Below are 54,612 nucleotides of genomic sequence, written 5' to 3' on the forward strand. Positions count from 1 at the left end.
CTCCCTCCCCCATCCCTCCCCCTCTCCCTCCCGGAAGCCCAACTTCCGCTAAATGCAGGGAAATTGCCCGCGCCCACACGTGACGTGCCCATGTCGCAAACCTGTAACCTTGCGCCCGCCGCCACGCAATCTGGCGCCGCCACCATGGCCGCGCCCCTCCGGGGCTGACCGGCCACAAACCCCCCGCATTCAGGGAGCCCTCTCATGGCCCTCAAGACCCTCATATCCGGTGTCTACGCGCGTCGAATTGGCGTGCTCGCGTCAGCGGCGACCCTCGCCGCCCTCACCTCCCTCGTGAACGCGCCCGTCGCCCAGGCCGCCCCGCCCACCCCCATCAGCGCCGCGGCCGCCCGCTCCTACCTCGCCACGGTCACGCCGAAGACGGAGGGGTCCCTCAGCGGATACAGCCGCAGCCTCTTCCCGCACTGGAGCACCGTCTCCGGCAGCTGCAACACCCGCGAGACCGTCCTGAAGCGCGACGGCGTCGGCGTCGTCACCGACTCCTCGTGTGCCGCCGTGAGCGGCAGCTGGTACTCCGAGTACGACGGCGCCACCTGGACCAACGCCGCCGACCTCGACATCGACCACGTCGTCCCGCTCGCCGAGGCCTGGCGCTCCGGGGCCAGCTCATGGGCCACGTCCAAGCGCCAGCAGTTCGCCAACGACCTCACCCGCCCTCAGCTCATCGCGGTCACGGACAACGTCAACCAGGCCAAGGGCGACCTCGACCCGGGCAAGTGGCTGCCGTCGCGGACCGCCTACCGCTGCACGTACGCGCGGATGTGGGTCGAAGTGAAGCAGTACTGGGGTCTCAGCATGGACTCCGGCGAGAAGTCGGCCCTGGTGGGCATCCTCAACGGCTGCTGACACCCGCCCCACCGGTTCACCTGGCCACTCCCCCGACCGTTCACCCGGCCTCTCCCCCGCCAGGGGGAGGCCACGCCCCCCTTCCCCGTCGTACCGTGATCGAAGGGGCTACGGAGGAGGGGGAGTTGCATGGCCGGATTGCGTCTGGGGCCGCTGCTTCGCTACGTCGACTGGGACACGGGCGGTTCGGCCACGATATGGGTCGAGGCCGACCGCCCGTGTACCGCCGAAGTACGGTGCGCAGACGGGGCCGGCGGCAGCGTGCGCACCTTCCAGATCGCGGGGCACCACTATGCGCTGGTGCCGGTGACCGGCCTGGCCCCGGGCAGCACGACGGCGTACGAGGTACTGCTCGACGGCATGCGCGTCTGGCCGCTGCCCGAGACCGCCTTCCCGCCGAGCACGATCACCACGCCCGCCGTGACCGCAGCCGGTCGGCCGGCCCCGGGACTGCGGCTGACGTTCGGGTCGTGCCGGCAGGCCGCGCCGCCGGCCGGGCGGCACGGGCCGCACGGTCCGGACGCCCTCGACACGCTCGCGGCGCGGCTGGCCGCCGATCCGGATGAGGTGCGGCCGGATGTGCTCCTCCTGCTGGGCGACCAGGTGTACGCGGACCAGCTGTCGCGGGAGACCAGACGGTGGCTCGCGGCCCGGCGGGATCTGCGGGAGGCTCCCGGCGCCCAGGTCGCGGACTACGAGGAGTACACGCGGCTCTATTACGAGTCCTGGCTCGACCCGGAGATCCGCTGGCTGCTGTCCACGGTCCCCAGCCTCCAGATATTCGACGACCACGACGTCGTGGACGACTGGAACACGAGCGCGGCGTGGCTGGCGGAGATGCGGGCGACGCCGTGGTGGCAGGAGCGCGTGCTCAGCGGGCTGATGTCGTACTGGGTGTACCAGCACCTGGGCAATCTCTCGCCGGCCGAGCTCGCGGCCGACCCGCTGTACGGGGCGGTACGCGAGACCCCGGACGGTACGGATGCCCTGCGGGCCTTCGCCGCCGCGGCCGACGCCGATCCGGGCTCGGTGCGCTGGAGCTATCGGCGCGACTTCGGCCGGTCGCGGCTGCTGGTGGTGGACACGCGGGCGGCGCGGGTGCTCGCCGAGGACGGGCGGGCGATGCTCGACCCCGCGGAGCAGCAGTGGCTCCGCGACAACGCCCTCGCGGGGCACGGCGGTTACGACCACCTCCTCATCGGGTCGTCGCTGCCGTGGCTGATGCCGCCGCTGATCCATGACGCGGAGACGTGGAATGCCGCGCTGTGCCGTGGCGAGCGGGGGGCGCGGTGGGCGCGGGTCGGGGAGGATCTGCGGCGGCGCAGCGATCTGGAGCACTGGGCGGCGTTCCCGGCTTCGTTCGCGGCGTTGAGCGATCTGATCGAGGAGGTGGGGACGGGGCCGCGGGCGCCGGCGACGGTGTGCGTGCTGTCCGGGGATGTGCATCACGCGTATGTGGCCGAGCCTCGAATACCCAGTACGGCGCGGGTGTTCCAGTTGACGTGCTCGCCGGTGCACAACTCGATCCACACGGCGGTGAAGTGGGGCTTCCGGCTGGGCTGGTCGCGGACGGGGCGGTGGCTGGGGCGGGGGTTCTCGCGGCACGGGCGGACGGGTCGGCCGCCGCTGAGCTGGCGGCGTACGGGCGGGCCGTGGTTCGGGAACCAGCTGATGACGCTGGCGCTGGCGGGCCGTTCGGCCCGGCTTCGGCTGGACCAGGCGCACACGGCCCGGAAGGGACAGACAGGCGACGCGGGCCAGAGGGTCGCCCGGCTGGTGACGGTCCTGGACCGGGAGCTGACGTCGGCGGACTGAGCACGGCGGTTTGGGCGCATTGGACTGAGCGCGGCGGACCAAGCGAGCGGACGAAATACGAGGGGCCGGGCGCAACAGCAGGAGGGGGCCGGGCGCAACAGGAGGGGGCCGGACGGCTGGAAAGGAGCCGACGGCCCGAGCTGACAGACTGTGGGCCCGGGCAGCCCCCGGGCATACGGCGCAACAACGCCAGGCGTACGCTGTATGGCTGTCAAGCCGCCCCTGCCGCTCCCCCGCGACGTCGCGGCGCTTCATGCCGCAGCACGTCAACCGGACTGGGGAGTCCCGCCTTGTTTGAGACTCTGGGGTCGCTGACCGCGAGCCCATGGATCTACGCCGTGGTGGCGGTGTCCGTCGTGCTCGACGTCTTCCTGCCGGTGCTGCCGAGCGGGGTTCTGGTGATCACGGCCGCGGCGGCCGCGGCGGCCGCCGGTGCGGCCGGTCCGGTGCCGGTGGCGGTTCCGGCTCAGGTGCCGGACATCCTCGCGCTGCTGGTGATCGCCACGACCTCGTCGGTACTGGGTGACATGGCCGCGTTCCGGCTGGCCCGGCACGGCGGGGCCCGGCTGGACCGCGCGATCGCCCGGTCCCGTCGGCTGACCCGCGCCCACGAACGCCTGGGTACGGCCCTGGCCCGCGGCGGCGGCGCCCTGGTGGTGATCGCCCGCTTCGCCCCGGCCGGCCGTTCGGTGGTCTCCCTGGGCGCGGGCAAGACCCACCGCAAGGTGATGGAGTTCCTGCCCTGGTCGGTGCTGGCGGGCATGGCCTGGGCCGGGTACAGCGTGGCCCTGGGGTACTTCGGCACCCAGTGGCTCGGCGCGACCTGGCTCGGTACGGCTGTCTCCGTGATCGCCCTCTTCGCCGCGGGCGCCCTGGCGGCGTTCGTCATCCGCCGCCCCGCCCCGACGGCGGCGCCGGCGGCGTAGCGGCCGCCCAGATCCCTCGGGTGGAGCAGCGGCTCACCCGTTCACCCGGCCCCGATCGCCGCCCCGGGCCCGGGCTCCTAGCGTCCACAGCACGGCGCGCAACCGAATCCGCGTCACATCCGTGCCCTGGCCGCGCCATTTCGAGGAGCCCGAGGAGTTTTCTCCATGCCCGCCACGCCGCTCGCCCAGCCGTCGAACCGCCGCCTCCTGGCAAGGGTCGCGGCCGCGACCCTCGTCCTCGCCGCGGCGACTTCGCTCACCGTCTCCCACGCCGCCTCGCCCTCCGCCGGCGTCTCCCCCACCGCCGTCGCGCCCGGGGGCCGGGTCAGCCTGAACGTCACCGGCTGCGGGACCAAGACCGGCACGGCATCGTCCAGCGCCTTCGGCGACGTACGCCTGACCCCCGGCAACCTGGAGGCCACCAACCTCTTCGGCAGCGCCACCGTCTTCAGCAACGCCAACTCCGGGGCGCACACCGTCACCTTCGAATGCGGCGGCTCGGGCGGCCCGCGGGTCACGGTCTCCCTCCAGGTCACCCCCGGCGCGGCTCGCGGCGGGCTGGGCGGCAGCGTCGGCGCGATGAGCCCCGGCCAGATCGCCCTGGGCGGCTCACTGGCGGCAGGCGCACTGGGCACCGGCATCTGGATCCTCCGCCGCCGCTCCCGCCTGACCTGAGCCGCAGGGCACCTAGGCGGTGGCGGAGACCGCGCCTCTGACCTGCAAACCTTCCAGCAGGTCCCGCGTCGCCTCGGCGATCGCCTCGACGGCGGCCTCGAAGACCTCCTGATTGTGCGCGGCGGGCGCCCGGAACCCGGAGACCTTCCGTACGTACTGCAGCGCGGCGGCGCGGATCTCCTCCTCCGTGGCTTTCTCGGGGATGGCGGGCGGGCGCAGGGTCTTAATGGAACGGCACATACACCCACTATCCCGCTACTGGGGCAGCTCGGCGCCGGACAGTTTCATGATCAGACCCGCCTGCAGCCGCGCCCGCAGCACCGGATCCGCGACCTCCGCCAGCAGCTCGGCGGCCTGCTGCATGGCGGCGGCGGCCCGCCGGTCCTCGCGCAGGGAGGCGGTCTGGTCGGCCATGTGCCGCAGGGCGATGTCGGCCCGCCGGTGGAAGAGCTGCCCGACGAGCGTGATGACGAGTCCCACCGAGCTGGTGACCACCCCGAGGTACAGCTCCCCGCTGGTCTCGGCCTTCCACACCGCGAGCGCCACCCCGAGCAGCAGGATGGCGGCCCCGGCCCCGGCGAACCGCTGGCTGGTGACGAAGCTGCTGCGCGCCTGAGTCAGCCCGTACGCGTAGTACTCGACCAGCACGGACGTGAACTCGGCGTCCCCGCGCCCCTCCCGCCGGGCCGCCGGCAGCCCCCCGACATCGGCGTACTTCGGATCCCCCGCAACGCGCTCGGGCTCCGCCACCCGGGCCAGCAACCGAGCCCGCTCGGCATCCCGCCGCCGCTCGAACCCCTCCCTGGCCACCCGGTCCAGCACGACGTACGCCACGCCGCCGGCCACGACCGCCAGCAGCCCGACACCCCCCACCACCCACTCACCCATCCCCCGATGCAACAACGAACTGCACCACCACGACAAGCAGTTGCACCCAATCCAGCACAACGCAGCGACGGGGCGAGGCACGGGCACCTACGACAAAGGCCCCCAACCGGGATCGGTTGGGGGCCTTCGTACTGGTGGGCGTGGACGGTTTCGAACCACCGGCATCTGCTTTGTAAGCTCGCCCGGCCCCCGCCCCGCGCCAACAAAGCCCAGACCACAACACGTCTGCACGGGCGCTCTGAGTCGCCAGCGTGCACCCACGTTGATGTCAGCTACGGATGTCAGGGACCAGCCTCCGACCAGGTCACTTCTTCCGCCGCAGCTTCCGCATCTTCGCTTCGGCTTCCTTCTTCTTCCGCTGGGCCACTCCGTAGTTCGACCAGCTGCCCTGATGCAACTGGCACCGAGAACTGTTCATGATCGCGGGCTTGGTGCACGGACGCCCCTTGGCCGTCTGCGCCCCGCACCTGGGCTGAGTCATCGGGTTTCCCCCCTACTTCCAGCACGGATGACGGACCCAGGAATGCTCTCGCCACCGCAAGCCTCTCGGAAGGGCGCAAACAACGCGGACCGAGGCACAGCCGGCACGCGGATAGTGGGGCGCCTTACATCCCCCGGACCGCTGCGCCAGAGCTCGCGGTATGCCGAGGCGCCCACTTGGCTGTCCCCAGGTGGTCAAGCTCCGTCCCATGCTGGATGGTCGGTAGCGATGACGGAGAACGGGAGAGGGACATGCCTCGGTCTGTCCGGCGAACCTGGCGGATTACAACGCCTTCGTCTGGCACGGAACGGATGTCTGCATGGGCAGCAGTAGCCGGCGCCACCGTTGCGGTGATAGCCACTGCTATATCTCTCTTCTCGACGCTTGTCGCCGTCCATACATCACAAGGAATTGCCGATGCGCAGCAGCAGAATGCGGCGCGCACCGAGATATCTAACTATGTAGTACAGATGAGCGAAATGGACCGCACGGGCGGATCCGGCCGCCGAAACGAGATCGTCACACTCGCCAGGCAGGTGGACGCCCTGATCTCACAGTATGGACAGAAGAGACTGAACATCAGTGCATCGACATATAGAGCCATTGGCCTTTTCCTGGCACTTTCGACCACAGACCTTGAACTTGCGGCTCGCATGGCCAACCGGGCATTGGAACTCGCTGCCCACACGACGCCTGACGGCGCTGGGATCCCACAAATGGACGATCCGCTCGAAACGCTCCAAGCCCATCGCGTACTCGGCGACATAGCAGCCCAAAACCTTAATTTCGACGCGATGACGAAAGAGTACAAGGCGGCGCTGGAAATATCCGAGACAGAAGGGAAACGTAACCGATACATAGCCATCGAGGCCCGCCAGTACACCCGCACATACTGGGCCCTAAGTGCAATGATGCTGGTCGACGACTTGCCGAATCCCACAAATGCGGAATGTTTCGAGGTACGGCACCGCGTAGATATGGCGCGCGCGGATTTTCGCACGCTAAACAAAAATCCCGAGATTATGCGCCGGGCAAAAAGGATAGAAGAAAACGTATGTGTTGCGAGGGTTGACCTTTCGGATCTCAAGAAGGATTGACCTACACCTCTTTCCTATCCGCAACTGCGGAAACGACCTCGGAAGCGGTGCACCCTCTTCACGGAGCGGGCGGGGTTAGCGGGCGATCGGTACCTCGTACACGATCGCGCACAGGGCGACGGGGATGACGATGTCGGCCGTCTCCACTGGTAGCCCTTGGTCGCTGTAGTACGTACGCCGGATGTGGGTGACCAGAGCGGCCTTCTGGATGCCGAGAAGCGATGCCTCTTCGGCGCTGACATGCCGCGGCTCCGGCTGCTCCACGGCATGGCTGACGGTAATCCCGATCACGGCCATCCGATTCACGACGCCGACACCCGCGTGCGGCCCGCCCTCCGGCGACACGACGAGCGTGCCGGCGGTGAGTTCGTACGGCTCCCAGCTCGTCGACAACTGCACCGGCTGCCCGTCGGCGAGGAACTCGTAGACGGTGCGCACGCACGGCTCGCCTTCGGCGATGCCCAGTCGCCCCGCGATCTCCGCCGGGGCCGGCACCTTCGCCTCGGTCCGGCTCTCCCAGTTCCCGTGCTTGCCCAGCGCCCACTTGTCCGCGCGGAACGGCGAGCCGTCCGGCTGCTCCCTCGCTGAGGACCGGACCACGCGTACACGCTGCCGAGGCTCGGCCACGTACATCCCGGACCCGCACACCCCTCCGGCACGCATCCTCGCCCGACGTGACAGCAGCACGCTTGACAGAGCTCAGCCCACCGCTGACCGAAGTCCAGGAGCGGCTGAGTGCCCGCCTCCCGACCTGGAAGAAGCAGCAGTCCTCCGGATCAGTACGTCCTTGGCGGTCTCGCACTCACCCGCGTGCCGACCGACGCCACTGGCCGCGTGGTCGAACCAGCCCTCTTGGTCCTTCCCGGCGGCAGAGCGGACGCACTCTTCACCACCCGCTTCATGATCGAGGAGAGGAGCTCGAAGGAATGACGGCGAGCCACAAACTGCGTCTCCTCCCGTGTCGGGCCCCCATCCCGTCCGCCGTCGGCCCACACGTATGTGCCGTGTCTGCTCGGCTTGTCCTGGGCCGACGCAGACGGGATGGGAGTTACCCCGCCCCAACCATCCACGAGCCGGCAGCCGCGTACGGCGCCCCCGCCGTCTCGGAGCCTGTGGCCCCCGCCGGAGGCATGTCGGTGAGGGATGGAATCGACGGCCGATCGGGGTTCGACTCATGCCCTTGGGCCTGTCCCGCTCGAGGGGCGGGCGTCGGCGCAGCGCGCGCGGAGCGGGCCGAAGGCAGGGGCGTCGCGCGGAGCGGAGCCGGGAAGCCCGCCCGGCGGAGCGCAGCCGGGTGCTTGATGAAGTAGACGAGCTTTCACCGCACCAGCACCTAGGGGCCTGGAGCACCTCGGACATGGCCTCGATGATCAGGGTTACGCTTGCCCGCCGCGGCCGCTCGGTCGTGCCGGCTTGTTCGCGTACCCGATCGACATCGCTCCTGCGGCAAGGGCGGCTTGCACATCGGTCACTGAATCACCGATCAGCACTACCTTCTCTGGCGACACCCCTTGCGTGTTCAGGGCGAGCAGCAGCCCGACCGACAGCGACACGTAGCGGTCAAGGCATCGGCCTGCGAAGGACGTGAAGGAGATCCTCGGGCGCTGCCAGATCGCGGGCACCGAGAACGTGTACGCGCATCTCGTCCAGGACACGCAGCGCGAGGCGATCCGGCACATGGACCGGCTGTTGAGAACTCGGCGCGGTCGTCCCCGTTGATGTCGGGTGGAGATGGCAAAGGCCCCCAACCGGGATCGGTTGGGGGCCTTTGTGCTGGTGGGCGTGGACGGTTTCGAACCGCCGACATCTGTTTTGTAAGCTCGCCCAGCTGCGCGTCGGACCAGGTGAATTACCAGCTCTCACTGCCGCAGCGGTGCAGCCACGGCCAATGCGGATCTGCTATGTACGTTCATGTTGCCGTCAGGTACGGCCTAAAAAGTCCCGTATCCGGGCAGGCCGCGGGCACCCCGCCACATTGGTGCCAACAGGTGGTCGCTGGTACCAAGCCCACTAGACCACGGTAGGCATCCTTCATGCCGGAGAAGAGAGACAAGGCAAACGACACCCGAGAACGGCAAACCCAACGAGCGACCATCCTCGCCGCCCTCGGAGGGGCCCTGATCGGGGCCCTCTCCGGTCTCGCAGGAAGCGTCCTCGTCTACAACGAGGCCGAAAAGACCCGACAGGACGGGGTCGAGGCGCGACAAGCGGAAGACGCTGAACGGCGAGCTGATATTCGACGGGGCGCCTACGTGGACCTCGCAGCAAGCAGTAACAAATTCGTGGATCAGGCCACCGCACTACTGGCCGCCAGTTTCCTCCCTCAGAACAGCGCCGAAGATATGCACCGTCAGGAGAGCGAAAAGTACATGCCGGCCCACACGGCCCTCGTGCAGTCGCTCGCAACAGTGCGGTTGGTGACAACGGACGAAGGGAGACGCGGACTAGTGGAGCTCGGCACGACCTTCCGACTCATAAACGAGAAGGCAACTAACTGGAATGCCAAGGACCGCGCAGAAGGCTTCACCGAAGAACATCTGAACAAGCTCAGCGCAGAATTTCTTTCCGCAGAAGATAAGCACCTGGCCGCCCTGCGGAAATTTCTCGATAGGGCAGCTCACGAAGTGCTGTAGCTATTTTCACGCCGGTTTGATGCAGTTCAGAACCGCCGACCCGGGTTGGCAGTGGCCCGCCCGCCGGTGGCGTTCCGGCCGCGATTCGGCGCGCTGACTCTTGCTACGTTTCATCTTCGCGAGCAACCTCGACCTCGCTACCGTCAACACCGCCTTGGTCTGTCAGGCGACCGGTAATGAAAACGAAAGCTACTGAAGCGGCGGCGGAGGTGATGATTGTAACGCCTTCTGCAGCAGCACCTTCGTCAATGGCGTGCCAAGCAAGCAGCCCCATAACCAATAGCGCCCCTAGCGCTATTAGCCTGCAGATCCAGGGCACACGCTTTGCAGCTCTCTCTGTTTTCCGCGCCTCTTCTTGATCGACCTTCCAAGCCGCCATTACATCTGCATAGACTTGGGCATTCTCTGCTTGGAGGTTCGCCAGCTTTTCCGCCAGCTCTTGCGGGATATCGGGAACCACGAGTGCTGTCATAGTTTCCCACCCTGCCCTCGGTGTTCTTTGTCACGAACAAGCAACTTCTCCGCAGCATCCACTCTGCGCTCCAACCCCGCAGTGAATGGCCGATCTATTGTCGGCCTATCACTACGACTGGCCCCTCCGAACAGATCGAAGAGCGCTGCGGCGTCGCTAATTCGCCGCCCCCACTGCCCTCGCCGACTAAGTTTATCACCCCGTGGATAGCCGCGCTCAGTCTCGCCGTCCGTCACCATCGATAGTGCCGGCGGGTGGCGCTTCGTCTTCGTTCTGCTAGCGTCACCTCCCAGGGCCCCGGTAACATGCTCCGCTTCAGCTTTTCTTTCCAGACGGCGCATATCGGAGGCAAGCATGGCGAGTACACGCCCGCGCGCCAGCGCTTCTACGGTTTCCAGGTGTTCAGCGATCCTCGCGAGTTCAGAAATAACTTGCTCGGCATCCAGGCGCGGCGCCTGGACTGCAGCATCATTCATATCCTCAAACGATCTAACGAACTCGCTAAGTTCATCGAGAGCTATTCTCTGAAACTGAGAAATCTCTGCATCTTGCGCGTTCGCCCCTCGATGCGGCCGAGACATATCGCCTCCCAAGGTCGCTACCTATTCATTGTCTATCAATGAAAGCCGGGCAGCATCCCGAGGCGTACGGATCCGACCACGCAGCGACACGCCATGCTGTCTTCACCTTTCCCCCGGCAAGGCTCAGCCAGCCCGGATCTGGCCGATCACGTTCTGAACAGCGCCTCGATCTCTGCCTATTAGTCCTGTACTGCAAGGCGGCTGCCGCCCGGGCAGGGCTCCGACTGTGATCTATGCCACTCAAGTACGAGCAGGGCGACTGGTGAAGCCGCCTGCACACAGTCGCATGTAGGCGGCTGAAACCTCGCCAGGCACGGGGAGGGTGACCATGAAGCCCTGCGCGGGATAGAGCATGAGGCGCTGAAGGGCACCAACCAGCATGTCAAAGACCAATCGCGGGTCGCCCTGCGCGAGCGGCTCGCCGCGTGGGCTGAATCCGTACGGGAGCAGCTCAGCGACGCCTGGCCCGTGCTGCCCGAGAGCATCGTGGACCGGCCCGCAAACGTGTGGGAGCCCCTCCTCGCCGTCGCAAAGGCGGCCGGCGGTACATGGCCCGAGCGGGCCCGCGACGCTTGCCTGGAACTCGTCAACGCCGCACGCGATGACGACGGCGCGCGTCAGGACCGCGCAGGCGTCCGCAGTCACGGCCAAGGAGTCGCAACGGGTACTGCGCAGCGCGCTCACCGCCGCGAACCGGGAGGAGCCGATCAGTCGGAACGTGGTCCAGCTCGTGCCGGCGCCCCGCGTCGTCCAGCGGGAGCTGAAGCCTGGGACCTCGACCAGACGTTGGCCTTCCTGGAATCCTCCCGCCGCGATCCCCTGTACACCGCCTTCGCGCTGGCGGTGGCCCTGGGTCTGCGCCGCGGCGAGATCCTCGGGCTTCGCTGGTCGGACATCGACCTGGAACGCCGGACGCTCACCGTGCGGAACCAGATCCAGCGCGTGCAAAAGGAGCTGTACGCGGACTCGACCAAGAACCGGCGCGCCCGAGCCATCCCGATCCCGCGCATGTGCGTGGCGCCGCTGCGGTGGCAGCGGATGCGGCAGGCCGCGCTGCGGGCCGCCGCCAAGGAATGGGACGAGAGTGACTACGTCTTCACGACACGCACGGGCCGGCCGGTCGAGCCGCGCAACCTCAGCCGGTCCTTCGAGCGGATCGGCCTGGACGCCGGCCTGCCGCGGATCCGGCTGCACGACGCGCGGCACGGGTGCGCCACGCTGCTCTTCGCGGCCGGGGTGGCGCCGCGGGTGGTGATGGAGATCCTGGGGCACTCACAGATCGCCGTCACGATGAACATCTACACCCATGTGACCGACGGCAGTAGGCGCGAGGCGATGGGGCACATGGACCGGCTGCTGCGCCGTCGGCGGCCGGCCGAGTAGGCAACTGCCGTCACCTGAAGCCGTCAAAGGCCCCCAACCGTGATCGGTTGGGGGCCTTTGTGCTGGTGGGCGTGGACGGTTTCGAACCGCCGACATCTGCTTTGTAAGAGCAGCGCTCTACCCCTGAGCTACACACCCGTGGATGAGTGGACAGCCTACATGGCAGGCGCACCCCCCACGCAAACCCGCATCCGTGGGAGAGAATGGACCGGGGCATGGCGGAGGCGGTACGGGAGAGGGATTGTGACGACGGCATCCCGGCGGTGGTTCGGCGGGCGGGACGAGAGTCGGCGGGCGGATGCGCAGGCGGCGAAGGATGCCGCCGCGGCCGCGTTCTACGAGCTGGACACCGCGCAGCGGGATCTGCGGATCTCCATGGAGACCATCGCGGCCGCCGACGGGTCGCCCGCGGCGCGGCAGGCCGGGGAGGGGTTCGCCGCGCTCGGGCAGCGGATCGACCAGGTCAGCCATGTGTACATCGAGGCCGTCGACGCGCACGACCTTGATCGGGTGGATCTGGAGGGGTCGGTCGCCGCGCGGGCGCGGGAGCAGCTGACGCGGGCCCGTGACGAGCTGGTCCGGGTCAAGGGTGAGCTGGACCGTTTCGCCCAGGGGCTGCAGCCGCTGCTGGACAAGGCCGAGACGCAGCTGGCCCGGGTGGCGCCCGCGCGGGAGCGGGCCCGGGCCGCGCTGCTCGCGGCGAGCAGTGCGCTGGACGACGTACGGGGCAAGGGGATGCGGGCCGATGAGTTCGCGGCGCGGCTGGCCGCGCTCGGGCCCGAGCTGACCCTGCTGAACCAGGGCGCCGCGCGGCACGGGGTGCAGGAGACCATCCAGCGCGCGGACCGGATCCTGCGGGACGCGGAGGCGATACGGGCCGAGGTGGCGCGGCTCCCGGAGCGGGCCGCGGAGATCGACCGGCGGCTGGTGAGCCTGCGGACGCGGGCGCAGGCGCTGCGCAATCGGGCGGACCGGGTGGATCCGGTCCTCAGTGAGCTGCGCCGGCGGTTCAGTGCCGCGTGCTGGCAGGACCTGCAGCAGGTGCCGGATCAGGCCGTACGGGACGTGGCGCGGGCCGAGGAGCAGCTGGGGGAGGCGGCGCGGGCGCGCGAGGAGCAGCGCTGGGCGGACGTGGCGGCGCTGGTCGAGTCGGTCCGGGGTGCGCTGGATGCCACCGACGAGGCGGTGTCGGCGGCGCAGGACCGGCTGTCGCGGCTGGAGGCGGTGGCGCGGGACCCGCAGGCGGAGGTGCAGCGGACCCGGTTCGCGATCCGGGATGCGCAGCGGCTGGCGATGGAGGGCCGCAGTGTGCCCGATCCGCGGCACGCGCGGCCGCTGGACGAGTCGGTGGCGCGGATGGAACGGGCGCTGGCCGGGCTGGAGGAGCGGCACCCCGACTACTGGCACTTCCTTCAGGAGATGGAGCAGGTGCGGGCGGACGTGGGGCGGGTCGTCTCGGATATCCGCGGCGGGCGCGGGAGCGGGACCGGGACCGGGACCGGCTGAGGTCCGCGACGTCCGCGCTTGTCGCGGAGGGGGCATCGATGGATGCTGGAGGTGGCTGGAAGAGGAGGGCGTGATGGCTGCCCACACTTCGCACACCGATCGTGCGCCCGACGCACCCCCCGTGACCGCGCCGCACGCGGCCTACGGGTGCCACGAGCCCCACGAGAACTACGCTCCGTACGTGGCCCACGGGCCGATCGAGCTGCCCGCACCGCACGTCCCCTACCTGGTGCGGCGCATGGCGCGTCCCGTCAACACCCGGCTCGACGAGCACCTGCCCACCGACCACAAGCTCAGCCAGGTGTACCGGGTGGGCGCGGGTCTGATGGGGCTGCTGCTGGTCGCGTTCGGGATCCTCGGGCTGATCGACCGGATCGGGTTCTTCGACACCGGCGGCGCCACGGTGCTCGCGCTGAACACCAACGGCGCGCTGAGCGTCCTGTCGATCTGCATCGGGCTGCTGCTGTTCGCCGGGATGGTGATCGGCGGGAACTTCGCCTCCACCCTCAACATCGTGCTGGGGCTGGCCTTCATCGCCAGCGGGTTCGTGAATCTGGCCCTGCTGGACACCGGGGTGAACTTCCTGGCCTTCAAGATCCAGAACGTGCTGTTCAGCTTCGTCGTCGGCGTGATGCTGATGTGGTTCGGGATGTACGGGCGGGTGGGCAGCGCCCTGCCGCACGACAATCCGTACTGGCGGGCCCGCAACCCCGAGCAGGCCGCACGGGAGGACCGGGCCGCGGCGGCCGCCGCCCGGCTCAGCCACGGCTTCTAGATCGCCGGACCCCGTAGCGCCGGACCCCGTACCGCCGAAGCTGTACCGCCGAACCCCGTAGCGCCGAACCCCGTGGCGCCGAGCCTGTAGCGGGAGGCGCGCCGCTCTGTAGCCTGGGGCCATGCCTCGTTATGAATTCCGCTGCCGGACCTGCGAAGACACCTTCGAGGTCAGCCGGCCCATGGCCGAGTCGTCCGCGCCCGCCGACTGCCCGGCCGGCCACGCCGACACCGTGAAGCTGCTCTCCGCCGTCGCCGTGGGCGGGACCAGCAGCGCCCCCGCCCCGTCCGGCGGGGGCTGCTGCGGTGGTGGGGGCTGCTGCTGACCGCGGAGCGCCGGATGCCGACTAGCGCTTGCGCGAGAGGGTGAGCCCGTCCGAGATCGCCAGCAGGACCGATTCCATGCGGGTGTCCGCCGCGACGTGCTCGTTGTACGCGCGGACCCCCGCCGCCGAACCCGTCGCGGACTCGTCCAGGACCGTGCCGTGGAACAGCGTGTTGTCCGTGACGATCAGCCCGCCCGGGCGCAGCCGCGGAACGAGCTCCTCCCAGTAAGCGATCTGGCTTTCCTTGTCCGCGTCCACGTAGGCCATGTCGATGTGCGGCTCCTGCGGCATGGCGCGCAGCGTGTCCAGCGCCGGGGCGATCCGCAGGTCGATCCGGTCGGCGACGCCCGCCGCCTTCCAGGCCTCGCGCCCGTACGCCGTCCACTCCTCCGAGACGTCGCACGCGACGAGCACGCCGTCCGCCGGCAGGGCCTGGGCCATCGACAGGGTCGAGAAGCCGGTGAAGGTGCCGACCTCGACGATGTGGCGGGCGCCGGTCAGCCGGACCAGGAAGGCCAGCAGCGGCCCCTGCTCCTCCGCCGACTGCATGCCGGCGACGTCCGGGAACTTCTCGTACGTCGTCGCCACCAGCCCCCGCTGGACCGTGTCCAGCGGGGGGTTGTGGTCGAGCACGTAGCGGTACAGCTCGTCAGTGATCTTGGTGCTGTTGCCCTTGGTCATGCGCCCAGTGTGCCGACACCGCCGGCCGGACGGACACCCTCCCGGGCCACCGCCTCCGCGAAAGCCCGCACGATCTCCTCCCCCGCCAGCACGCCCGCCGCCTCCAGGGCCGTGACCGTCGGCGCCGTCCAGCCCGCGTCGGCCAGCTCCCCGTGGCCCGGCCGCCAGGCCGCGTCCGCCGCCAGCAGCAGGTCCGCGTCGAGCAGCGAGTCGCCGGCGGCGAGGGTCGTGGTGGCGCCCGTACGGCGGGCCACCTCGCGCATCGCCGCGCTCTTCGTCAGCGGACGCGGCACGGCGTAGATCTTGCGGCCCTGGAGGGAGACCGTCCAGCCGCGCCCGTCGGCCCACTCCGTCAGCGCCTTGACCCACTCCCGCGGCACCAGGTCGCGTTCGACGACCAGGTACGTGAACAGGTCCTCCGCGATCCGCGCCTTGCGCAGCCACGCCGGGTCCGCCGTCGCCAGCAGGTGCGCGTGCACCTCCTCCAGCGGGGCGCACTCCTGCGCCAGCCGCGCCGCCACCTCGCGCCGCCAGTCCCGGTCCGGGACCCCGTCCACCAGCAGCTGCCCGCCGTTGGCGCAGATCGCGTACGGGGCCGGGCGCCCGGGGAAGCGGATGCGCTGGTACTGCTTGCGCGTCCGGGTCGTCGTCGGGACGAAGACCACCGCGGGATCGGCCGTCAGCTCGGCCAGCAGCGCCGCCGCCGTCTCCGTCATGTACGACAGCGGCTTGTTCTCGTGCACCTCGACGCACAGCAGCCGCGGGGCCACCGGGTCGGGCATGGTCAGGCCGAGCGCGGCCGCCGAGTAGATGAGGGTGCGGTCGAGATCACTGGCTACCAGGACAGTCGCAGTCACTTGGAGGTCACGGCCTTTCCGTCGGCGCCGGTCGCGCCACGTGTGAAGCGGGGGTGGATGAGTCCTACGCAGGTGTAGGGCAGCCCGTCGACCTCTTCCACCGGCACGCCCCGCTGCTCGGCGAGCAGCCGTACGTGGTCCAGGTCCGCCCCGGCGCCGCGCTGCGCCAGGATCTTCCACGGCACGCGCCGCAGCAGCACCCGCGTCGTCTCGCCGACGCCGGGCTTGACCAGGTTCACGTCGTGGATGCCGTACTCCTCGCTGATCCGCTCGACCGCCGCCCAGCCCTCCCAGGTGGGCGTGCGGTCGGCGGCGAGGAGCTCCTTGACCTCGGCGCCGACGGCCTCGGCCACCTCGTCGAAGCGGGCGGCGACGGTGTCGATGAAGCCGGTGGAGACATCGGCTCCGGCGAGCTCGCGGTAGAACTTCGCGCCGTGGAAGTCGGCGGGCCCGACCAGGTCGGACCTGAGGACCGTACGCGAGATCAGTCCGGAAACGGTGGAATTGAGGCAGGCGGAGGGGATCAGGAAGTCCTCGCGGGTGCCGTACGTGGACACGCAGGAACCGGGGTCGGCGAGGACCACGATCTCCGGGTTGAAGTCCGGTCCCCCCGCATCCCGGTGGGCCTCCAGCGCCGCCGCGAGCTCGCGCGTGATGGCGCCCTTGCCCGTCCAGCCGTCCACGAAGACGATGTCCGCGGGGTCGTGGTGGGCGGCCAGCCAGCGCAGGGCGTTGGGGTCGATGCCGCGGCCGCGCACGATGGAGACGGCGTAGTGCGGCAGGTCCAGGCCGTGCCGGGCCCGGGCCCAGCGGCGCATCAGGACACCGACGGGGGTGCCGGCGCGGGCCAGCGAGACGAGGACCGGGGAGGGGGACCGCTCGGCGAGGACGGTCTCGGTGACCGTGCCGACGGCCCGGGCGATACGGGCGGCGGACGCGGTCAGCGCGCTCCGGTAGAGCTCCTGGTACTGGGGGGACGGCTGGTACTCGACGGGCAGCGACTCGGCGTAGTGCGCGCCGCCCGCCTGGATGGCCTCCTCGCGCTCCTCGGTCGGGGCCTCCAGCGCCGCGTCGGAGAGGTCCTGGAGCAGCCAGCCGCAGTCCTCCGGGGCGTACGAGGAGAAGGCGGGTCCGCGCAGCGGCTCGGACAGGATCGGCGCTGACAGGATCGGCTCGGGCAGGATCGGCTCGGAGAGGATCGGCTCGGGCATGATCGGCTCCCGCCGGTCGGAGGAAACGCCGGAGGAGACGTCCGGGGTGTACGAGGGGACCAGCGCGAGCAGGACCCGGCCGGCGTGCGGGGCCAGGCGCGCGAGGAGCCCGTCGGGGGCGTGCAGCGCACCGGTGTCCCCGTGGGTGTCGGCGACGGCGACGACGGTGTCGAAGCCGGCGCCCGCGACGTTGTAGGCGTACCGGTCGCCGGGCCCGTCGGCGGGGTGGTCGTGGGCGGGGAAGACGATCCGGGAGCGGATGGCGTAGCCGGGGTCGTCGACGGCGAGCACGGGCGAGCGGGTGGTGGTCGAGAACCGGACCTCGGCCGCGGCCCCGGATTCCTCCAGGGCCCGCGCGAGGCGCAGCGGCGCGTACATCAGCTCCTCGTTGCCGAGTACGAGGACCCGCCCGGGCTCGGCTCCGAGCGCGTCGGCGAGCTGCCGGGCCAGCGCGGGCAGGGCCGCTTCGAGCCGGGCGCGGTGCTCGGGGGTGAACCCGTGCCGGCCGCCGTCCGGGACCCCGGCGGGCCAGTCCAGCACGACCCGCCCGACGGGGGCCGCGGCAGCCGCGGCGGCAGCGGGAGCCTCGTCCGAAACACCCGGGGCCGGAGCGCCCGCAGCGCCCGCGCCCTCGCGCTCGTACTCCTCGACCAGTGCCTGTCCCTTGGCCAGGACCCCCTCGGGGAGGTGCACCGTCCCGGAGGCGAGCGCGATCAGGTCGACGCGCGCGCCGATCTCGGCGGCGAAGGCGGTGAGCCGCTCGCGGTCGGCCGGGGAGCGCATGTCGACGAGGGCGACGACCACGTAGTGCGCGCGGGGGTGGCGGGCGTGCAGGTCGCGGATGGTGTTCAGGACCGTGTTGCCGGTGGAGAACTCGTCGTCGACGAGGACCAGCGGTCCGCTGCCGGCCAGCAGCTTCGGGTCCTGCGGCAGCAGCAGGTGGGAGGTGGCGTGCGAGTGGGCCTCCTCGAACCCGCCGGCGGGCTCGACGCCCGGCACGGGGCGGCGGGTGGAGTGCAGGTAGGGGGCCGCTCCGAGACCGTCGGCCACGCAGTGCCCGAGCCCGGTCGCCGTCTCGGCGTACCCGAGGACCACCACGGCGGCGGCCTCGTCGCCCAGCAGGGCCCGGACCCGCTCGCCGAGCCCGTGCCCGGCGGCGTACACGGCCCGCGGGGACTGCGGGACGTGCTTGCCGAGCACCTGCGAGACCAGCAGGTGGGCCCGCTTCGGATTGCGCCGCAGGGCGAGGCCGAGCAGTTCGTCGAGCCGTGGCGATCCCGGGTCGCCGGCCTCCTCCAGGCGTACGCCCAGCCGCTCGGCCACCCAGGTTCCCGACCACACCGCGTCGATCGTCTTGCCCTTCTCCGTAGTCTTGGCCGCAGTCTTCTCTGCGGTCTTCGCCGTCACGGGTCCGCTCACAGCTGGAGCCCGGCCGTGAGGAGGTCGACGAAGCCGACCTCCTCCTTCGCCACACCGAAGACCTCGGCGCGCAGCATGGTGCGCTCGGCCCAGGCCCGGTGGGGCTTCACTTCGTTCATCTTGTTCGTGTAGGCGGAGCGCATGACTCCGCCGCCGCCGCGCTCGGGGCGCAGGATGTCCTGGGCGTCGCTGAACTCCTCGTGGGAGACCACCGACAGCGCGTGGACGGGCGTGACGTGGGCGGGGTGAATGCAGGTCTTGCCGAGGAGTCCGTTGGCCCGGTCGAGTTCGATCTCGCGCAGGAGCCCGTCGAGGTCGTGCTCGATGAGGGTGGTGCGCAGTTCCTCGGCGCCTTCCTGGAGGAAGGGGCTGCGGCGCAGCTGGGGCTTGAAGAGGCGCTGCTGGTTGCGGAAGTACTCCCAGACGGGTCCGGTCACGGTGAAGCCGGTGCCGTCGGCGCGGCTGAGCACGTTGACCACGTCGGCGATGACTCCGGCGACGATCTGGACGTCGTAGGCGGTCATGTCCGGGGTGCGGCGCAGTCCGTAGACCGAGCAGAAGTCGGTGACGCCGAGGCGCAGGGCCAGGACGCGGTCGCGGTACCGGCCCACGGTGCGGGAGATGCCGGCGAGGGCTTCGACGCGGGTCTCGAGGTGGAGGAGGTCGGGGGTTTCCAGGACGGGCATGGCGTACAGCGGCTGGTGTCCGCCGGCCGCCTCGGCCTGGGCGACGGCGTCGAGGAAGGCGGTTCCGCGGCTCTCGGTGAACTTGGGGAGTACGAATCCGGCCAGTCTGCGGGCGGAGCCGCCGAGGCGGTGCACGAGGTCGGGTATCTGCTCGGGGGTGCGGACCCGGATGAAGAGGAGCGGGAGCTCTCCGCCGTCGGCGTCGAGGGCGGCGAACTGGCGGACGAGGTTGTCCTCGGCTTCGGCGACCTCGGCGTCGCTGATCGAATCCTCCAGGCAGAGGACCATGGAGACGACCCCGCGGGCGGCCTGCTTGTGGACGTCCCCGGCGAGGTTCGGGCGGGTGGCGGGGCTGTAGAGGGTGGCGCCGAGGGCGGCGGCGAGAATGCGGGCGGGGGAGGCGGCGGTGAACTCGGCCGGCTCCTGGTGGAAGAGGTCCTTGCGGACAGTGGGCGATATGTGCCCGAAGTGACGCATGTGCTTCCCCCGTACTGCCTCGGCGGCCCCAGTGGCGTGGCCGGTAATAGTACGTACGAACGTGAGTCAAGAGTTCCTCAAGCACATGAAGTTCAGGTAACCCTCTTGCACAATGCCCAGGTCTTTCTTGCGCGACAAGGCCCTGCGGGGGGCCGCGTTGTTCCGCGCCGCCCCGGGAGGGCAGGATGACGGGCATGACGCACGCGATGCAGAAGGGCTCGAACATCCCGGTGACCGCCGTGGCGGTCCGGGCGGTGCTGCGCTGGACCGGCGGCCCCGAGGTGCCGGACGTCGACGCCTCGGCGCTGCTCGTGGGCCCGGACGGGCGCGTGCGCTCGGACGAGGACTTCGTGTTCTACAACCAGCCCCGGCACCCCTCGGGGGCCGTCTGGCGGCTCGGCAAGAAGCAGCTCGGCGACGGGATCACCGACGCCGTGCAGGCGGACCTGCGCGCGGTGCCGCCGGTGGTGGACCGGATCCTGGTGGTGGCCTCCGCCGAGGACGTGCCGTTCCAGCAGGTCCGCGACCTGCGGATCCTGCTGTACGACGCCACGGCGACCGGCGGCGCCGAGCCGCTGGCCTTCTTCGACGTGCGCCCCGAGACCGGCGCCGAGACGGCCCTGATCTGCGGGGAGCTGTACCGCCGCGGCGACGGGTGGAAGTTCCGCGCGCTGGGCGAGGGCTACTCGAACGGCCTCGTCGGGCTGGCGACCGACCACGGGATCTCGGTGGACGAGAACGCCGCCGAGGGCGGGTCCGGGGCCGACCCCGCCGCCGGGCCGAACGGCGAGCAGACGGCCCAGATGCGCCCGCCCGGCCCGTCGGGTTCGCAGCAGGCACCGCAGGCACCGCAGCCGCCGGTAACGCAGGCCCCGCCGCCCGTGCAGCCGGCGTACGGCTACCCGCAGCCGGTGTCCCCGGCCCCGGTGCCGGTCCCGGGCGGCGACCCGACGTTCCGGCTGCCGGTGCAGGGCCCGCAGTTCCTCCGCCGCTGACGCGCGCCGCGCCTGACCGGGACCGCCGCGGACCCGCAGCGGACCCGCCTCGGACCCGCCTCGGACCCGCCTGGGTCCCGCCGGGACCCACCCGGTCCCGGTCAGGCCTTGGGGTCCCGCCGGGACCCACCCGGACCCGGTCAGGCCTTGGTGCTCTTGTAGCCCCGCCCCCACTGCAGGCCCCACCCGTACAGCCGGTCCAGCTCGGCCTGGAACCCGTACACGAACTTCACCTCGCGCCGCACGATCAGCTCGCCCTTGACGTGCTCCATGGAGAGCACCGCGCAGGAGCGGGCCTGCGGCTGCCGCTCCTCCAGCGGGATCTCGATCCGCGGCCCGGTGATCGGGTAGAGGGTGATCATGGCGTGCGTCCGGTCGAAGGCCGGGGTCTGGTCGTAGATGTAGACGAACACCAGCAGCCGCTTGATCTCGTCGGCGTGGTCCAGGTTGACGAAGACGGTCTCCCCCGACGGCGCCCCGAACCGGTCGTCGCCGCTGAGCTTCACGTACGGCGGGCTGTTGATGTCCCCGTGGAGGTTGCCCAGCGGCTGGACGACGCCCCTGGTCCCGTCGGCCAGCTCGTAGAGGCAGCCGAGGTCGAGGTCGACGTTGACCATGCCCTGGGTGTGCGCCTGCACCATCTCGGGCTTGAACAGCTTGAACGGGTGGCGCAGCAGCCGGCCGCCCTCACCCCCGCCGCGGCCGCCGATGTCCGAGCTGCGCATGCGCCAGGACAGGTTGACCCGCAGGTTCCCGTGGACCGCCCCCTGTTTGGTGAGCGACACCGTCGGATGCCGCTTGGTCAGCTCGATCGCGGCCGAGGCGCTGCCCGAGTCGAACTGCAGGGCGCGGCTGCCCCTGATCCCGTCGAAGAATCCCATTTCCCCTGTCCCCCCTCATTCTGTGTAGGCGGGGCGGCCTACGCGGACGGGGCGGCCCGGCAGTCCGCAGACCAGCCCGGCCGCCCCGTAGTTGGAGCGTTCCGCATTACCGCCGTGATCATGCCTCGGCGGTGGAACCCTCCAGTTCCAGGCGCTTGTTGCGGCGCACCGAGGACCAGAAGGACCAGGCGATGAGCAGCACGCCGACGAGGCCGGTGATGACCTCGTGGATCTCGTACTGGATGGTGACGAGCAGGATCACGGCGAGCGCGCCGATGGCGTAGTGCGCGCCGTGCTCCAGGTAGACGTAGTCGTCGAGGGTGCCCTGGCGGACCAGGTAGACCGTGAGCGACCGGACGTACATGGCGCCGATGCCGAGGCCGAGGGCCATCAGCACGATGTCGTTGGTGATGGCGAAGGCGCCGATGACCCCGTCGAAGGAGAAGGAGGCGTCGAGGACTTCGAGGTAGAGGAACATGAAGAAGGCGGCCTTGCCGGCCATGGCGACGGCCGAGACGGGCTTGCCGCTCTTCTTGGCCGCTTCCTCGGCTTCGTGCTCGGCCTCTTCCTCTTCTTCGAGGCGGTTCTCGAAGTAGCCGGAGAGACCGCCGACGATCATGTACGTGATCAGGCCGGCGATGCCGGAGACCAGGACGGTCTGCGCCTTGTCCACGTGGGCCCCGCCGTGCTGGTGGGCGTTGGCGGCGAAGGTCGCGGACGTGATCAGCAGGACGATCAGCGAGATGCACGCCGACAGCATGTCGATCTTGCCGAGCTTGGCGAGCGGGCGCTCCAGCCACGCGAGCCACTTGATGTCCCGGTCCTCGAAGATGAAGTCGAGGAAGATCATCAGAAGGAACATGCCGCCGAAGGCCGCGATCGCCGGGTGGGCGTCCGTGACCAGCTGCTGGTACATGTCCTTGTCGTTCAGCGCCAGATCGACGGCCTCGATGGGCCCGATACCGGCGGTGACCGCGACGATCACGACGGGGAAGACCAGGCGCATGCCGAACACGGCGATGAGCACACCAATGGTGAGGAAGATCTTCTGCCAGAAGGCGTTCATCTTCTTCAGGATTCCGGCGTTGACCACCGCGTTGTCGAAGGACAGCGAGATCTCAAGGATGGACAGGATCGCGACGATCCCGAGTCCGGTCATTCCCCCGTAGAACCCCGCTGCGACCAGACCGAGCGCAGTGACTGCGAACGACCAGCCGAAGGTTTTGAGAACCACTGGCACCCCATCGTCTTGTACGGCTTTACGAAACGTTGACCCCGAAGTCTAGAGCGATGCCCCGGAGCCCCGACGCGTACCCCTGCCCCACCGCTCGGAACTTCCATTCGCCGCCGTACCGGTAGACCTCGCCGAAGATCATCGCGGTCTCGCTGGAGGCGTCCTCGGTGAGGTCGTAGCGGGCCAGTTCCTGGCCGTCCGAGTCGTTGACCACGCGGATGAAGGCGTTGCTGACCTGGCCGAAGCTCTGGCGGCGGGCCTCCGCCTCGTGGATCGAGACCGGGAAGACGATCTTGTCGACCTCGACCGGCACCTTGGTCAGGTCGATGATGATCGATTCGTCGTCGCCCTCGCCCTCGCCCGTGAGGTTGTCCCCCGTGTGTTCGACGGAGCCCTCGGGGCTCTTCAGGTTGTTGTAGAAGACGAAGTACGCGTCGCCCAGGACCCGGCCGTCGCGGCACAGCAGCGCGCTGGCGTCGAGGTCGAAATCGGCCCCCGTGGTCGAGCGCGCGTCCCATCCGAGACCGACCAGGACCCGGGTGAGGTTCGGTGCGGCCTTGGAAAGGGAGACGTTGCCCCCCTTGGCGAGTGTGACGCCCATGTTGTGGTCCTCCCCGGACGACGTGGTGATCGCGGCGCGCCCCGCGTGGCGGGCCGCCGGTGAAGCTCGGTGGTGCATCTCGGCGGTGCACCGCCGCAAAGCGCGTCCGGCGCCGTACACACAGTGCACGGCGCCGGACGGGTGACTGCTGGCAGGCTCAGACGTTGACGCCGAAGTCCTGGGCGATGCCGCGCAGGCCGGAGGCGTAGCCCTGGCCGATGGCGCGGAACTTCCACTCCGCTCCGTTGCGGTACAGCTCGCCGAAGACCATGGCGGTCTCGGTCGAGGCGTCCTCGGAGAGGTCGTAGCGGGCGAGCTCGGAGTTGTCGGCCTGGTTCACGACGCGGATGTACGCGTTGCGGACCTGGCCGAAGCTCTGCTGGCGGCTCTCGGCCTCGTAGATCGAGACCGGGAAGACGATCTTGGCGACATCGGCCGGGACACCGGCCAGGTTCACCTTGATCGCCTCGTCGTCGCCCTCGCCCTCACCGGTGGTGTTGTCACCGGTGTGCTCGACCGAGCCGTCCGGGCTCTTCAGGTTGTTGAAGAACACGAAGTTCGAGTCGTTGGCGACCTTGCCCTGGTCGTTGGTCAGGATCGCGCTGGCGTCGAGGTCGAAGTCGACACCGGTGGTGGTGCGAGCGTCCCAGCCCAGACCGACGATGACCGCCGTCAGATTCGGCGCGGCCTTGGTCAGCGAGACGTTTCCGCCCTTGCTGAGGCTGACTCCCACGGGTCCTCCATTGGGTTCATGTGTGGGGCGGTGCCCCGTCGTGCGGTTTCTACCGGGATCAACGCTTCGATCCTAGTGACGGGTTCCCGCCTGTCGGCGTCTTTCCCGGTGAACAGTTCGCGGAACCCGCCCGAAGTGCGGCGATTGCGCGACGGCCCGACGGGTTCTGAGTTTCTCGAGGGCTCTCGGGGCTCTCCGGGGGCTCTCGGAGACTTTCTCAGAGGCTGTTGAGGGCCTTGATGTACTCGTTCAGGTCACGCGCGTCGGGCAGGCCGTTGACGACGGTCCAGCGCACGACGCCGTCCTTGTCGATGATGAAGGTGCCGCGGACCGCGCAGCCCTTCTGCTCGTCGAAGACGCCGTACGCGCGGGAGGTCTCGCCGTGCGGCCAGAAGTCCGAGAGCAGCGGGTAGTCCAGGTTCTCCTGCTCGCCGAAGACGCGCAGGGTCGGCACGGAGTCGTTGGAGACCGCGAGGAGCTGGACGTCGTCGTTCTGGAACCGCGGCAGCTGGTCGCGCAGCTCGCACAGCTCGCCGGTGCAGACACCGGTGAAGGCGAACGGGTAGAAGAGCAGCACCACGGCCTTCTCGCCGCGGAAGTCGGAGAGCCGCACGGTGGCGCCGTGGTTGTCCTTGAGCTCGAAGTCCGGGGCCTTGCTGCCGACCTCGATCGCCATCTCTCGCATCCCTTCGTTCCTGCATCCCTGCATTGGGCTGTTCGGGTGGGTCCAGCCTAGGGGGACAAGGCCCCCGGAACGCACGCACCCCGCCGACCGGAACGGATCCGGCGGGCGGGGTGCGTGTCCGCTTGGCTGCGGGGCGCGGCTCAGCGCTTGGCCTTGGCGGCCTTCGGCGTCACCAGCTTGGTGGAGGTCCACTCCTTGCCGACGGGCAGGCCCTTGGCAAGCGAGAGGCCGGCCGTTTCGGCCGCCTCGCTGATGTCGCTGGCCTCGACGTAGCCGTCACGGCCCGTCTTGGGGGTCAGCAGCAGGATCAGTGCGCCGTCCTCGACCAGCTCGGTCGCATCGACCAGGGCGTCCGTCAGATCGCCGTCTTCGTCGCGGAACCACAACAGCACCGCGTCGGCGACGTCGTCGTAGTCCTCGTCGGCGAGCTCGCTGACGAGCTTCTCGACGGCGTCACGGAATTCCTGATCGACGTCGTCGTCGTAGCCGATCTCCTGGACCACCTGTTCGGACTGGAAACCCAGCCGGGCGGCCAGGCTCTCCGCGTGGTCCGCGGTCGCGCTCACGGGGTGCCTCCTGCTCATGTTCGGTGAATGTCTTCGGCGGCGCGCGTACGCGCAGCATTGGGCGTAGTCCACACGGGCGCGGCGGATCGCGCAAGTACCCGGCCGCCGAGACCGTCGAAACGGTGACGATTACGGCCGTCTCGCCGCAACTTTCAGCCTTCCCGTGTGTACGTCTGGTGATTCATCCCACACCATTCCAGCTCATTCGGCATCATCGGCGACACTGAGCGGCTTTCCTACCTGTTTGAGGGACGAACGGCCTTACGAACCCGCTGATCGTCTTGGGCGTAGGGTTCGAAGTGGCCGGACCCGCCGCCGACGGCGCCCCGAATCGCCGCGGACTCCAGTGATTACCCAGTAGTACAGGTGACGATTCCGACCGAGCGTACGACGATGGGAGGCGGCGAAACCCCATGGCACGACTCCCCTGACAGCGAAGGAACAGCGTGGCTTCCGCATCCGATCGCAATCCGATCATCATTGGCGGCCTGCCGAGCCAGGTCCCGGACTTCGATCCGGAGGAGACGCAGGAGTGGCTCGACTCCCTGGACGCAGCCGTCGACGAGCGGGGCCGTGAGCGCGCCCGCTACCTGATGCTGCGGCTGATCGAGCGGGCCCGCGAGAAGCGCGTGGCCGTGCCCGAGATGCGCAGCACGGACTACGTCAACACGATCGCGACCAAGGACGAGCCGTTCTTCCCCGGCAACGAGGAGATCGAGCGCAAGGTCCTGAACGCCACCCGGTGGAACGCGGCCGTCATGGTCTCGCGCGCCCAGCGTCCCGGGATCGGCGTCGGCGGCCACATCGCTACGTTCGCGTCCTCCGCCTCCCTCTACGACGTGGGCTTCAACCACTTCTTCCGGGGCAAGGACGAGGGCGACGGCGGCGACCAGATCTTCTTCCAGGGCCACGCCTCCCCCGGCATCTACGCGCGCGCCTACCTCCTGGACCGGCTCTCCGAGCAGCAGCTCGACGCGTTCCGGCAGGAGAAGTCGAAGGCCCCGTACGGCCTGTCCAGCTACCCGCACCCGCGGCTGATGCCGGACTTCTGGGAGTTCCCGACCGTCTCGATGGGTCTCGGCCCGCTCGGCGCGATCTACCAGGCCCGGATGAACCGGTACATGGAGGCGCGCGGGATCGCCGACACCTCGAAGTCACACGTTTGGGCGTATCTCGGCGACGGCGAGATGGACGAGCCGGAGTCGCTCGGCCAGCTGTCGATCGCCGCCCGCGAGGGCCTGGACAACCTGACCTTCGTCGTGAACTGCAACCTGCAGCGGCTCGACGGCCCGGTGCGCGGCAACGGCAAGATCATCCAGGAGCTGGAGTCGCAGTTCCGCGGCGCCGGCTGGAACGTCATCAAGCTGATCTGGGACCGCTCCTGGGACCCGCTGCTGGCGCAGGACCGCGACGGCATCCTCGTCAACAAGATGAACTCGACGCCGGACGGGCAGTTCCAGACGTACGCGACCGAGACCGGCGCGTACATCCGCGACCACTTCTTCGGCGACGACCAGCGGCTGCGGGCGATGGTCGAGAACATGAGCGACCAGCAGCTGCTGCACCTGGGCCGCGGCGGCCACGACCACAAGAAGATCTACGCGGCGTACGCGGCGGCCAAGGCCCACAAGGGCCAGCCGACGGTGATCCTGGCGCAGACGGTCAAGGGCTGGACGCTCGGCCCGAACTTCGAGGGCCGCAACGCGACGCACCAGATGAAGAAGCTGACGGTCGACGACCTCAAGCGCTTCCGCGACCGTCTGCACATCCCCATCACGGACGCGCAGCTGGAGGACGGCGCCCCGCCGTACTACCACCCGGGCAAGGGCTCGCCGGAGATCCAGTACATGCACGACCGGCGCAGCTCGCTGGGCGGCTACGTGCCGACCCGCGTGGTGCGCGCGAAGCCGCTGCAGCTGCCGGACGACAAGACGTACGCGGCGGCCAAGAAGGGCTCGGGCCAGCAGTCGATCGCCACGACGATGGCGTTCGTGCGCATCCTGAAGGACCTGATGCGGGACAAGGAGATCGGCAGGCGGTTCGTGCTGATCGCCCCGGACGAGTACCGCACGTTCGGCATGGACGCGTTCTTCCCGAGCGCCAAGATCTACAACCCGCTGGGCCAGCAGTACGAGGCGGTCGACCGCGACCTGCTGCTCGCGTACAAGGAGTCCCCGACGGGCCAGATGCTGCACGACGGCATCTCGGAGGCGGGCTGCACGGCCTCGCTGATCGCGGCGGGTTCGGCGTACGCGACGCACGGCGAGCCGCTGATCCCGGTCTACGTCTTCTACTCGATGTTCGGTTTCCAGCGCACGGGTGACCAGTTCTGGCAGATGGCCGACCAGTTGGCGCGCGGTTTCGTCCTGGGTGCGACCGCCGGCCGGACCACCCTGACGGGTGAGGGCCTCCAGCACGCCGACGGTCACTCCCAGCTGCTGGCGTCGACCAACCCGGGCTGTGTGGCGTACGACCCGGCGTACGGGTACGAGATCGCGCACATCGTCCAGGACGGCCTGCGCCGCATGTACGGGCCCGAGGCCGAGGACGTCTTCTACTACCTGACCGTCTACAACGAGCCGATCCAGCACCCGGCCGAGCCGGCCGGCGTGGACGTGGACGGCATCCTCAAGGGCATCCACCGGGTGTCCGCGGGCTCGGAGGGCTCCATCGGGGCGCAGATCATGGCCTCGGGCGTGGCGGTGCCGTGGGCGCTGGAGGCCCAGCGGATCCTGGCCGCGGAGTGGAACGTCCGGGCGGACGTCTGGTCGGCGACCTCCTGGAACGAGCTGCGCCGCGAGGCCGTCGAGGTGGAGGAGCACAACCTGCTCCACCCGGAGGAGGAGCAGCGCGTCCCGTACGTGACGCGGAAGCTGTCGGGCGGCGAGGGGCCGTTCGTGGCGGTGTCGGACTGGATGCGGTCCGTGCCGGACCAGATCTCGCGGTGGGTGCCCGGCGCGTACACCTCGCTGGGTGCGGACGGCTTCGGCTTCGCGGACACGCGCGGTGCGGCCCGGCGCTTCTTCCACATCGACGCGCAGTCGGTGGTGCTGGCGGTGCTGACCGAGCTGGCCAAGGAGGGCAAGATCGACCGTTCCGCGCTGAAGCAGGCGGTGGACCGGTACCGGCTGCTGGACGTCTCGGCGGCCGACCCGGGCGCGGCGGGCGGCGACGCGTAGCCTCCGCGGACAGGTGTCAGGGCGGGTCCCCGGCAGTGCCGGGGGCCCGCTTCGCTTTACCAGTTCCTTACGATGCTCCGTATGAAGGAACCCTCCCGCCAGCTGCGGTGGGAGCGGCGGAGCCAGACCCCGCTGCTCGTGCTCGCCGCGGCCTTCACCGTCGCCTACGCCGTGCCGATCGTCGTGCCCGACGCGGACGCGGACGTGCACCGGGCGTGCGCGGTCACCGAGTGGGTGGTGTGGGGGGCCTTCGCCGCCGATTACCTGATGCGGCTGGGCCTGTCGACGGCCAAGAAGGCGTTCGTCCGGACCCACTGGCTGGACCTGGGCGCGGTGCTGCTGCCGATGCTCCAGCCGCTGCGGCTGCTGCGGCTGGTGTCCACGCTGCTGCTGGTGGGCCGGCGGGCGCGGATGGCCCCGCAGATCCGGCTGACCACGTACGTGGCGGGGGCGGTGGTCGGGCTGCTGATGTTCGGCTCGCTCGCCGTGCTGAGCGTGGAGCGGGACGCCCCGAACGGCAACATCAAGAACCTGGGCGACGCCGTGTGGTGGAGCTTCACCACGATGACGACCGTCGGGTACGGGGACCACTCCCCCACCACCGGGCTCGGCCGGGTCCTCGCGGTGGGGCTGATGCTGTCGGGGATCGCGCTGCTGGGTGTGGTGACGGCCAACATCGCGGCCTGGTTCATCTCCCGGTTCGAACGCGACGACCGGGTGGAGCGGGCGCAGACCGCCGCGATCGCGGAGCTGGCCGCGGAGGTACGGGCGCTGCGCGCCGAGATCGGGCGCCTCGGCGCGGCGGCCGCCCCGGGCCCGGGGGCCGCTGCGGGTGCCGCGGCCGCCCAGGGTGCCGCGGCCGCTCCGGGCGCGGGGGCCGACGTACCGGCCCGGGTGCCCGAAGCGGCCCCGGCTGCGGACGCCGCTACCGCTCCCACACCTTGAAGGCCCTGACCAGGTAGGGGGATTCGGGCAGCCAGACCCCGTCGCCGGGATACGTCTGGAACTCGCCGGTCTCCGCGCACTCGGCCGACTGGTAGGTGGTCACCGGCCGCCCGGTGCCGTTGACCAGCGACTGGGCGCTGGTCCCGGCGGGCAGCGCCGTACAGCTGTTGATGTCCAGGGTGCTCAGCTCGTGGGTGTGGCGGGTTCCCTTGAACTGCGGCTTCGCCCACAGGCACAGCTGCCCGGTGGCGCAGGCGGGGGCCTTGCCCGGCGGCGGGCCGGCGGCGTGTGCGGCGCTGGCCGTACTCGGGATGAGCGCGGCCAGGGCCAGGACGGTCGCGGCCAGGACGGTGGTGGACCGTGCGGGTGAACTCGTACGCATGACGGGTCAACTCCTTGTGGACGACGGCACCCCGGACCGCTTCCGGAGCGCCTCGGACACCACGCTGACCTGCGAGGACGGTCGGGCGGAAGGGGCCGGGGGCCGGTCCACCCGGATAGGCGACGGCCCCGCCGGAACCGCCCGGCGGGGCTGTCGTACGTCCGCGGTTGACGCCCGCGCGAGGGCGTCGGGGCGGGTGCGGGCGGCTCGGCCCGCCCCCGGCCGTCCCCGAACGGGTTGCCTGCGGGGCGTCGCCGACGACGACCTCGGTGGCGCCGGCCAGGAGCGACGGCGGCCGACACTTCACCAACGGCTCAGCGAGACAGTGGCTGTCAGGTCGGTCACAGGTACCCTGACCGCTCACTCAGCGTCAGCGTCGGCAGGCGGAGCCTGCGGAAAGGACACCCCTCGGTGATGACCGACGAGCGGCCGGCGCCGGTACCGGCGCCCGGACTGCGCGAACGCAAGAAGCGGCGCACCCGGGACGCGCTGCTGCGCGCCGCCCTCCTCCTCTTCGTCGCGCAGGGGTACGAGCGCACCACCGTCGACGAGATCACCGACGCCGTGGACGTCTCCCAGCGCACCTTCTTCCGGTACTTCGCCAACAAGGAGGAGGTCGCCTTCGCCGTCCAGGACCTCGTCGAGTCGCACTTCGTCGCCGCGCTGACCGCCCGGCCCCCCGCCGAGGGCCCGCTCGAAGCCCTGCGCGGCGCGCTGCTCCGTGCCTGGGACACCCTGGAGGAGGCCCTGTCCGACGTGGTGCCGGTCGACCTCTACATGCGTACGTACCAGCTCATCGAGTCGACGCCGGCGCTGCTCGCCGTGCACCTGCGCCGCTCGACCGAGCTGGAGGAGCGCATCGCCCGGCTGATCGCCGAGCGCGAGGACCTGGACGTGGACGCGGATCCGCGGCCCCGGGTGGCGGTCGCCGCCTTCTCCGGGGTGATGAGGGTCACCGGGCGGCTGTGGGGGCAGGGCGAGGACGCCAGCGTGGCCTCGATCCGGCGGATGACCGAGGCCTGCCTTGACCAGATCGGCCCGGCGCTGGCCGCGGAGTGGCGCTGAACACCCGTACGGGCTCGCACCGTCGGCCGTGAACCCGGTCACCCTGGGCGCCGTGGCCGGATCCGGTCTCCTACGCTGGTCCCAGTGAACCTGCCCGGCCTCGCCCACTCCACCGCCGTCGGCGCCGACCCGCGCCCCGCCGCCCTGCGCACCCTGCTCGCGCTCGCGGTGGTCTTCATCATGCTGGCGACCACCGGCTGGACCGCGGTGCACCGCCCCGACGCGGGCACCACCCTGCGGACCGCCGCCCTCGCCTCCTGGGCCTCGGCCCGGATCGACGGCCGCCCGGTGCCGCCCGCCGACGCCCCCGTACGGACGGTGGCCCGGTTCTTCGCCGGCCTCGACGGGTCCCAGCGGGCCCGGCTGGCCGAGGGGTACCCCCTGGTCGTCGGCAACCTCGACGGGGTGCCCGCCGCACTGCGCTACCGGGCCAATCTGCGCGGCCTGGAGCTGGCCGAGCGGGCGGAGGAGGCCCGCAGCCGGGACGTCAGCCTGACCCCGGCCGACCGCACCGCGGCCGGCCGGCGCTCCCACCGCTTCGAGTCCCTGGCCGAGCCGGGCCGGCAGATCCTCGCCTTCGACCCGACCGGCGGCGGCCGTGTCGCCGAGGTGTTCGGCGATCTCGACCGGGCGGACCGGATCTCGGTGGTCGTCCCCGGCGTCGACACCGACGTGCTCACCTTCGAGCGCACCCAGCGCCGCCTCACCGCGCCCGTCGGCATGGCCCGGTCGCTGTACGAGGCCCAGCGCGCGCAGGCTCCCGGCAGCCGGACCGCGGTCATCGCCTGGGCGGGCTACACCGCGCCGACCGGGGTCGGCATGGACGCGGCCACCGGCCGGATGGCGGTGGACGGAGCCGTACGGCTGGAGTCCCTGGCGGCGGCGCTGCCCGGGGACGCGAGCGTGGCGCTGTTCTGCCACAGCTACGGCTCGGTGGTGTGCGGGGTCGCCGCGCACGCGCTGCCGGCGTCGGTGACGGACGTGGTGGTGGCGGGCAGCCCGGGGATGCGCGCGGGGTCGGTGGCCGACCTGCACACCTCGGCCCGGGTGTGGGCCACGCGGGACTCCGGGGACTGGATCGCGGACGTACCGCACCTGGAGGTCGGCGGGGTCGGCCACGGGGCGGACCCGGTGTCGCCGGAGTTCGGATCGCGGGTGCTGTCCGCGGCCGGGGCGAAGCTCCACACCGGCTATTTCGAGCCAGGCACCGGTTCCCTGGACAACTTCGCCAAAATCGGAACCGGCGCGTTCGATTCCATCACGTGCGCGACCGGCGACGATGCGTGCCGGCGTGGAATTTCCGGGACAGACGGGGACTGACACGCGTAGAGCCCTGGAAAACGGGCTTCGCACCGAGGGGGGACGCACGGGGGTGCGTCCCTTTACCATGTGCCGCATGGGTGACGTACTGGCCGGAAATCATGCCGTCTGGGAGTTCGACTCGGACTCGGTGCTCATCCGCTTCGCACGGGGGATACGAACGCCGAGGACTCCGAGACTCCTGCACGCCCTCGGGGAGCGGCGCATCCCCTTCGAGGCGTTGGCGGGGGTGACCGTGAGCGCGACCGGATCCGGGGGGAGACGGGACGCGGTGGTCCTGCGTGCCGTGCCGCGGACGGGCGCGGATCCGCTGGTGGAGGCCGCCGCCGGGCAGTTGCGGGAGGTCTGCGATCCGTACCGGCTGGTGCTGCCGGGCGACCGGGCCGGGCAGGCCGCCGAGTTCGCGGACGCCGTACGGGCCCGGCTGGGCCCGGAGGCCGCCGAGCCGGCGGAGCGCTTCCTGGTCCAGGTGCCGCAGCCGCCGCTGCAGCTGAAGGCGTACGACGCGCGGCTCGGCTTCGACGGCTCGGCGGTCACCTTCCAGTGGTCGCGCACGGGGGCAACGAGCGCCAAGTGGAAGGCGGGCGACCAGCGTTACCCGCTGACCGCGCTGACCGGCGTCGAGTGGAGCTCCCCGGAGCGGCCGGGCGGCCACCTGCGGCTGCTGCTGCGGGACGCGGCGGGCGACCCGCGGCCCGACCACGACCTGGCGGCCGCGGTCTTCGCCGTCGGGTACGGGTCGGTGCACGAGTCGCTGCCGTTCGCGGCGGCCGTCCTCGCCGCCCTGCGCGGCCGCGCCCCGGTGGCCTCGGTCCCGGCGGCCCGTACGGACGAACGCCTGCACCACCTGAGCGAGTTGTACAGCGCGGGCCTGCTGACGGACGCCGAGTACGCGGCGCTGCGCGACCGCTTCGCCGCCGAAGCCTGACGCACGGCTGGCCGACCTGCGATCCGCCGACCCGCGACGGACCGGCCGAGGCCCTCCGCGGCCGCCGGCGGGAGGCCCCCCGCCGGCGGCCGCGGGCCGGACCCGGGACGACCGGTCTAGCCCTCGCGGCCCGCGGACGTCCAGGTCATGTCCGGGTAGCGGTCGCCGGAGACGTGGGCGGCGATCGGCTCCAGCAGCGCCAGCTCCGCCGGCGTCAGCGTGATCCGCGTCGCGGCGGTGTTCTCCGCGAGACGGCCGGTCTTGCGGGTGCCCGGGATCGGGACCACGGTCAGCCCGTGCACCTGCGCCCGCTGGTGCACCCAGGCCAGCGCGATCTGCGCCGGGGTCGCCCCGTGCGCCTGCGCGATCTCCCGCACCGGCGCCAGCAGCTCCGCGTTGGCCTTGGCGTTGTCACCCGTGAACCGGGGCTGGAAGCGGCGGAAGTCCGCCGCCGAAAGGTCCGCCGCCGCGTCCGCGAACGAGCCGGTCAGGAAGCCGCGCCCGAGCGGGGAGTACGGCACGAAGGCCACGCCCAGCTCCGCCGCCGCGCCCACCGCGGTGCGCTCCACGTCCCGGCTGAACAGCGACCACTCCGACTGGAGCGCCGCGATCGGGTGCACCGCGTACGCCTCGCGCAGCTCGGGGCCGGTGACCTCGCTGAGCCCCAGGTGGCGCACCTTGCCCTCCTGCACCAGCTCGGCCATCGTGCCCACCGACTCGGCGAAGGGCACGGCCGGGTCGCGCCGGTGCATGTAGTAGAGGTCGATCACGTCGGTACCGAGCCGGCGCAGGCTGTCCTCCACGGCCCGGCGGATGTACGCGGGGTCGTTGCGGATGCCCCGGTGCTGCGGGTCGTCGGTGCGCTCGATGCCGAACTTGGTGGCGAGGGTGATCTCGTCCCGGTGCTCGGCCACGAACGGCGCGATGAACTTCTCGTTGGCGCCGCGCCCGTAGCTGTCCGCGGTGTCGAAGAGGGTGACCCCGGTGGCCAGGGCCGCTTCCAGGGTGTCGCGGGCCCGCGCCTCGTCGGTCTCCCCGTAGAACTCGCTCATGCCCATGCAGCCGAGGCCCTGGATGCCCACGAGCGGGCCTCCCTTGCCGAGTTCGACCTGCTCGATGGTGGTGTTCTGCGTCATTGCCGTGTCGCCTTCCCCGCGGTCGTGCCCGTTGCATACATGTCGATCTTGAAGTCCAGTACGGCGAGCGCGTCGTTCAGCTCCGCTATCCGCGCACGCACCTCGCGCCGCGTCTGCTCCAGCAGTTCGCGCCGCTGGTCGACGGTGTGCTCGCCCTCGCGCACGAGTTCGGCGTAGCGGACCATGTCCGCCACCGACATCCCGGTGGCGCGCAGCTTGCCCACGAAGGCCAGCCAGTGGAGGTCCTTGTCGCTGAACCGGCGCTGTCCCGAGTGGGAGCGGTCCACGTGCGGCATCAGGCCGATCCGTTCGTACCAGCGCAGCGTGTGCTGGGTCAGACCGGTCCGGGCCTCGACCTCGCTGATCGTGTACCGCGTCTCCGTCAGGCTCATGACGACCACGCTAAAACCTTGGAGTGCACTCCAAGCAAGTAGGCTCGGCCGCATGGAGAGCGTGGAGACCCTGCAGAGTCTGCGGACCATCGAAAACTGGCCGGTACCGACCGCCGCGGCGGCCGTGGTGCGCGCCGACGGGAGCCTGGCCGGCTCCCACGGGCCCCTGGACCACCGCTTCGCGCTGGCCTCGGTGACCAAGCCCCTCGCCGCGTACGCCGCGCTCGTCGCGTACGAGGAGGGGGCGATCGAGCTGGACGAGCCGGCCGGGCCCGAGGGTTCGACGGTCCGTCACCTGCTCGCGCACACCAGCGGGCTGGCGTTCGACGAGCACCGCGCGATGGCCGCGCCCGGTACGCGCCGGCTGTACTCGAACGCCGGTTTCGAAGTGCTCGGCGACCACATCACCAAGGCCACCGGCATCCCGTTCACCGAGTACGTGCACCAGGCGGTGTTCGAGCCGCTCGGCATGGCGTCGACCACCCTGGAGGGCTCGCCGGCCAAGGACGGGGTCTCGACGGTCCGCGACCTCGTCCGGTTCGCCGCCGAGCTCCAGGCGCCGCGGCTGCTGGACGTGCGTACGGTCGCGGAGGCCACCTCCGTGGTCCACCCGGGGCTCAAGGGGGTGCTCCCGGGGTACGGGATCCAGTCCCCCAACGACTGGGGGCTCGGCCTGGAGATCCGCGACGGCAAGTCCCCGCACTGGACGGGCGCCTCGTCCTCGCCGCGCACCTTCGGCCACTTCGGGCAGGCCGGCACCTTCCTGTGGGTGGATCCGGACGCCCGCGCCGCGTGTGTGGCGCTGGCCGACCGCGCCTTCGGCCCGTGGGCCGTGGAGGCCTGGCCTCCGTTCACCGACGCGGTCCTCGCCGAGCTCGCCGCCCGGTAGGACCGGAAGCCAGGGCAGCACGGCGGCTACGGCAGCCAGGGCGGCACGGCTGCCACGGCGGCTACGGCAGCTCCCAGATCAGCAGCTCGCCCGGGGATCCGGCGACGATCTCCAGGCCCCGCTCCCCGGTGATCCGCGCCGCGTCCCCGGGGCCGAGCTCCTCCCCGTCCAGCCGCAGGTCCCCGCGTACCACGTGCAGGTAGATCCGCTCCGCCGCCGGTACGGCCACCCGCTCGCCCGCGCCGGGCCGCCGCACATGCAGGACGGCGCCGGCCGCGGGGATCTCGTACGGGGTGCCGTCGGCGATCTGCCGGACCAGCGTGTACGAGGGCTCCCCGCCCTGGGCCGCCGGCGCGAGCCACGTCTGCACGAAGCGCAGCGGCGCCGCGCCGTCGTTGCGCTCGATGTGCCGGGCGCCGGATCCGGCGGCCAGGTGCTGCACGTCGCCGGGCCGGACCACGGTGCTCTCGCCCGTGCTGCCCTTGTGCGTGAGCTCGCCCTCGACGACCCAGGTGACGATCTCGGTGTGGCTGTGCGGGTGCTCGTCGAAGCCGGCGCCCGCGGCGAGCCTCTCCTCGTTGCAGGCCAGGACCGGGCCGAAGCGCAGGTTGTCCGGGTCGTAGTGCGGGCCGAACGAGAAGGCGTGCGCGGTCGTGATCCCGGCGTCCGGATCCCCGCCTGCGTACCGGTCGGCCCCGCGGCGTACGTCAATCATGGAAGTCACCGTAGCCCCCCGGGGGAATGCCGCCACGGGACCGGACTCCGCGCCGCCGTCCCGATAAGGCAGTCTTGTCCCGTGCCCCAACCCGAACGTGAGCATTCCCCCGCGCATCCCGCTCCCGCCCATCCGCACGCCGCGACGCTGCGCCGGCTGGAGAAGTCCTCCGGCCGGCTCGCCGCGAACGCGATCGCCCGCATGGACGAGACCCTGCCGTGGTACCGGGCGATGCCCCCGGAGAACCGGTCCTGGATCGGCCTGGTCGCGCAGGCCGGCATCGCCGCGTTCACGGAGTGGTTCCGGCACCCGGAGACTCCGCAGGCGATCTCCACGGACGTCTTCGGGACGGCTCCGCGCGAGCTGACCCGGGCGATCACCCTGCGCCAGACGGTGGAGATGGTCCGGACGACGATCGAGGTCATGGAGACCGCGATCGAGGAGGTCGCGGCCCCGGGCGACGAGTCGATCCTGCGCGAGGCGCTGCTGGTGTACGCCCGGGAGATCGCGTTCGCGACGGCCCAGGTGTACGCGCAGGCCGCCGAGGCGCGCGGGGCGTGGGACGCCCGGCTGGAGTCCCTGGTCGTGAACGCGGTGCTGTCCGGCGAGGCGGACGAGGGCGCGCTGTCGCGGGCCGCCGCACTTGGCTGGAACTCGCCGGAGCACGTGTGCGTGGTGCTCGGCACCGCACCGGAGGGCGACAGCGAGCTGACGGTCGAGGCGATCCGGCGCGCGGCCCGGCACCACAAGCTCCAGGTCCTGACGGGTGTGCTCGGCGACCGCCTCGTCGTGATCGCGGGCGGCAGCGACAACCCGATCCAGGTGGCGAAGTCGCTGATCGGGCCGTTCGCGGCGGGCCCGGTGGTGGCCGGTCCGGTGGTGCCGGATCTGCTGAACGCGACCAAGTCCGCGCAGGCGGCGGCAGCCGGGCTGAAGGCGTGTACGGCCTGGCAGGACGCCCCGCGGCCGGTGCTGGCCGACGATCTCCTGCCCGAGCGCGCGATCGCCTCGGATCCCTCCGCCCGGGAACAGTTGGTGGAGGAGATCTACAGACCGCTGGAAGAGGCGGGGTCGGCGTTGCTGGAGACGCTGAGCGTGTATCTGGAGCAGGCGAGCAGCCTGGAGGGGGCTGCGCGGATGCTGTTCGTGCACCCGAACACGGTGCGCTACCGGCTGCGACGTGTGACCGACGTCACCGGCTGGTCGCCGTCGGATGTCCGATCTGCGTTCACGCTGCGGATCGCCTTGATCCTCGGGCGTCTGGCCGACGGCGATCAGCAGTCCTAGACTTTTGTCGGACATCAACAATTACCCCGACGGTTCTTCGTCCCTGTCCCCACGGGCGGCGGGGACCGTCCACAAGAGAGAGTGTGAGGGTGCTCGTACTCGTCGCTCCCGGCCAAGGCGCACAGACGCCCGGCTTCCTGACTCCCTGGCTCGACCTCCCCGGCGCCGCTGACCGCGTCGCCGCCTGGTCCGACGCCATCGGGCTCGACCTTGCCCACTACGGCACGAAGGCGGACGCGGACGAGATCCGCGACACGGCGGTGGCGCAGCCGCTGCTGGTGGCCGCCGGTCTCCTGTCCGCTTCGGCCCTCGGCTCCCCTGCGGCCTTCGGCGCCGTCGCGGGCCACAGCGTCGGCGAGATCACCGCCGCCGCGTACGCCGGTGTGCTGTCGGACGCGGACGCGCTGTCGTTCGTACGGACCCGCGGTCTGGCGATGGCCGAGGCCGCCGCCGTCACCGAGACGGGCATGGCCGCGGTGCTCGGGGGCGACCAGGCCGTGGTCGTCGCGCACCTGGAGAAGCTGGGTCTGACCCCGGCCAACATCAACGGCGCGGGCCAGATCGTCGCCGCAGGAACGATGGAGCAGATCGAGGCCCTGGTGGCCGAGAAGCCCGAGGGCTCCATGAAGGTCGTCGCCCTCAAGGTCGCGGGCGCCTTCCACACGCACCACATGGCTCCCGCGGTCGCCACGCTGGAGAAGGCCGCGCAGGCCCTCGCCCCGGCCGACCCGGAGCTGAAGTACGTCTCGAACAAGGACGGCCACGTCGTCACCACGGGCGCCGACGTCGTCGCCCGCCTGGTCGGCCAGGTCGCGAACCCGGTCCGCTGGGACCTGTGCATGGAGACGTTCGGCGAGCTGGGCGTCACCGGGATCATCGAGCTCAGTCCGGGTGGCACCCTGACGGGTCTGGCCAAGCGCGCGCTCAAGGGCGTGCCGGCCGTGGCCCTGAAGACCCCGGACGATCTCGAAAAGGCCGCCGCGCTCGTCGCCGAGCACGCGGCCTGAGAGAAGGAGCCCACACAGCATGTCGAAGATCAAGCCTGCCAAGGGCTCCCCGTACGCCCGCATTCTCGGCGTCGGCGGCTACCGACCGACCCGCGTGGTCTCCAACGAGGTCATCCTGGAGACGATCGACTCGTCCGACGAGTGGATCCGCTCGCGCTCCGGGATCGCGACCCGGCACTGGGCCTCGCCCCAGGAGACCGTCGCCGCGATGTCGGTGGAGGCCTCCGGCAAGGCGCTGGCCGATGCCGGGATCTCGCCCGAGCAGATCGGCGCCGTGATCGTCTCCACGGTCTCGCACTTCAAGCAGACCCCGGCCGTCGCGACCGAGATCGCGCACCGGATCGGCGCGGTCAAGCCCGCCGCGTTCGACATCTCCGCGGGCTGCGCCGGCTTCGGCTACGGCCTGACGCTGGCCAAGGGCCTCGTCATCGAGGGATCGGCCCAGTACGTCCTGGTCATCGGCGTGGAGCGGCTGTCGGACCTGACCGACCTGGAAGACCGCGCGACGGCCTTCCTGTTCGGCGACGGCGCCGGCGCCGTGGTCGTCGGCCCCTCGGACGAGCCGGCCATAGGCCCCACGGTGTGGGGTTCGGAGGGCGACAAGTCCGAGACGATCAAGCAGACCGTGCCGTGGGACGAGTACCGCAGCACCGACAGCGACCAGAAGTTTCCGGCCATCACGCAGGAGGGTCAGGCGGTCTTCCGCTGGGCCGTCTTCGAGATGGCCAAGGTGGCCCAGCAGGCGCTCGACGCGGCCGGGATCACCGCGGAGGACCTGGACGTCTTCATCCCGCACCAGGCAAACATGCGGATCATCGACTCGATGGTGAAGACTCTGAAGCTGCCGGAGCACGTCACGGTCGCCCGTGACGTGGAGACCACCGGCAACACCTCGGCCGCCTCGATCCCGCTCGCTATGGAGCGGCTCCTGGCGACCGGAGCGGCGAAGAGCGGCGACACCGCGCTCGTCATCGGCTTCGGGGCGGGACTCGTCTACGCCGCGACGGTCGTTACCCTCCCCTAGGGTCCGGGAAGCACATCCCGCCCCGCATCACCCCAGTTAGCTATAGAAGGAGCGCCACATGGCCGCCACGCAGGAAGAGATCATCGCGGGCCTCGCGGACATCGTCAACGAGATCGCCGGCATCCCGGTCGAGGACGTCGAGTCCGAGAAGTCGTTCACCGACGACCTGGACGTCGACTCCCTGTCCATGGTCGAGGTCGTCGTCGCCGCCGAAGAGCGCTTCGACGTCAAGATCCCGGACGAGGACGTCAAGAACCTCAAGACGGTCGGCGACGCCGCGGACTACATCCTGAAGCACCAGGCCTGAGCCTGACGAGCGTTTGTCGCCACCTGGCGGTGGCGCCGTGACAATTCAGCACCCCCTTAGACGTGGAGAAAGAATTCCTGTGAGCCCGACCAATCGCACCGTGGTCGTCACCGGTATCGGCGCAACCACTCCGCTGGGTGGCGACAGCGCTTCGACCTGGGAAGGTCTGCTCGCCGGCCGGTCCGGCGTCTCGCCCCTGGAAGGCGAGCGCTTCGCCGAACTGCCGGTCCGCATCGCCGCACAGGCCGCCGTGGACCCGAGCGAGGTACTGCCCCGCCCGCTGGCCCGCAAGCTCGACCGCTCGGCGCAGTTCGCCCTCATCGCGGCCCGTGAGGCCTGGGCGGACGCGGGTTACACCGCTCCCGCCGGCGAGGACGAAGCCATCGCCCCCGAGCGTCTGGGCACCGTGATCGCCTCCGGTATCGGCGGCGTCACCACCCTGCTCGACCAGTACGACGTACTGAAGGAAAAGGGTGTGCGCCGGGTCTCCCCGCACACCGTCCCCATGCTCATGCCGAACGGCCCGTCGGCCAACGTCGGCCTGGAGGTGAACGCCCAGGCGGGCGTGCACACCCCGGTCAGCGCGTGCGCCTCCGGCGCCGAGGCCATCGGCTACGCCGTCGAGATGATCCGTACCGGCCGCGCCGACGTGGTCGTCGCGGGCGGCACCGAGGCGGCGATCCACCCGCTGCCGATCGCCGCGTTCGCCAACATGATGGCGATGTCCAAGAACAACGAGAACCCGCAGCAGGCCTCCCGCCCGTACGACAAGGCCCGCGACGGCTTCGTCCTCGGCGAGGGCGCGGGCGTCGTCATCCTGGAGTCCGCCGAGCACGCCGCCGCGCGCGGCGCCCGGGTCTACTGCGAGGTGCTGGGCCAGGGGCTGTCCGCGGACAGCCACCACATCGCGCAGCCGGAGCCGACCGGCCGCGGTGTCGCGGCCGCGGTGCAGAACCTGCTGGACAACACGGGTCTCGACCCGGCCGAACTGGTCCACCTGAACGCGCACGCCACGTCGACCCCGCAGGGTGACACGGCCGAGCTGAAGGCCCTGCGCAAGGTCCTGGGCGACGACCTCGACCACATCGCGATCTCCGCGACCAAGTCGATGACCGGCCACCTGCTGGGCGGCGCCGGCGGTATCGAGACCGTCGCGACCGTGCTCGCGCTGTACCACCGGATCGCCCCGGCGACCATCAACGTCGACGACCTCGACGACGACATCGACGCGGACATCGTCGTCGGCGAGCCGCGCAAGCTGCCGGCCGACGGCCCGATCTCCGCGATCAACAACTCGTTCGGCTTCGGCGGCCACAACGTGACGCTGGCCTTCCGCAGCGTCTAGTCGACGAGCAGTACGTACGAAAGGGCCCGCCCGGCACTCGCCGGGCGGGCCCTTTCCGTATGCCCTGTGCCGTATGCCCCGGACCCGGGACTCAGACGACCTGGTGGAGCCAGCGGACCGGGGCGCCCTCGCCCGCGTAGCGGAAGGGCTCCAGCTCGTCGTCCCAGGGCTTGCCGAGCAGTTTGGCGATCTCCGCCTCCAGGTCGGTCTCGCCGCGCGCGGACCGGGCGAGGGCGGCGCGCAGCCGGTCCTCGGGGATCAGGATGTCGCCGTGCATGCCGGTGACGGCGTGGAAGATGCCGAGCTCCGGGGTGGAGCTGTAGCGCTCGCCCTCGGCGGTGGGGCAGGGTTCGGCGGTCACCTCGAAGCGCAGCAGGTGCCAGCCGCGCAGCGCGGACGCGAGCTTCGACGCGGTGCCCGCTTCGGCCTGCCACGAGAACTCGGCTCTCCAGGTGCCGGGGGATGCGGGCTGCCTGATCCAGTCGAGGTTCACCCGCACCCCGAGCACGCCCGCAACAGCCCATTCCACGTGCGGGCAGAGCGCGCGCGGAGCGGAATGCACGTACAGAACTCCACGTGTCGTCACCGGGACCTCCAGTGTGGGACGAGGTCGGGAATAAACTCCAGAAAACGGACAGTATGTGACGTGATGTAATGTAACGGAAATTATTTGACATTGCGCCACGGGACCTGCGGCCGAAACGCCACGGGAAAAAGCTACCGTGCGCCAGGGGTCATGGTGTGACGTACGGTCGGTCCGAGGCTGCCAAACGCAGAGCATTCACTCAGCAGGACGCCCCCGGAGGACGCGGGGCGACGAGGAGGGGAACCACCCGATGCGCACCACCGCCACGCGACGCCGCGCGCGCACGTCCCGGCGCCGGAGCCTCGCGGGCGCGGGCGCGGCGGCGGTCCTCCTGGCCGGGGTGCTGACCGGGTGTCAGTCGGGCGGGTCGGACACGGAGGGTGAGCGCGGGGCGCAGGCCGGGCCGCGCTGGAACACCGCGCCCGCGTCGCTCGCCGCCGTCGGCGATTCCATCACGCGGGGTTTCGACGCCTGTTCGGTCCTGGCGGACTGCCCCGAGGTCTCCTGGGCCACCGGGAGCGATCCCGCCGTCCACTCACTGGCCGCCCGGCTGCTCGGCGAGGCCGAGGTGCCGGCGCGCAGCTGGAACCACGCGGTGACGGGTTCCCGGATGGCGGACCTGGCGGGGCAGCTGGCCTCGGCCGCGGAGCACAAGCCCGACCTGGTCACGGTGATGGTGGGCTCGAACGACGCCTGCCGGCCGACGGCTTCGTCGATGACGCCGGTGGCGGAGTTCCGCGCCGGTTTCGAGAAGGCCCTCGCCGGTCTGCGCGCGGCCTCCCCCGCGTCCCAGGTGTACGTATCCAGCGTGCCGGACCTGCAGCGGCTGTGGGAGCAGGGCAAGGACACCCCCGTGGTGCGGCAGATCTGGAAGCTGGGGATCTGTCAGTCGATGCTGGCGGACCCGCTGTCGGCGGCCGCGGGGGCGACGGCCCGGCGCGAGCAGGTGCGGGCAAGGGTGGTCGAGTACAACGAGGTGCTCCGCGAGGTCTGCTCGAAGGACGCGCTGTGCCGCTACGACGGCGGCGCGGTGTTCCAGTACCCGTTCGCCGCGGACCAGTTGAGCCACTGGGACTGGTTCCACCCGGGCAAGGACGGGCAGGCCCGGCTCGCGGAGCTGGCGCACCGCCAGGTGACGGCGGCCGAACCGCCGCGCTGATGTGAGGCACATGGGGACCGGGGGCGGGTGTCAGGGCCCGCCCCCGGTCCGGTTCATGGGTGACTTCCGGCCAACCCGGAGGTTCTAGACCTCCAGGGTCGCCGTCAGCCGCGTGTCGCCGTGGGCGCGGCTCGCGCGGACCTCGTAGGAGCCGCCGATCCGCTGCCAGCGGCCGGCCCGCTCGTCCCAGATCTCGAAGGCGCGGGCGGGCAGCGCGATCTCGGCCTCGACGCTCTCGCCGGGGCCCGCCTCGACGCCCGCGAACGCGGCCAGCCAGCTCGCCGGACGCTCCACCGCCGCGCCCTGCGCGCCGTCGGACGCCTCGGCGACGGGGGCGAGGTAGAGCTGGACGACCTCGCGGCCGGGCCGCGTGCCGGTGTTGGTGACGCGGACCCGGGCGGTGGTCCCGGTGACCTCCAGGGACTCGTACGCCCAGTCGGTGTAGCCGAGGCCGTGCCCGAACGGGAAGGCGGGGGCGATGGCGTGGCGCTCGTACGCCCGGTAGCCGATGAAGAGGCCCTCGGTGTACTCCAGGCGCCCCTCGGCCGGGATCACCTCGGTGACCGGCGCGTCGGCGAACCGCGCGGGCCAGGTGGTGGGCAGTCGCCCGCCCGGCTCCGCGAGCCCGAGCAGTACGTCGGCCAGCGCGGCCCCGCCCTCCTGCCCGGGGAACCAGGTCAGGAGTACGGCGGCCACCTCGTCCCGCCACGGCAGCTCGACCGGGGATCCGGCGTTGACGACGACCACGGTGTTCGGGTTGGCGGCGGCGACGGCGCGCACGAGGTCGTCCTGGCGGCCCGGCAGGCACAGGTCGCGCCGGTCGAAGCCCTCGGACTCCACGCGCTCGGTGGTGGCGATGACCACGACGGCGGTGTCGGCGGCGCGGGCGGCGGCCACGGCCTCGGCGATCAGCTCGTCGGCGTCGCGCTGCGGGCCGAGGTGGAGCAGCGAGAACATGATCGCCTTGAGCGGCAGGGTGCTCGTGTCGGGGACCTGGAAGGTCAGCGAGACCTCGACGGCCTCGCCCTCGGCGAGGGTGACGCGGGCGCGTTCGCTGGGGGCGCCGAAGAAGGCCTCGAACGGGTCGGCCTCGTTGCCCATCGGCTGGACGCCGTCCCAGAGGGGCTCGCCGCCGACGGCCAGGCTGAACGCCCCGAGCCCGCGGGTGCCGAAGGCGTGCTCGCCGCTCTCGCGCGGCACGAACGTACCGGTGACCTCGATGCTCGCCATGGTCTCGTACGAGGCGCCCGCCGGCAGGTCGTCGCCGATCCACTGGACCTGGCCGGTCGGCAGGCTGCCCTCGCCGAGGACGGCCCCGGAGGCGTCGCGGCAGATCGCGCGGAGCTCGAAGCCCTTGTCGGCGGGGGTGAGTTCATCGGAGGGGTCGGCGCCGACGGCGAAGGTCAGGGCGCCTTCCGGGAGGGCGGCGGTCAGCCCGTCCAGCGGGGAGACGATCCGCTCGGGGAAGACGGTGGCCGAGCCGCCGCCGAGGACGCGGGCGTCGCGGGCGGCGGCGCCGAGCAGGGCGACGGTGCGGCCGGGGGCGGCGTCCAGCGGGAGGGCGCGCCGCTCGCCGGAGACGGCCTCGTTGCGTACGAGGACGAAGCCGCGGGCGGCGAGCTCGCGGGCCAGCGCCTGGCCGTCGATCGGGGCCGGGGCCTCGGTGACGACGGCGGGCGCGCCCTCCAGGATCCCGACGCGGGCGGCGAGGCGCAGGACGTTGCGCACGGCCTCGTCCACGGCGGACTCGGGGACCTCCCCGGCCCGGACGGCCGCGGCGAGGGCGGGCCCGTAGACGGTCTGCGGTCCGGGCATGGCGACGTCGAGGCCGCCGAGGATGTCGCCGGTGGTGGAGCGGGCGGCCATCCAGTCGGAGACGTTGTACCCGTCGAAGCCCCATTCGCCGCGCAGGACCTCGTTCACGAGGTACCGGTGCTCGGTCATCGTCGTGCCGTTGACCTGGTTGTACGCCGTCATGATGCCCCAGGGGTGGGCGCTCGCGACGATGGCCTCGAAGGGCGCCAGGTACAGCTCGCGCAGCGGGCGCGGGGCGATGACGCTGTCGACGGTGAAGCGCTCGGTCTCGGCGTCGTTGCCGACGAAGTGCTTGACGGTGGTGCCGACACCGCCGTCCTGGACGCCGTTCACGTAGCCGGTGCCGATGGCGCCGGTGAGGTACGGGTCCTCGGAGTAGCACTCGAAGTGCCGGCCGCCCAGCGGGGAGCGGTGCAGGTTGACGGTGGGGGCGAGGAGGACGTGGACGCCCTTGCGGCGGGCCTCCTGGGCGAGGAGCCGGCCGGCGCGGCGGGCGAGCGCGGGGTCCCAGGCGGCGGCGAGCGCCGTGGGGGAGGGCAGGGCGATGGACGGGTCGTCGGCGGTCCAGCGCACGCCGCGGACCCCGATGGGGCCGTCGGACATGACCAGGGACTTCAGCCCGATCTCGGCGACGGCGGGCAGGGACCACATGTCCTGGCCGGCCAGCAGGCGGGCCTTGGTGTCGAGGTCCAGTTTGCCGAGCGCCGCCTCTACGGCGTCGTGGCGGACCTGATCGGCATCGGTCACGGCCGTGCCTCCTCGTTGAGTGCGTGCGGGTGCGTGCGGCGGGGTGCGGTGCGGTGGGGTGGGGTGCGGTGGGGGTGTCCCCCATCGTGGACCCGATACCGGTAGAGCGGTAGGGTTCGTAATGTGTTCGTGATATTCCGATAACGTACGTACGGTCCCGCCGCCGATGCGGGGCACGGCGTGAGCGGAAGAGGTGCCGGGGCGATGGCCAGGGCGAGGAGCGAGGAGCGGCGCGGCGACATCGTCCGCGCGGCGGTCGAGGTGATCGCGGAGCGCGGCTACCGCGGTGCGTCGCTGGGTGCGGTGGCCGAGCGCGTCGGCCTGACCCAGCAGGGGCTGCTGCACTACTTCCCGACCAAGGAGGCGCTGCTGGTCGCGGTGCTGGAGGAGCGGGACCGCTGGGACACCGGCGGCGGCTCGCGCGCCTCGGCCGGCACCTGGCGCCTGGACCTGCTGGCCTCGCTGGTGGAGTACAACGCCATGCGGCCCGGCATCGTGCAGACGTTCTCGGCGCTGCTGGGCGAGAGCGTCACCGACGGGCATCCGGCCCGGGAGTTCTTCACCGAGCGCTACGCGCAGGTGCGCTCCGAGATGGCGGCGGTGCTGCGCGCCGAATTCGGGGACCGGCTGCCCTCGGGCCTCACGCCGGAGCAGGCGGCCCCGCTGCTGACCGCGGTCATGGACGGCCTCCAGTACCAGTGGCTGCTGGCCCCGGAGTCGGTGGACATGCCGGCCGCCTTCCGCTCCTTCCTGACCCTGCTGCGCGGCCCGGAAGCGGGCTAGCGGACGCCGCGGTCTACGGACGGCCCAGCAGCGGGTCGTGGACGGCGCAGGGCGGGCGCCGGGCCGGGGCGGGGACCCGGTAGTAGACCCGGTCGCGCAGGCGTCCCGTCCAGGGCTCCCGCTCCGAGCGCCGCTTGACCAGCAGGTGGCGGCTGCTGCCCTCCTCCAGGTGGGTGCGGTACGCGGCGAGCAGCGGGTCCGCGGGGCCGAGGAAATCCCGGATCTGGTCCTCCACCAGGCAGAACGGGCAGTCCGCGCCGGGCATGAGGTGGAACTGGCGGCCCTCCGGGTGGGCGTCGTCGGCGAAGGCGGTCAGGGCGAGCGCGCCGCTGAACATCACGCACACGCCCACGACCTGGGGGCCGGCTGCCTCCGCCGCCTGCCGGATCAGACCGCGGAAGGCTTCGGTGTCGACCCGCTGGATACGGGCCGCCAGGGCCCGCACCGCCGCCAGCAGGCTGTGGACCGCGGCCGCCAGGGACACCAGGGCGACGGCGACCACGCCCCAGCCCGGCCCGGTGGCCGCGAGCAGCCACAGCACGCCCGCGTTCAGGAGGGCCATGAGGAGCACGGCGACCCGCAGCCCGGCGCCGCTCGTGCGGACCAGGCGGTACGACACGACCAGGAAGGCGCCGGCGAGGACCGGGTGGATCCAGTCGGGCATCAGCCGATCCTCCGTCAACTCCGGTGAGTGCGCGGACGGTTACAGCATCGCCCGGCCGCACCGCCACGTCGACCCCCGTACCGGCCCCCGGTGTTCGGGGCCGGGCTGGCATCCTGGGTGCGTGAAGATCGCAGCAGCGCAGCTCAGTTGTATTCCGGCCGACATGTCCGCCAACACGGAGCGGTGCGTCGCGCTCGCCGCCGAGGCCCGGGCGCAGGGCGCCGAGCTCGTCGTGTTCCCCGAGCTCACCCTCACCGGCTACGAGTTGGAGGCCCTCGCCGCCGACCCCGGGCTGTGGCTGGCGGACGCCGACGACCCCCGGCTGGATCCGCTGCGCTCCGCCGGCATCGCCTTCGCGGTCAACGCCGCGCTGCGCACCGCCGGTCCGCTGCCCGCCCTCGCGACCCTGGTCTACGGGGCGGACGGCGGGCACGTGACGACGTACGCCAAGCAGCACCTGTACGGGCACGAGCAGGGTGTGTTCGCGGCCGGCGGGCGTGCGGGCCGCTTCGAGCTCGGCGGGATCCGCTTCTCGCTCGGCGTCTGCTACGACAACCACTTCCCGCAGCTGACCGGCCGCGCGGCGGCGGACGGCTGCCGGGTCCACCTGGCGAGCTCCCTGTACGGGACGGGCGACGGCATCCGGGAGCGGGCCACCGTGTACCCCGGGATTGCCGAGGAGCACGGCCTGTACGTCGTCCTCGCCAACCACGTCGGTCCGGCGGGCCGGTGGACCGGCTGCGGGCGCGCCGCGGTCTGGGCCCCGGGCGGCGCACTGCTGGCCGAGGCGGACGACCGTACGGCCTCCGTGGTGACGGCCGAGGTGGTGCCGGCCGCCGTGGTGACGCCCGGGACCGGCGCCTGACGGCCCGCCGGTCCGGCTGCGTACCGGTCCGACGGCGGGCCGGACCGACGGCGTGCCGGACCGACGGCGTGCCGGACCGGCGGCCGAGCCGTCAGCCGATCGCCGGGACCTTGGAGTGCCGTCCGGAGCGGGTGCCGCCCTCCCGCTCCGCGGGAGCCTCCATCGCGGCGGGCTCGCGGTCCCGCACCAGCGCCGGCAGCACCAGGGCGAACGCCGCCGCCGTGTACACGCCGGTCCACAGGATCCAGCCGCCGGGCGGTGCCCAGTGCGCCGAGAACGGCACCCACGGCCCGTTGACGCCGACCGCGAAGCGCCGCAGCGCCCAGAAGAACGCCGCCGCGTTCGCCAGCGCCAGCCCGGCGACGCCGAAGCCGACGAGCCGGCGCCACGGGAACCCCTGCTCGGGCGCGCGGCTCGCGCAGATCAGCACCGCCATCAGCGGCAGGCCCACGGCGAACGGCAGCAGGTAGCGGCCCTGCCAGACCATGCCGAGCTGCTCCGCCTGCGAGGCCTGGGCCGCCACCGGCACCACCACGATCGCCACGAGCATGCCGACCAGCGCCACCGCCTCGCGCATCCGCCCGTACGCCAGCCCCAGCGCGGTGACGACCGCGATCACGCCCAGCCAGACCAGCCAGGTGAAGGCGGGCGCCGGGGTGTCCAGCCAGCCGAAGTAGCCGAGCATCTGGTGGACGTACGTCTCGGTGTTGCCGAAGGTCTGCCGGGCGGCTTCCTTGGCGGTGAGCGTCTTGGGCGTGTTGATCTCCGAGTTGTCGGGATGCGCCCGCGCCCAGAGCAGCGCACCGGCCGTGGCCAGCCCGAGCAGCGCGGTCCAGACCCACAGGGCCTTGCGGCGCAGCACCGAGCGCAGGACGCCGCGGTGGGCGAGCAGCAGGCCGAAGAAGACCGCCCCGGCGAACCAGATCAGCCCCAGCGGACGGATGTTGATCAGTACGAGTCCGCCGATGCCGACCCGGGCCAGCCGCCGGTTCAGCAGCCGCGGATCGGGCGACATCAGGATCGACAGCAGGGCGGTCCACACGAGGATGCCCGCGGCGATCTCACCGCCGCTGGGGTTGACCATGCCGGCCATGTACAGGGCCATCGGCGTGGCCGCGGTGAACACGCCGAGCAGCGCCACCGAGCGCCGGCGCCGCCACTCGGCGGCCGTGACCACGGCACTGGCCAGCAGCGCCGAGCACAGCGCCGCCGACATCAGCCGCATCAGGTACAGCCCCTTCGGGCCGTCGACCAGCAGGCTCGGCCAGCCGGTCACCATGTAGTACGCCGGGTGGTAGCGGCCGGCGGCGGTGGTCACCTGGACGGTCTTCTCCGAGTGCCCGATCGAGGGCGCGCAGGAGGCGGGCTCGTCCTCGTGCCAGGCGTAGCACTCGTGCTGCTTGGGCAGCGGCTTGTACCACTCGGGGAGCTGCACCCCGGTCTCGGCGAACTTGCCCTCGATGCCCGCCACCATGTGCGGGACCATCACCTCGGGGCCGCCGATCTGGCCCCGGGCGACGGCGGCCGCGCGGATGAAGTGGGCGTGCTCGTCCGGGGAGCCGCCGAGCGGGGTGGCGGCGGACCAGGAGGCCGCGAGCGTGAAGAACAGCGCGAAGGCGATGGCCCAGAGCCGCTTCGGGGTCCGGGCCGACCAGTCGGCCAGGCGCGTCAGTGCGGAGATCATCGCTTCCTTCTGGTCATCGGACGTAGCTCAGCCAGCTCTGGTCGCCGTCCTTGGAGCACTCGCCCTTCGGCGCGAACTTCGGGCACTTCCCGTCCTGCTGCCGGATGGTGTGCGAGACCCAGGGCAGGATCCGGTAGGTGCCGTCCTGCGCCGGCATGTAGCGGTCGGACATCGAGGAGGAGACCGTGCCGAGCAGCAGGAGGAGGGCGCAGAGGGTGCCGATCACGGCGCCCTCGCGGCCGGGGAAGCCGGTACGGACGACGGCGGTGGCGGGCGCGGGCGCCCCCTCGACGGGCGCGGCCGCCCCGGCCCCCGGAGCGCTCGCCCCGGACGCCGTTCGCCGCTCGGCCAGCTTCAGCGAGACCAGGTGCGCCACCAGCGCGCACAGGATCAGCCCGCAGTAGAGCAGCTGGTTGTTGGTGCGCGTGTACAGCTGGACCGTCTGCGTCTCGTACATGTGCGAGGCGATGTACATGCGCATGATCCACGCGCTGATGAACATCGCGGCGATCGTGACGACCAGCGGCTTGCGCAGGCCCAGCCAGATCGCGGCGCCCAGGCACACGAACGTCACCAGGGCGAACAGCCCGACCCCGCCGAACTCCCCCGGCGGCGGCCAGTCGCCCACCTTGCCGGGCATGTCCGTGCGCCACATCAGGTAGTAGGCCGGGTCGGTGAAGTTGTCGAAGCGGAAGTTGTAGTCCTTGGTGGTCTGCCCTTCCTTCAGCATGACCACCAGGTAGCGCCCGGCCACCACCAGGAACACCGCCAGGGCGCTGCCCATGAAGGCCGCGCCCTTGAACCGGCCGGTCTTCCACGGGAAGTACAGCAGGGCGGCGAACAGCACGCCGGCCGCACTCCACAGGAACCAGCCCGAGTACGTGAGGAACAGCACGCCCAGCACCGCGCCGAACCCGGCGCCCTTGAGCAGCAGCGGGCGCCAGCCCTCGGTGCCGCTGCGGCGCAGCGCCACGACCATCGCCACCAGCACCGGGACCAGCAGGACGAGCACGGTCTGGCTGTACGGCTTGTACGAGTCGATCAGCGCGAACGCGGGCACGACGCCGAAGGCCAGCGCCCGGACGGGGCTCAGCAGCATCCGCCAGGCGAGGTAGACGAGCGGGCCGAAGGCGGCGGCGCCGAGGATCTGGAGGTCCTTGAACGCGTACGCGGTGTTGCCGCCGTGGAACCACTCGGCGTAGTAGCCGAGGGTGTAGAGCGGCATCGGCGGGTAGACCGGCGAGCCCGAGGGCTGCCCGTTCGCGACGGCGTGAGCCCATTCGACGATGCGGCCGCTGTCGCCGTTGAGGCCGAACATCGGCCACGGCGTGCCCAGCAGCGCGACGACGGCGCCCGCCGCGACGAAGCCGCTGGCCAGGCCCGCGAGGGCCGCGGCGGCCAGGCGCGTGGCGAGGTCGAAGTGGCGGCCGCCGCGCAGCCGCATCGCCAGCACCACGGCGGCGATGAAGAGAAGCCCGACCAGCGCGAACCGCAGCTGGATCGCGGCCAGGCCGCTGACCTGCGCGATCCGGTTGAGCGGGTTGAGCTTGAAGCCGCGTGCCAGCAGCGGGAGGACCAGTGCCGCGGCGAACGCCACGGCGGCTTCCAGCAGCAGGAGCCCGCCGCGGGAGCGCAGGGCGCGCCGCGGCACCTGGTCCGCATCCGAGGACTTCGAGCTGCCGGGGGCGTTCGCGGCCGGTCCGCTCGGGGGAACGGCGCGCACGGCCGCCGACCCCTCGGTACTGACTGTCACTGACGGTGTCCCTACTGCTGGTCGGTGCTCGGCGCGACGGCCGGTCGTCGTTCTCGGCGATCCACTGCCCGGCTCCGTGCCCACGGCTTCGACGCCCGGAAGCTCCGACGGCTCCGGACGACGGCGGCGGGTGGCGGACTCAAGGACGGTGTGGGACAGCCTCGGCTCTTGCCGCCACGCATACTATCGGTCCGCAGGTGACGGGCACCGGCCCCGGAACGGGGCGGCAGCCGGGCGGGACGGCCCGGTCAGTCGAGGGCCCCGAATCCGGCGAGCAGGAAGAGCAGCACCCAGCCGCCCACCGACAGCCAGCCGAGCACCAGGCCGATCGTCGCGAGCCCGGCGCCCTCGTCGCCGCGCGCCCGGATCTGCGCCTTGGCGACGTGCCCGGTGGCCACGGCGCCCAGGCCCGCGGCGCCGAGCGTCGGCAGGCTCAGCACGCCGAGCGCGAGCGAGGTGATCGCCATCCCGTTGACCCGGCGGGCGGGCAGGGGCATGGGCAGCGGCATCGGCATCGGCCCGTACGCGGCGGGCAGCCCCACCGCGGCGGCGCCGAACGGGCCCGGCATCGGCCCGGACGGCAGGTCCCCGACCAGCTGCGCGAGCTGACCGTACGTCTGCGCCTTGTGCACGGCGTCGAAGCGCTGCCCGTATTCCTCGCGGGAGAGCCGGCCCTCGGCGTACGCGGCCTTGAGCACGTCCACCGTCCGGTCCCGGTCGGTGTTCGAGGCGCGCATCGCGGACTGCGCGGTGGGCGCGGGCTGCCACGGCTGCCCGTACGACTGCTGCTGAGGGCGGACCGGGTACGGCTGCCCCCACGGCTGTTCGGCCATCCGGCCACCTCCGAAGCCCCTGCGCGCGGTACGCGTCTCTCCAGGATGGAGGACGAACGGGCGGCCACGATAGTTGCGGGGCCCCCGGGCTCACACCTGTGACAAGGACGACGCGTATGGACGACGTGTGTGATGGGGTGGCGGGCATGACCGACTTCGAGACGATCACGGTTCCGGCCCACCTCAGCGGATATCCCGGGGTGGCCTTCGGCGGCTACGTGGCCGGGGTGCTGGCCGCGCGGGCGGCCGCGAAGTCCGTACGGGTGGACTTCCGCCGGCCGGTGCCCACGGGCGCCCCGGTCCGGCTCGCTCCGACCGCCGACGGCGGCGCCCGGCTGGTGGACGGCGAGTTCCTGCTGGCGGCGGCGAGCCCCGCCGAGCCGGCCGTGGAGGCCCCCGAGCCCCCGTCCTGGGAGCAGGCCTCGGCGGCGGCGGACGCCTACCGGGCGGCGCCCCCGGACGGGATGGTCGACTGCTTCGGCTGCGGTCTGCACCGCACCCCCGATACCGGACTGCGCCTGCACTGCGGCCGGGTCTCCGCAGGCCCGCTGGTCGCCGCCGCCTGGACCCCGGGTCCCGCACTCGGCGATGCGGACGGACTGCTGCCGCCCGAGCTGGTGTGGGGCGCGCTCGACTGCCCGGGCAACGCGGCCGGGCGGCTGCTCGACGACCGGCGGGCCGGGGCGGTCACGGCAGCCCTGACCGCGCGGCTGCTGCGCCCGGTGCCGGTCGGCGCGGGCCTCGTCTCGTACGCCTGGCTGCTCGGCAGCGAGGGCCGCAAGTACCGCGTGGGCACGGCCCTGGCCACGGCCGACGGCGAGCTGTGCGCGATCGCCGAGGCCCTGTGGGTGGAGCCCCGCGCGCAGTCGTAGGAGCTACTGCGCGTACGGGTTCTGGTGCGGCGCCGGGTACCGGGGCTCGGCCGCGTACGGCCCTGCGTACGGGGACTGCTGTCGCGGAGCCGGATGCGCCGGATGCGCCGGATGCCCGGGATGACCGGGATGCCCCTGCCGGGCCGCCCCGTCGGCCGGATCCCCGTCCCCGTCCCCGTCCCCGTCCCCGTCGGCCTGCTCCGCGTCCTCGCCGCGCAGCTCGCGGACCATGAGCGTGGCCCCCGCCACCGCACCCGGCATCAGGAACACCGCGACCAGCGGCACCAGGAACGCCAGGACCAGCGGGACTCCGAAGCCGAGCACCATCGCGCGGCGTCCGCGCAGCAGGGCCAGCCGGTCCTTCAGCTCCACCTCTCGGCGCTGGAGCGCGACGGCGGTGAGCTCCTCGGTGAGGAAGAACCCGGACACGCAGAACCCGATGACCGGGATCACGGTCTGTCCGACCACGGGGATGAAGCCCAGCGCGAAGAGCAGGATCCCGTACAGGAGCACCCGGACGAGCACCTTGATGCTGTCCCGGGCCGAGATCCACAGCTCCCGGGCCAGCGACAGCCCGGATTCGGGGGCCTCGCCGCCGACGCTGCGGTCGACCTGCTCCGAGAGGGACTCGTAGAACGGCTGCCCGATCAGCAGGGTCACGGCGGTGAAGGTGATCACCGCGACGAAGAGGCCGAGACAGAAGACGAGGGCGGTCAGGAAGCCCCGCAGCAGCCCGAGCCACGGCGCGGACCAGTCGTCGGCGAAGGGGGTGGCCCAGGCGGTCAGGTCGTCGGCGCCGTAGCCGAGCCCGATCAGCGCGCCGGCGTACAGCACCAGCGCGAGCAGCCCGGGCAGCAGGCCGAACCCCAGCCACCGGCCGTTACGGAACACCCATCTCTGTCCGGCCAGCAGATGACCGAATCCCCCCGCAAGATCACGCATGGGGCACAGCTTACGGCGAAGGCCGCACCCCGTGATCGGGGTGCGGCCTTCGCGTTCAGCCGAGCGGGAGCCGGATCAGACGGCGAGCTCGACCGTGATGTTGCCGCGGGTCGCCTTGGAGTACGGGCAGACCTGGTGGGCCTTCTCGATGAGGTCCTTGGCGATGGCGGCGTCCACGTTCGGGATCGAGGCGGAGATCTTGACGATCAGGCCGAAGCCGTCGTCGTTCTTGCCGATGCCGACCTCGGCGGTGACGGTCGAACCGGAGATGTCCGCGTTCTCGTTGCGGGCGACGACGCCGAGCGCGCCCTGGAAGCAGGCGCTGTAGCCGGCGGCGAACAGCTGCTCCGGGTTGGTGCCGGCGCCGCTGCCGCCCATCTCCTTCGGCGGGTTCACGACGACGTCGAGCTGGCCGTCGGTGGTCGCGACGCGGCCGTCACGGCCGTTCTCGGCGGTGGCGACGGCGGTGTAGAGAACGTCGGACTGCTGGATGGACATGCGAAGAGATCCTCCTGGTAATCGCCGTGACTCGCGCCCA

General features: G+C 71.4%; 54 protein-coding genes, 1 tRNA gene and 4 pseudogenes. 29 read left to right on the top strand and 30 right to left on the bottom strand.

Annotation, left to right across the window (positions count from 1 at the left end; all coding sequences use genetic code 11):
• Positions 1-222 precede the first annotated feature (222 nt).
• The 4 genes from IF02_RS0124595 to IF02_RS0124610 all read left to right on the top strand — a co-directional run bounded on the left by IF02_RS0124595 (position 223) and on the right by IF02_RS0124610 (position 4,283).
• Positions 223-867, top strand: coding sequence for an HNH endonuclease family protein (locus tag IF02_RS0124595; protein WP_030160432.1), 645 nt, complete (start codon positions 223-225; stop codon positions 865-867).
• A 129-nt stretch (positions 868-996) separates the two neighbouring features.
• Positions 997-2,682, top strand: a complete 1,686-nt coding sequence (locus tag IF02_RS0124600) for an alkaline phosphatase D family protein (RefSeq protein WP_030160434.1) — start codon at positions 997-999, stop codon at positions 2,680-2,682.
• 290 nt (positions 2,683-2,972) lie between these two features.
• Positions 2,973-3,608 (top strand): DedA family protein, encoded by a 636-nt coding sequence (locus IF02_RS0124605; protein ID WP_078622298.1) that lies wholly within the window; start codon positions 2,973-2,975, stop codon positions 3,606-3,608.
• Positions 3,609-3,773: 165 nt separating this feature from the next.
• Positions 3,774-4,283, top strand: a complete 510-nt coding sequence (locus IF02_RS0124610) for a hypothetical protein (RefSeq protein WP_030160439.1) — start codon at positions 3,774-3,776, stop codon at positions 4,281-4,283.
• A gap of 12 nt (positions 4,284-4,295) precedes the next feature.
• Here IF02_RS0124610 and IF02_RS0124615 read toward each other — a convergent pair whose 3' ends face one another.
• From IF02_RS0124615 to IF02_RS36135, 3 genes are all read right to left on the bottom strand, one after another.
• On the bottom strand, positions 4,296-4,523 hold the full coding sequence (locus tag IF02_RS0124615) for a DUF2277 domain-containing protein (RefSeq protein ID WP_030160441.1): 228 nt from the start codon (positions 4,521-4,523) through the stop codon (positions 4,296-4,298).
• A 15-nt stretch (positions 4,524-4,538) separates the two neighbouring features.
• Positions 4,539-5,171 carry a TRADD-N-associated membrane domain-containing protein gene (locus IF02_RS0124620; RefSeq protein ID WP_234318317.1) on the bottom strand — a complete coding sequence of 211 codons (633 nt, stop codon included), beginning with the start codon at positions 5,169-5,171 and terminating at the stop codon, positions 4,539-4,541.
• Positions 5,172-5,475: 304 nt separating this feature from the next.
• Entirely contained in the window at positions 5,476-5,652 is a 177-nt protein-coding gene (locus tag IF02_RS36135; RefSeq protein ID WP_158708550.1) for an HGGxSTG domain-containing protein, read from the bottom strand.
• A 311-nt stretch (positions 5,653-5,963) separates the two neighbouring features.
• Here IF02_RS36135 and IF02_RS34925 point away from each other — a divergent pair, with 311 nt between their 5' ends.
• Positions 5,964-6,749, top strand: coding sequence for a hypothetical protein (locus IF02_RS34925; RefSeq protein WP_158708551.1), 786 nt, complete (start codon positions 5,964-5,966; stop codon positions 6,747-6,749).
• Between the two features lie 75 nt (positions 6,750-6,824).
• Here IF02_RS34925 and IF02_RS0124630 read toward each other — a convergent pair.
• Both IF02_RS0124630 and IF02_RS35690 read right to left on the bottom strand, forming a co-directional pair.
• Positions 6,825-7,400, bottom strand: a pseudogene (locus IF02_RS0124630) (UTRA domain-containing protein); the annotation flags it as partial.
• Positions 7,401-8,125: 725 nt separating this feature from the next.
• Positions 8,126-8,371: an HAD family hydrolase gene (locus IF02_RS35690; protein WP_234318318.1), complete on the bottom strand. Its 246-nt coding sequence runs from the start codon at positions 8,369-8,371 to the stop codon at positions 8,126-8,128.
• Between IF02_RS35690 and IF02_RS33995 the strand changes: the two genes are divergently transcribed.
• Together IF02_RS33995 and IF02_RS34935 are read left to right on the top strand one after the other, a co-directional pair.
• Positions 8,334-8,468, top strand: coding sequence for an integrase (locus IF02_RS33995; protein ID WP_078622299.1), 135 nt, complete (start codon positions 8,334-8,336; stop codon positions 8,466-8,468). The genes IF02_RS35690 and IF02_RS33995 overlap by 38 nt on opposite strands.
• Positions 8,469-8,782: 314 nt before the next feature.
• Positions 8,783-9,382, top strand: a complete 600-nt coding sequence (locus tag IF02_RS34935) for a hypothetical protein (RefSeq protein WP_158708553.1) — start codon at positions 8,783-8,785, stop codon at positions 9,380-9,382.
• A 103-nt stretch (positions 9,383-9,485) separates the two neighbouring features.
• On the opposite strand, the gene IF02_RS34940 is transcribed toward IF02_RS34935, so the two are convergent.
• A complete protein-coding gene (locus IF02_RS34940) occupies positions 9,486-9,854 on the bottom strand; it encodes a hypothetical protein (RefSeq protein ID WP_158708554.1) in 369 nt (122 codons plus the stop codon).
• 305 nt (positions 9,855-10,159) lie between these two features.
• Between IF02_RS34940 and IF02_RS0124645 the strand changes: the two genes are divergently transcribed.
• Positions 10,160-10,477: a hypothetical protein gene (locus tag IF02_RS0124645; protein WP_030160446.1), complete on the top strand. Its 318-nt coding sequence runs from the start codon at positions 10,160-10,162 to the stop codon at positions 10,475-10,477.
• 198 nt (positions 10,478-10,675) lie between these two features.
• Here IF02_RS0124645 and IF02_RS35695 read toward each other — a convergent pair.
• Positions 10,676-10,840 (bottom strand): annotated as a pseudogene (locus tag IF02_RS35695) (YdcF family protein); the annotation flags it as partial.
• On the opposite strand from IF02_RS35695, the pseudogene IF02_RS36250 reads away from it, so the two are divergent.
• A pseudogene (locus IF02_RS36250) lies at positions 10,841-10,984 on the top strand (DUF3631 domain-containing protein); the annotation flags it as partial. It abuts the pseudogene before it with no gap.
• 79 nt (positions 10,985-11,063) lie between these two features.
• Positions 11,064-11,818, top strand: a pseudogene (locus tag IF02_RS34000) (tyrosine-type recombinase/integrase); the annotation flags it as partial.
• Between the two features lie 63 nt (positions 11,819-11,881).
• Here the strand turns inward: IF02_RS34000 and IF02_RS0124655 are convergent.
• A tRNA-Val gene (locus IF02_RS0124655) sits at positions 11,882-11,956 on the bottom strand.
• A 105-nt stretch (positions 11,957-12,061) separates the two neighbouring features.
• Here IF02_RS0124655 and IF02_RS0124660 point away from each other — a divergent pair.
• The 3 genes from IF02_RS0124660 (at position 12,062) to IF02_RS0124670 (ending at position 14,424) form a co-directional block, all read left to right on the top strand.
• Positions 12,062-13,324: a hypothetical protein gene (locus IF02_RS0124660; protein WP_234318319.1), complete on the top strand. Its 1,263-nt coding sequence runs from the start codon at positions 12,062-12,064 to the stop codon at positions 13,322-13,324.
• Positions 13,325-13,562: 238 nt separating this feature from the next.
• Positions 13,563-14,099, top strand: a complete 537-nt coding sequence (locus tag IF02_RS32675) for a DUF4383 domain-containing protein (RefSeq protein WP_051696520.1) — start codon at positions 13,563-13,565, stop codon at positions 14,097-14,099.
• A gap of 121 nt (positions 14,100-14,220) precedes the next feature.
• Positions 14,221-14,424, top strand: a complete 204-nt coding sequence (locus IF02_RS0124670; RefSeq protein ID WP_030160452.1) for an FmdB family zinc ribbon protein — start codon at positions 14,221-14,223, stop codon at positions 14,422-14,424.
• A 21-nt stretch (positions 14,425-14,445) separates the two neighbouring features.
• Here the strand turns inward: IF02_RS0124670 and IF02_RS0124675 are convergent, their stop codons facing one another.
• From IF02_RS0124675 to IF02_RS0124690, 4 genes are all read right to left on the bottom strand, one after another.
• A complete protein-coding gene (locus tag IF02_RS0124675) occupies positions 14,446-15,105 on the bottom strand; it encodes an O-methyltransferase (protein ID WP_030160454.1) in 660 nt (219 codons plus the stop codon).
• Complete coding sequence (locus IF02_RS0124680) at positions 15,102-15,962, bottom strand: hypothetical protein (RefSeq protein ID WP_051696509.1); 861 nt, start codon at positions 15,960-15,962, stop codon at positions 15,102-15,104. Before IF02_RS0124680 ends, IF02_RS0124675 begins: the two co-directional genes overlap by 4 nt.
• Positions 15,959-18,523 (bottom strand): phosphoribosyltransferase, encoded by a 2,565-nt coding sequence (locus IF02_RS0124685; protein ID WP_030160458.1) that lies wholly within the window; start codon positions 18,521-18,523, stop codon positions 15,959-15,961. The genes IF02_RS0124680 and IF02_RS0124685 overlap by 4 nt, the downstream gene beginning before the upstream one ends.
• Before the next feature lie 65 nt (positions 18,524-18,588).
• Positions 18,589-19,755 carry an HpcH/HpaI aldolase/citrate lyase family protein gene (locus tag IF02_RS0124690; protein WP_030160461.1) on the bottom strand — a complete coding sequence of 389 codons (1,167 nt, stop codon included), beginning with the start codon at positions 19,753-19,755 and terminating at the stop codon, positions 18,589-18,591.
• Positions 19,756-19,949: 194 nt separating this feature from the next.
• On the opposite strand from IF02_RS0124690, the gene IF02_RS0124695 reads away from it, so the two are divergent.
• Entirely contained in the window at positions 19,950-20,750 is an 801-nt protein-coding gene (locus tag IF02_RS0124695; RefSeq protein WP_030160463.1) for a TerD family protein, read from the top strand.
• A gap of 140 nt (positions 20,751-20,890) precedes the next feature.
• Here IF02_RS0124695 and IF02_RS0124700 read toward each other — a convergent pair whose 3' ends face one another.
• From IF02_RS0124700 to IF02_RS0124725, 6 genes are all read right to left on the bottom strand, one after another.
• The gene (locus tag IF02_RS0124700) at positions 20,891-21,631 is read right to left on the bottom strand and encodes a TerD family protein (protein WP_030160465.1); all 741 of its coding nucleotides are present in this window, start codon (positions 21,629-21,631) and stop codon (positions 20,891-20,893) included.
• Between the two features lie 118 nt (positions 21,632-21,749).
• A complete protein-coding gene (locus tag IF02_RS0124705; RefSeq protein ID WP_030160467.1) occupies positions 21,750-22,865 on the bottom strand; it encodes a DUF475 domain-containing protein in 1,116 nt (371 codons plus the stop codon).
• Positions 22,866-22,890: 25 nt separating this feature from the next.
• Positions 22,891-23,466, bottom strand: a complete 576-nt coding sequence (locus IF02_RS0124710; protein WP_030160469.1) for a TerD family protein — start codon at positions 23,464-23,466, stop codon at positions 22,891-22,893.
• A gap of 157 nt (positions 23,467-23,623) precedes the next feature.
• On the bottom strand, positions 23,624-24,199 hold the full coding sequence (locus IF02_RS0124715) for a TerD family protein (RefSeq protein WP_030160471.1): 576 nt from the start codon (positions 24,197-24,199) through the stop codon (positions 23,624-23,626).
• Between the two features lie 217 nt (positions 24,200-24,416).
• Positions 24,417-24,875, bottom strand: coding sequence for a peroxiredoxin (locus IF02_RS0124720; protein ID WP_030160473.1), 459 nt, complete (start codon positions 24,873-24,875; stop codon positions 24,417-24,419).
• 149 nt (positions 24,876-25,024) lie between these two features.
• Positions 25,025-25,450 carry a DUF3052 domain-containing protein gene (locus IF02_RS0124725; RefSeq protein ID WP_030009300.1) on the bottom strand — a complete coding sequence of 142 codons (426 nt, stop codon included), beginning with the start codon at positions 25,448-25,450 and terminating at the stop codon, positions 25,025-25,027.
• A gap of 446 nt (positions 25,451-25,896) precedes the next feature.
• On the opposite strand from IF02_RS0124725, the gene aceE reads away from it, so the two are divergent.
• Positions 25,897-28,629 (top strand): pyruvate dehydrogenase (acetyl-transferring), homodimeric type, encoded by a 2,733-nt coding sequence (aceE, locus tag IF02_RS0124730; protein ID WP_030160476.1) that lies wholly within the window; start codon positions 25,897-25,899, stop codon positions 28,627-28,629.
• A 72-nt stretch (positions 28,630-28,701) separates the two neighbouring features.
• Positions 28,702-29,574 (top strand): potassium channel family protein, encoded by an 873-nt coding sequence (locus IF02_RS0124735; protein ID WP_420708204.1) that lies wholly within the window; start codon positions 28,702-28,704, stop codon positions 29,572-29,574.
• On the opposite strand, the gene IF02_RS0124740 is transcribed toward IF02_RS0124735, so the two are convergent.
• Positions 29,555-29,956 (bottom strand): peptidase inhibitor family I36 protein, encoded by a 402-nt coding sequence (locus IF02_RS0124740; protein WP_030160480.1) that lies wholly within the window; start codon positions 29,954-29,956, stop codon positions 29,555-29,557. The two genes, IF02_RS0124735 and IF02_RS0124740, sit on opposite strands and share 20 nt — an antisense overlap.
• A gap of 414 nt (positions 29,957-30,370) precedes the next feature.
• On the opposite strand from IF02_RS0124740, the gene IF02_RS0124745 reads away from it, so the two are divergent.
• The 3 genes from IF02_RS0124745 (at position 30,371) to IF02_RS0124755 (ending at position 33,269) form a co-directional block, all read left to right on the top strand.
• Positions 30,371-31,021 (top strand): TetR/AcrR family transcriptional regulator, encoded by a 651-nt coding sequence (locus IF02_RS0124745; RefSeq protein ID WP_030160483.1) that lies wholly within the window; start codon positions 30,371-30,373, stop codon positions 31,019-31,021.
• An 84-nt stretch (positions 31,022-31,105) separates the two neighbouring features.
• Complete coding sequence (locus IF02_RS0124750; RefSeq protein WP_030160485.1) at positions 31,106-32,341, top strand: alpha/beta hydrolase; 1,236 nt, start codon at positions 31,106-31,108, stop codon at positions 32,339-32,341.
• Positions 32,342-32,408: 67 nt separating this feature from the next.
• Entirely contained in the window at positions 32,409-33,269 is an 861-nt protein-coding gene (locus tag IF02_RS0124755; RefSeq protein WP_037837038.1) for a DUF4429 domain-containing protein, read from the top strand.
• A 116-nt stretch (positions 33,270-33,385) separates the two neighbouring features.
• Here the strand turns inward: IF02_RS0124755 and IF02_RS0124760 are convergent, their stop codons facing one another.
• The gene (locus tag IF02_RS0124760) at positions 33,386-34,405 is read right to left on the bottom strand and encodes an aldo/keto reductase (RefSeq protein WP_030160489.1); all 1,020 of its coding nucleotides are present in this window, start codon (positions 34,403-34,405) and stop codon (positions 33,386-33,388) included.
• The gene (locus IF02_RS0124765) at positions 34,402-34,797 is read right to left on the bottom strand and encodes a MerR family transcriptional regulator (protein ID WP_037837048.1); all 396 of its coding nucleotides are present in this window, start codon (positions 34,795-34,797) and stop codon (positions 34,402-34,404) included. The genes IF02_RS0124760 and IF02_RS0124765 overlap by 4 nt, the downstream gene beginning before the upstream one ends.
• A gap of 70 nt (positions 34,798-34,867) precedes the next feature.
• On the opposite strand from IF02_RS0124765, the gene IF02_RS0124770 reads away from it, so the two are divergent.
• Positions 34,868-35,686: a serine hydrolase domain-containing protein gene (locus IF02_RS0124770; RefSeq protein WP_030160494.1), complete on the top strand. Its 819-nt coding sequence runs from the start codon at positions 34,868-34,870 to the stop codon at positions 35,684-35,686.
• Positions 35,687-35,747: 61 nt separating this feature from the next.
• Here the strand turns inward: IF02_RS0124770 and IF02_RS0124775 are convergent, their stop codons facing one another.
• Positions 35,748-36,401, bottom strand: a complete 654-nt coding sequence (locus IF02_RS0124775; RefSeq protein WP_030160496.1) for a pirin family protein — start codon at positions 36,399-36,401, stop codon at positions 35,748-35,750.
• A gap of 81 nt (positions 36,402-36,482) precedes the next feature.
• Between IF02_RS0124775 and IF02_RS0124780 the strand changes: the two genes are divergently transcribed.
• The 5 genes from IF02_RS0124780 (at position 36,483) to fabF (ending at position 41,371) form a co-directional block, all read left to right on the top strand.
• Positions 36,483-37,688 carry a PucR family transcriptional regulator gene (locus IF02_RS0124780; protein WP_030160498.1) on the top strand — a complete coding sequence of 402 codons (1,206 nt, stop codon included), beginning with the start codon at positions 36,483-36,485 and terminating at the stop codon, positions 37,686-37,688.
• An 89-nt stretch (positions 37,689-37,777) separates the two neighbouring features.
• Positions 37,778-38,695 (top strand): ACP S-malonyltransferase, encoded by a 918-nt coding sequence (locus tag IF02_RS0124785; protein ID WP_030160500.1) that lies wholly within the window; start codon positions 37,778-37,780, stop codon positions 38,693-38,695.
• Between the two features lie 19 nt (positions 38,696-38,714).
• Positions 38,715-39,719 (top strand): ketoacyl-ACP synthase III, encoded by a 1,005-nt coding sequence (locus tag IF02_RS0124790; RefSeq protein ID WP_030160502.1) that lies wholly within the window; start codon positions 38,715-38,717, stop codon positions 39,717-39,719.
• A gap of 58 nt (positions 39,720-39,777) precedes the next feature.
• Positions 39,778-40,026, top strand: a complete 249-nt coding sequence (locus tag IF02_RS0124795; RefSeq protein WP_030160504.1) for an acyl carrier protein — start codon at positions 39,778-39,780, stop codon at positions 40,024-40,026.
• 79 nt (positions 40,027-40,105) lie between these two features.
• Positions 40,106-41,371, top strand: a complete 1,266-nt coding sequence (gene fabF, locus IF02_RS0124800) for a beta-ketoacyl-ACP synthase II (protein WP_030160506.1) — start codon at positions 40,106-40,108, stop codon at positions 41,369-41,371.
• Positions 41,372-41,462: 91 nt separating this feature from the next.
• On the opposite strand, the gene IF02_RS0124805 is transcribed toward fabF, so the two are convergent.
• Entirely contained in the window at positions 41,463-41,957 is a 495-nt protein-coding gene (locus IF02_RS0124805) for a DUF3145 domain-containing protein (protein WP_030160508.1), read from the bottom strand.
• A gap of 250 nt (positions 41,958-42,207) precedes the next feature.
• Here IF02_RS0124805 and IF02_RS0124810 point away from each other — a divergent pair, with 250 nt between their 5' ends.
• Positions 42,208-43,116 carry an SGNH/GDSL hydrolase family protein gene (locus tag IF02_RS0124810; protein ID WP_030160511.1) on the top strand — a complete coding sequence of 303 codons (909 nt, stop codon included), beginning with the start codon at positions 42,208-42,210 and terminating at the stop codon, positions 43,114-43,116.
• 84 nt (positions 43,117-43,200) lie between these two features.
• On the opposite strand, the gene IF02_RS0124815 is transcribed toward IF02_RS0124810, so the two are convergent.
• Complete coding sequence (locus tag IF02_RS0124815; protein WP_030160514.1) at positions 43,201-45,678, bottom strand: beta-glucosidase family protein; 2,478 nt, start codon at positions 45,676-45,678, stop codon at positions 43,201-43,203.
• A gap of 204 nt (positions 45,679-45,882) precedes the next feature.
• Here IF02_RS0124815 and IF02_RS0124820 point away from each other — a divergent pair, with 204 nt between their 5' ends.
• Complete coding sequence (locus IF02_RS0124820; RefSeq protein WP_030160516.1) at positions 45,883-46,461, top strand: TetR/AcrR family transcriptional regulator; 579 nt, start codon at positions 45,883-45,885, stop codon at positions 46,459-46,461.
• A 13-nt stretch (positions 46,462-46,474) separates the two neighbouring features.
• On the opposite strand, the gene IF02_RS0124825 is transcribed toward IF02_RS0124820, so the two are convergent.
• Positions 46,475-47,125, bottom strand: a complete 651-nt coding sequence (locus IF02_RS0124825) for a hypothetical protein (RefSeq protein ID WP_030160518.1) — start codon at positions 47,123-47,125, stop codon at positions 46,475-46,477.
• 121 nt (positions 47,126-47,246) lie between these two features.
• Between IF02_RS0124825 and IF02_RS0124830 the strand changes: the two genes are divergently transcribed.
• Positions 47,247-47,990: a carbon-nitrogen hydrolase family protein gene (locus tag IF02_RS0124830; RefSeq protein ID WP_037837040.1), complete on the top strand. Its 744-nt coding sequence runs from the start codon at positions 47,247-47,249 to the stop codon at positions 47,988-47,990.
• Between the two features lie 91 nt (positions 47,991-48,081).
• Here the strand turns inward: IF02_RS0124830 and IF02_RS0124835 are convergent, their stop codons facing one another.
• The 3 genes from IF02_RS0124835 to IF02_RS0124845 form a co-directional block, all read right to left on the bottom strand.
• Positions 48,082-49,674, bottom strand: coding sequence for a DUF2142 domain-containing protein (locus tag IF02_RS0124835; RefSeq protein WP_030160520.1), 1,593 nt, complete (start codon positions 49,672-49,674; stop codon positions 48,082-48,084).
• Positions 49,675-49,687: 13 nt separating this feature from the next.
• Positions 49,688-51,427 carry a hypothetical protein gene (locus IF02_RS0124840; RefSeq protein WP_158708555.1) on the bottom strand — a complete coding sequence of 580 codons (1,740 nt, stop codon included), beginning with the start codon at positions 51,425-51,427 and terminating at the stop codon, positions 49,688-49,690.
• A gap of 248 nt (positions 51,428-51,675) precedes the next feature.
• Positions 51,676-52,260: a DUF1707 and DUF4190 domain-containing protein gene (locus IF02_RS0124845; protein ID WP_030160523.1), complete on the bottom strand. Its 585-nt coding sequence runs from the start codon at positions 52,258-52,260 to the stop codon at positions 51,676-51,678.
• A gap of 146 nt (positions 52,261-52,406) precedes the next feature.
• Here IF02_RS0124845 and IF02_RS0124850 point away from each other — a divergent pair, with 146 nt between their 5' ends.
• On the top strand, positions 52,407-53,132 hold the full coding sequence (locus IF02_RS0124850) for a hotdog fold domain-containing protein (protein ID WP_030160525.1): 726 nt from the start codon (positions 52,407-52,409) through the stop codon (positions 53,130-53,132).
• A gap of 3 nt (positions 53,133-53,135) precedes the next feature.
• Here the strand turns inward: IF02_RS0124850 and IF02_RS0124855 are convergent, their stop codons facing one another.
• Positions 53,136-54,074 (bottom strand): EI24 domain-containing protein, encoded by a 939-nt coding sequence (locus tag IF02_RS0124855; protein WP_078622302.1) that lies wholly within the window; start codon positions 54,072-54,074, stop codon positions 53,136-53,138.
• A gap of 75 nt (positions 54,075-54,149) precedes the next feature.
• Positions 54,150-54,572 carry an organic hydroperoxide resistance protein gene (locus tag IF02_RS0124860; RefSeq protein WP_030160529.1) on the bottom strand — a complete coding sequence of 141 codons (423 nt, stop codon included), beginning with the start codon at positions 54,570-54,572 and terminating at the stop codon, positions 54,150-54,152.
• Positions 54,573-54,612 lie beyond the last annotated feature (40 nt).

The organism is Streptomyces sp. NRRL S-244 (assembly GCF_000717915.1).
Taxonomy (GTDB): Bacteria; Actinomycetota; Actinomycetes; order Streptomycetales; family Streptomycetaceae; genus Streptomyces.

Excerpts from the sequence above, each read along its gene's own strand:
- IF02_RS0124855 (WP_078622302.1), bottom strand. The coding sequence starts at position 54,074 with ATGCGTGATCTTGCGGGGGGATTCGGTCATCTGCTGGCCGGACAGAGA.
- IF02_RS0124675 (WP_030160454.1), bottom strand. The coding sequence starts at position 15,105 with ATGACCAAGGGCAACAGCACCAAGATCACTGACGAGCTGTACCGCTAC.
- IF02_RS34935 (WP_158708553.1), top strand. The coding sequence starts at position 8,783 with ATGCCGGAGAAGAGAGACAAGGCAAACGACACCCGAGAACGGCAAACC.
- IF02_RS0124790 (WP_030160502.1), top strand. The coding sequence starts at position 38,715 with ATGTCGAAGATCAAGCCTGCCAAGGGCTCCCCGTACGCCCGCATTCTC.
- IF02_RS0124610 (WP_030160439.1), top strand. The coding sequence starts at position 3,774 with ATGCCCGCCACGCCGCTCGCCCAGCCGTCGAACCGCCGCCTCCTGGCA.
- IF02_RS0124735 (WP_420708204.1), top strand. The coding sequence starts at position 28,702 with ATGCTCCGTATGAAGGAACCCTCCCGCCAGCTGCGGTGGGAGCGGCGG.
- IF02_RS34940 (WP_158708554.1), bottom strand. The coding sequence starts at position 9,854 with ATGACAGCACTCGTGGTTCCCGATATCCCGCAAGAGCTGGCGGAAAAG.
- IF02_RS0124795 (WP_030160504.1), top strand. The coding sequence starts at position 39,778 with ATGGCCGCCACGCAGGAAGAGATCATCGCGGGCCTCGCGGACATCGTC.
- IF02_RS36135 (WP_158708550.1), bottom strand. The coding sequence starts at position 5,652 with ATGACTCAGCCCAGGTGCGGGGCGCAGACGGCCAAGGGGCGTCCGTGC.
- IF02_RS0124710 (WP_030160469.1), bottom strand. The coding sequence starts at position 23,466 with ATGGGCGTCACACTCGCCAAGGGGGGCAACGTCTCCCTTTCCAAGGCC.
- IF02_RS0124745 (WP_030160483.1), top strand. The coding sequence starts at position 30,371 with ATGACCGACGAGCGGCCGGCGCCGGTACCGGCGCCCGGACTGCGCGAA.
- IF02_RS0124600 (WP_030160434.1), top strand. The coding sequence starts at position 997 with ATGGCCGGATTGCGTCTGGGGCCGCTGCTTCGCTACGTCGACTGGGAC.
- IF02_RS0124825 (WP_030160518.1), bottom strand. The coding sequence starts at position 47,125 with ATGCCCGACTGGATCCACCCGGTCCTCGCCGGCGCCTTCCTGGTCGTG.
- IF02_RS0124615 (WP_030160441.1), bottom strand. The coding sequence starts at position 4,523 with ATGTGCCGTTCCATTAAGACCCTGCGCCCGCCCGCCATCCCCGAGAAA.
- IF02_RS32675 (WP_051696520.1), top strand. The coding sequence starts at position 13,563 with ATGGCGCGTCCCGTCAACACCCGGCTCGACGAGCACCTGCCCACCGAC.
- IF02_RS0124810 (WP_030160511.1), top strand. The coding sequence starts at position 42,208 with ATGCGCACCACCGCCACGCGACGCCGCGCGCGCACGTCCCGGCGCCGG.
- IF02_RS0124845 (WP_030160523.1), bottom strand. The coding sequence starts at position 52,260 with ATGGCCGAACAGCCGTGGGGGCAGCCGTACCCGGTCCGCCCTCAGCAG.
- IF02_RS0124775 (WP_030160496.1), bottom strand. The coding sequence starts at position 36,401 with ATGATTGACGTACGCCGCGGGGCCGACCGGTACGCAGGCGGGGATCCG.
- IF02_RS0124760 (WP_030160489.1), bottom strand. The coding sequence starts at position 34,405 with ATGACGCAGAACACCACCATCGAGCAGGTCGAACTCGGCAAGGGAGGC.
- IF02_RS0124720 (WP_030160473.1), bottom strand. The coding sequence starts at position 24,875 with ATGGCGATCGAGGTCGGCAGCAAGGCCCCGGACTTCGAGCTCAAGGAC.
- IF02_RS0124690 (WP_030160461.1), bottom strand. The coding sequence starts at position 19,755 with ATGCGTCACTTCGGGCACATATCGCCCACTGTCCGCAAGGACCTCTTC.
- IF02_RS0124740 (WP_030160480.1), bottom strand. The coding sequence starts at position 29,956 with ATGCGTACGAGTTCACCCGCACGGTCCACCACCGTCCTGGCCGCGACC.
- IF02_RS0124620 (WP_234318317.1), bottom strand. The coding sequence starts at position 5,171 with ATGGGTGAGTGGGTGGTGGGGGGTGTCGGGCTGCTGGCGGTCGTGGCC.
- IF02_RS0124765 (WP_037837048.1), bottom strand. The coding sequence starts at position 34,797 with ATGAGCCTGACGGAGACGCGGTACACGATCAGCGAGGTCGAGGCCCGG.
- IF02_RS0124645 (WP_030160446.1), top strand. The coding sequence starts at position 10,160 with ATGCTCCGCTTCAGCTTTTCTTTCCAGACGGCGCATATCGGAGGCAAG.
- IF02_RS0124670 (WP_030160452.1), top strand. The coding sequence starts at position 14,221 with ATGCCTCGTTATGAATTCCGCTGCCGGACCTGCGAAGACACCTTCGAG.
- IF02_RS0124755 (WP_037837038.1), top strand. The coding sequence starts at position 32,409 with ATGTGCCGCATGGGTGACGTACTGGCCGGAAATCATGCCGTCTGGGAG.
- IF02_RS34925 (WP_158708551.1), top strand. The coding sequence starts at position 5,964 with ATGTCTGCATGGGCAGCAGTAGCCGGCGCCACCGTTGCGGTGATAGCC.
- IF02_RS0124835 (WP_030160520.1), bottom strand. The coding sequence starts at position 49,674 with ATGATCTCCGCACTGACGCGCCTGGCCGACTGGTCGGCCCGGACCCCG.
- IF02_RS0124820 (WP_030160516.1), top strand. The coding sequence starts at position 45,883 with ATGGCCAGGGCGAGGAGCGAGGAGCGGCGCGGCGACATCGTCCGCGCG.
- IF02_RS0124850 (WP_030160525.1), top strand. The coding sequence starts at position 52,407 with ATGACCGACTTCGAGACGATCACGGTTCCGGCCCACCTCAGCGGATAT.
- IF02_RS0124700 (WP_030160465.1), bottom strand. The coding sequence starts at position 21,631 with ATGGGATTCTTCGACGGGATCAGGGGCAGCCGCGCCCTGCAGTTCGAC.
- IF02_RS0124860 (WP_030160529.1), bottom strand. The coding sequence starts at position 54,572 with ATGTCCATCCAGCAGTCCGACGTTCTCTACACCGCCGTCGCCACCGCC.
- IF02_RS0124695 (WP_030160463.1), top strand. The coding sequence starts at position 19,950 with ATGACGCACGCGATGCAGAAGGGCTCGAACATCCCGGTGACCGCCGTG.